The organism is Leisingera sp. M658 (assembly GCF_025144145.1).
In the GTDB taxonomy this organism is placed as follows: Bacteria; Pseudomonadota; Alphaproteobacteria; order Rhodobacterales; family Rhodobacteraceae; genus Leisingera.
Window position 1 is genome coordinate 684081 of the sequence record NZ_CP083546.1, and the last position, 55523, is coordinate 739603.

General features: G+C 61.3%; 57 protein-coding genes and 2 pseudogenes (2 of these 59 cut by a window edge). 30 read left to right on the forward strand and 29 right to left on the reverse strand.

The genetic code is table 11. The features are described 5' to 3' along the window. Positions 1–532, reverse strand: the 5' portion of a protein-coding gene (locus tag K3724_RS03540) for a transcriptional regulator GcvA (RefSeq protein WP_259990132.1). Its footprint begins 416 nt before the window's first position; 532 of the gene's 948 nt are visible here — the first part of the coding sequence; it begins with the start codon at positions 530–532; the stop codon falls past the left edge of the window. A 112-nt stretch (positions 533–644) separates the two neighbouring features. On the opposite strand from K3724_RS03540, the gene K3724_RS03545 reads away from it, so the two are divergent. Further along, positions 645–806, forward strand: coding sequence for a hypothetical protein (locus K3724_RS03545; RefSeq protein WP_259990134.1), 162 nt, complete (start codon positions 645–647; stop codon positions 804–806). Positions 807–897: 91 nt separating this feature from the next. Here K3724_RS03545 and phbB read toward each other — a convergent pair whose 3' ends face one another. From phbB to K3724_RS03570, 5 genes are all read right to left on the reverse strand, one after another. Continuing rightward, positions 898–1620, reverse strand: coding sequence for an acetoacetyl-CoA reductase (phbB, locus tag K3724_RS03550; protein ID WP_259990136.1), 723 nt, complete (start codon positions 1618–1620; stop codon positions 898–900). 188 nt (positions 1621–1808) lie between these two features. Beyond that, positions 1809–2984, reverse strand: coding sequence for an acetyl-CoA C-acetyltransferase (locus tag K3724_RS03555; RefSeq protein ID WP_129369853.1), 1176 nt, complete (start codon positions 2982–2984; stop codon positions 1809–1811). A gap of 514 nt (positions 2985–3498) precedes the next feature. After that, positions 3499–4338, reverse strand: coding sequence for an EAL domain-containing protein (locus K3724_RS03560; RefSeq protein WP_259990138.1), 840 nt, complete (start codon positions 4336–4338; stop codon positions 3499–3501). Positions 4339–4466: 128 nt separating this feature from the next. After that, entirely contained in the window at positions 4467–5399 is a 933-nt protein-coding gene (locus tag K3724_RS03565) for a sterol desaturase family protein (RefSeq protein WP_259990141.1), read from the reverse strand. Further along, entirely contained in the window at positions 5396–5794 is a 399-nt protein-coding gene (locus K3724_RS03570) for a hypothetical protein (protein ID WP_259990143.1), read from the reverse strand. Before K3724_RS03570 ends, K3724_RS03565 begins: the two co-directional genes overlap by 4 nt. 157 nt (positions 5795–5951) lie before the next feature. Between K3724_RS03570 and K3724_RS03575 the strand changes: the two are divergent. Further along, positions 5952–6927 (forward strand): annotated as a pseudogene (locus K3724_RS03575) (IS5 family transposase). A 91-nt stretch (positions 6928–7018) separates the two neighbouring features. Here K3724_RS03575 and K3724_RS03580 read toward each other — a convergent pair. From K3724_RS03580 to K3724_RS03590, 3 genes are all read right to left on the reverse strand, one after another. Then, complete coding sequence (locus K3724_RS03580) at positions 7019–7360, reverse strand: hypothetical protein (protein ID WP_259990145.1); 342 nt, start codon at positions 7358–7360, stop codon at positions 7019–7021. Positions 7361–7449: 89 nt separating this feature from the next. After that, positions 7450–8079, reverse strand: coding sequence for a DUF4189 domain-containing protein (locus K3724_RS03585; protein ID WP_259990147.1), 630 nt, complete (start codon positions 8077–8079; stop codon positions 7450–7452). A 58-nt stretch (positions 8080–8137) separates the two neighbouring features. After that, positions 8138–8701, reverse strand: coding sequence for a TlpA disulfide reductase family protein (locus K3724_RS03590; protein WP_259990149.1), 564 nt, complete (start codon positions 8699–8701; stop codon positions 8138–8140). 22 nt (positions 8702–8723) lie between these two features. Here K3724_RS03590 and argH point away from each other — a divergent pair, with 22 nt between their 5' ends. The 4 genes from argH (at position 8724) to K3724_RS03610 (ending at position 15066) form a co-directional block, all read left to right on the forward strand. Beyond that, positions 8724–10118, forward strand: a complete 1395-nt coding sequence (argH, locus tag K3724_RS03595) for an argininosuccinate lyase (RefSeq protein ID WP_259990150.1) — start codon at positions 8724–8726, stop codon at positions 10116–10118. 36 nt (positions 10119–10154) lie between these two features. After that, positions 10155–10331 carry a hypothetical protein gene (locus K3724_RS03600; protein ID WP_259990152.1) on the forward strand — a complete coding sequence of 59 codons (177 nt, stop codon included), beginning with the start codon at positions 10155–10157 and terminating at the stop codon, positions 10329–10331. Positions 10332–11144: 813 nt separating this feature from the next. Then, complete coding sequence (gene lysA, locus K3724_RS03605) at positions 11145–12410, forward strand: diaminopimelate decarboxylase (protein WP_259990154.1); 1266 nt, start codon at positions 11145–11147, stop codon at positions 12408–12410. A 37-nt stretch (positions 12411–12447) separates the two neighbouring features. Continuing rightward, complete coding sequence (locus tag K3724_RS03610; RefSeq protein WP_259990156.1) at positions 12448–15066, forward strand: TIGR02302 family protein; 2619 nt, start codon at positions 12448–12450, stop codon at positions 15064–15066. Between the two features lie 77 nt (positions 15067–15143). Here the strand turns inward: K3724_RS03610 and K3724_RS03615 are convergent, their stop codons facing one another. Beyond that, positions 15144–16175 (reverse strand): zinc-ribbon domain-containing protein, encoded by a 1032-nt coding sequence (locus K3724_RS03615; protein WP_311200199.1) that lies wholly within the window; start codon positions 16173–16175, stop codon positions 15144–15146. Between the two features lie 163 nt (positions 16176–16338). On the opposite strand from K3724_RS03615, the gene K3724_RS03620 reads away from it, so the two are divergent. Genes K3724_RS03620 through K3724_RS03630 form a run of 3 tightly spaced genes read left to right on the forward strand, consistent with a single transcriptional unit; the run spans position 16339 to position 18658 of the window. Further along, a complete protein-coding gene (locus tag K3724_RS03620) occupies positions 16339–17016 on the forward strand; it encodes a cell division ATP-binding protein FtsE (protein WP_259990158.1) in 678 nt (225 codons plus the stop codon). Continuing rightward, complete coding sequence (locus K3724_RS03625) at positions 17013–17912, forward strand: ABC transporter permease (protein WP_259990159.1); 900 nt, start codon at positions 17013–17015, stop codon at positions 17910–17912. The genes K3724_RS03620 and K3724_RS03625 overlap by 4 nt, the downstream gene beginning before the upstream one ends. After that, entirely contained in the window at positions 17909–18658 is a 750-nt protein-coding gene (locus K3724_RS03630) for a 1-acyl-sn-glycerol-3-phosphate acyltransferase (RefSeq protein ID WP_259990160.1), read from the forward strand. Before K3724_RS03625 ends, K3724_RS03630 begins: the two co-directional genes overlap by 4 nt. 100 nt (positions 18659–18758) lie before the next feature. Here the strand turns inward: K3724_RS03630 and K3724_RS03635 are convergent, their stop codons facing one another. From K3724_RS03635 to mdh, 12 genes are all read right to left on the reverse strand, one after another. Next, complete coding sequence (locus K3724_RS03635; RefSeq protein WP_259990163.1) at positions 18759–19067, reverse strand: EthD family reductase; 309 nt, start codon at positions 19065–19067, stop codon at positions 18759–18761. Positions 19068–19186: 119 nt separating this feature from the next. Beyond that, the gene (gene lpdA / locus K3724_RS03640; RefSeq protein WP_259990165.1) at positions 19187–20578 is read right to left on the reverse strand and encodes a dihydrolipoyl dehydrogenase; all 1392 of its coding nucleotides are present in this window, start codon (positions 20576–20578) and stop codon (positions 19187–19189) included. 70 nt (positions 20579–20648) lie between these two features. Next, positions 20649–20918: a hypothetical protein gene (locus K3724_RS03645; RefSeq protein ID WP_259990166.1), complete on the reverse strand. Its 270-nt coding sequence runs from the start codon at positions 20916–20918 to the stop codon at positions 20649–20651. A 166-nt stretch (positions 20919–21084) separates the two neighbouring features. Then, on the reverse strand, positions 21085–21477 hold the full coding sequence (locus K3724_RS03650; protein ID WP_259990168.1) for an MAPEG family protein: 393 nt from the start codon (positions 21475–21477) through the stop codon (positions 21085–21087). 378 nt (positions 21478–21855) lie between these two features. Further along, positions 21856–23379, reverse strand: a complete 1524-nt coding sequence (gene odhB / locus K3724_RS03655; protein WP_259990170.1) for a 2-oxoglutarate dehydrogenase complex dihydrolipoyllysine-residue succinyltransferase — start codon at positions 23377–23379, stop codon at positions 21856–21858. Between the two features lie 12 nt (positions 23380–23391). Further along, a complete protein-coding gene (locus K3724_RS03660) occupies positions 23392–26343 on the reverse strand; it encodes a 2-oxoglutarate dehydrogenase E1 component (RefSeq protein WP_259990172.1) in 2952 nt (983 codons plus the stop codon). After that, a complete protein-coding gene (locus tag K3724_RS03665; protein WP_259990174.1) occupies positions 26340–26801 on the reverse strand; it encodes a DUF805 domain-containing protein in 462 nt (153 codons plus the stop codon). Before K3724_RS03665 ends, K3724_RS03660 begins: the two co-directional genes overlap by 4 nt. Positions 26802–26910: 109 nt before the next feature. Further along, positions 26911–27795, reverse strand: a complete 885-nt coding sequence (gene sucD, locus K3724_RS03670; protein ID WP_259990176.1) for a succinate--CoA ligase subunit alpha — start codon at positions 27793–27795, stop codon at positions 26911–26913. A gap of 13 nt (positions 27796–27808) precedes the next feature. After that, entirely contained in the window at positions 27809–28636 is an 828-nt protein-coding gene (locus tag K3724_RS03675; RefSeq protein ID WP_259990178.1) for a glycosyltransferase family 25 protein, read from the reverse strand. A 38-nt stretch (positions 28637–28674) separates the two neighbouring features. After that, positions 28675–29061, reverse strand: a complete 387-nt coding sequence (locus K3724_RS03680; protein ID WP_259990180.1) for a hypothetical protein — start codon at positions 29059–29061, stop codon at positions 28675–28677. 368 nt (positions 29062–29429) lie between these two features. Further along, complete coding sequence (gene sucC / locus K3724_RS03685; protein ID WP_259990182.1) at positions 29430–30623, reverse strand: ADP-forming succinate--CoA ligase subunit beta; 1194 nt, start codon at positions 30621–30623, stop codon at positions 29430–29432. 302 nt (positions 30624–30925) lie between these two features. After that, positions 30926–31888 carry a malate dehydrogenase gene (mdh, locus tag K3724_RS03690; protein WP_129369877.1) on the reverse strand — a complete coding sequence of 321 codons (963 nt, stop codon included), beginning with the start codon at positions 31886–31888 and terminating at the stop codon, positions 30926–30928. 157 nt (positions 31889–32045) lie between these two features. On the opposite strand from mdh, the pseudogene K3724_RS23800 reads away from it, so the two are divergent. Together K3724_RS23800 and K3724_RS03700 are read left to right on the forward strand one after the other, a co-directional pair. Further along, a pseudogene (locus K3724_RS23800) lies at positions 32046–32327 on the forward strand (sulfite exporter TauE/SafE family protein); the annotation flags it as partial. A gap of 83 nt (positions 32328–32410) precedes the next feature. Then, positions 32411–32902 carry a GNAT family N-acetyltransferase gene (locus K3724_RS03700; protein WP_259990186.1) on the forward strand — a complete coding sequence of 164 codons (492 nt, stop codon included), beginning with the start codon at positions 32411–32413 and terminating at the stop codon, positions 32900–32902. A gap of 7 nt (positions 32903–32909) precedes the next feature. Here the strand turns inward: K3724_RS03700 and K3724_RS03705 are convergent, their stop codons facing one another. Further along, positions 32910–33224, reverse strand: coding sequence for a hypothetical protein (locus K3724_RS03705; RefSeq protein ID WP_259990188.1), 315 nt, complete (start codon positions 33222–33224; stop codon positions 32910–32912). 350 nt (positions 33225–33574) lie between these two features. On the opposite strand from K3724_RS03705, the gene K3724_RS03710 reads away from it, so the two are divergent. The 4 genes from K3724_RS03710 to K3724_RS03725 are packed head-to-tail and all read left to right on the forward strand — an operon-like array spanning position 33575 to position 36284. Next, positions 33575–34429, forward strand: coding sequence for a CoA ester lyase (locus tag K3724_RS03710; protein ID WP_259990190.1), 855 nt, complete (start codon positions 33575–33577; stop codon positions 34427–34429). A 34-nt stretch (positions 34430–34463) separates the two neighbouring features. Further along, the gene (locus K3724_RS03715; protein ID WP_259990192.1) at positions 34464–35012 is read left to right on the forward strand and encodes an NnrU family protein; all 549 of its coding nucleotides are present in this window, start codon (positions 34464–34466) and stop codon (positions 35010–35012) included. Between the two features lie 22 nt (positions 35013–35034). Next, positions 35035–35238, forward strand: a complete 204-nt coding sequence (locus tag K3724_RS03720) for a DUF1737 domain-containing protein (protein ID WP_129369882.1) — start codon at positions 35035–35037, stop codon at positions 35236–35238. Next, positions 35238–36284, forward strand: a complete 1047-nt coding sequence (locus K3724_RS03725; protein WP_259990195.1) for a MaoC family dehydratase — start codon at positions 35238–35240, stop codon at positions 36282–36284. Before K3724_RS03720 ends, K3724_RS03725 begins: the two co-directional genes overlap by 1 nt. Positions 36285–37044: 760 nt before the next feature. Here the strand turns inward: K3724_RS03725 and K3724_RS03730 are convergent. Genes K3724_RS03730 through K3724_RS03740 form a run of 3 tightly spaced genes read right to left on the reverse strand, consistent with a single transcriptional unit; the run spans position 37045 to position 40056 of the window. Beyond that, the gene (locus K3724_RS03730) at positions 37045–38052 is read right to left on the reverse strand and encodes an ABC transporter substrate-binding protein (protein ID WP_259990197.1); all 1008 of its coding nucleotides are present in this window, start codon (positions 38050–38052) and stop codon (positions 37045–37047) included. Continuing rightward, entirely contained in the window at positions 38031–39398 is a 1368-nt protein-coding gene (locus K3724_RS03735) for a sensor histidine kinase (protein ID WP_259990199.1), read from the reverse strand. The genes K3724_RS03730 and K3724_RS03735 overlap by 22 nt, the downstream gene beginning before the upstream one ends. Continuing rightward, the gene (locus K3724_RS03740; RefSeq protein ID WP_259990201.1) at positions 39391–40056 is read right to left on the reverse strand and encodes a response regulator transcription factor; all 666 of its coding nucleotides are present in this window, start codon (positions 40054–40056) and stop codon (positions 39391–39393) included. Before K3724_RS03740 ends, K3724_RS03735 begins: the two co-directional genes overlap by 8 nt. A gap of 106 nt (positions 40057–40162) precedes the next feature. Between K3724_RS03740 and K3724_RS03745 the strand changes: the two genes are divergently transcribed. From K3724_RS03745 to K3724_RS03815, 15 genes are all read left to right on the forward strand, one after another. Continuing rightward, positions 40163–41149 carry a tripartite tricarboxylate transporter substrate binding protein gene (locus tag K3724_RS03745; protein ID WP_259990203.1) on the forward strand — a complete coding sequence of 329 codons (987 nt, stop codon included), beginning with the start codon at positions 40163–40165 and terminating at the stop codon, positions 41147–41149. A 54-nt stretch (positions 41150–41203) separates the two neighbouring features. Beyond that, entirely contained in the window at positions 41204–41686 is a 483-nt protein-coding gene (locus K3724_RS03750; RefSeq protein WP_237455280.1) for a tripartite tricarboxylate transporter TctB family protein, read from the forward strand. 1 nt (position 41687) lies between these two features. Then, positions 41688–43202: a tripartite tricarboxylate transporter permease gene (locus K3724_RS03755; protein ID WP_259990206.1), complete on the forward strand. Its 1515-nt coding sequence runs from the start codon at positions 41688–41690 to the stop codon at positions 43200–43202. Between the two features lie 304 nt (positions 43203–43506). Continuing rightward, complete coding sequence (locus tag K3724_RS03760; RefSeq protein ID WP_259990208.1) at positions 43507–44208, forward strand: DUF1194 domain-containing protein; 702 nt, start codon at positions 43507–43509, stop codon at positions 44206–44208. A 194-nt stretch (positions 44209–44402) separates the two neighbouring features. Continuing rightward, positions 44403–44786 carry a succinate dehydrogenase, cytochrome b556 subunit gene (gene sdhC, locus K3724_RS03765; RefSeq protein WP_259990210.1) on the forward strand — a complete coding sequence of 128 codons (384 nt, stop codon included), beginning with the start codon at positions 44403–44405 and terminating at the stop codon, positions 44784–44786. Positions 44787–44803: 17 nt separating this feature from the next. Beyond that, on the forward strand, positions 44804–45175 hold the full coding sequence (gene sdhD / locus K3724_RS03770) for a succinate dehydrogenase, hydrophobic membrane anchor protein (protein ID WP_259990212.1): 372 nt from the start codon (positions 44804–44806) through the stop codon (positions 45173–45175). An 18-nt stretch (positions 45176–45193) separates the two neighbouring features. Further along, on the forward strand, positions 45194–46999 hold the full coding sequence (gene sdhA, locus K3724_RS03775; RefSeq protein WP_259990213.1) for a succinate dehydrogenase flavoprotein subunit: 1806 nt from the start codon (positions 45194–45196) through the stop codon (positions 46997–46999). Continuing rightward, positions 46999–47292 carry a hypothetical protein gene (locus K3724_RS03780; protein ID WP_259990215.1) on the forward strand — a complete coding sequence of 98 codons (294 nt, stop codon included), beginning with the start codon at positions 46999–47001 and terminating at the stop codon, positions 47290–47292. Before sdhA ends, K3724_RS03780 begins: the two co-directional genes overlap by 1 nt. Positions 47293–47319: 27 nt before the next feature. Continuing rightward, on the forward strand, positions 47320–48099 hold the full coding sequence (locus tag K3724_RS03785; RefSeq protein WP_129369894.1) for a succinate dehydrogenase iron-sulfur subunit: 780 nt from the start codon (positions 47320–47322) through the stop codon (positions 48097–48099). 149 nt (positions 48100–48248) lie between these two features. Further along, on the forward strand, positions 48249–48488 hold the full coding sequence (locus tag K3724_RS03790) for a hypothetical protein (RefSeq protein WP_259990218.1): 240 nt from the start codon (positions 48249–48251) through the stop codon (positions 48486–48488). 45 nt (positions 48489–48533) lie between these two features. Beyond that, complete coding sequence (locus K3724_RS03795; RefSeq protein WP_259990220.1) at positions 48534–49244, forward strand: ZIP family metal transporter; 711 nt, start codon at positions 48534–48536, stop codon at positions 49242–49244. Positions 49245–49349: 105 nt separating this feature from the next. Beyond that, positions 49350–49526, forward strand: coding sequence for a hypothetical protein (locus K3724_RS03800; protein ID WP_259990221.1), 177 nt, complete (start codon positions 49350–49352; stop codon positions 49524–49526). Positions 49527–49573: 47 nt separating this feature from the next. After that, a complete protein-coding gene (locus tag K3724_RS03805) occupies positions 49574–49771 on the forward strand; it encodes a hypothetical protein (protein ID WP_259990223.1) in 198 nt (65 codons plus the stop codon). A gap of 337 nt (positions 49772–50108) precedes the next feature. Beyond that, positions 50109–51278: a type III PLP-dependent enzyme gene (locus K3724_RS03810; protein ID WP_259990226.1), complete on the forward strand. Its 1170-nt coding sequence runs from the start codon at positions 50109–50111 to the stop codon at positions 51276–51278. A 99-nt stretch (positions 51279–51377) separates the two neighbouring features. Then, entirely contained in the window at positions 51378–52232 is an 855-nt protein-coding gene (locus K3724_RS03815; protein WP_259990228.1) for a DUF1989 domain-containing protein, read from the forward strand. Between the two features lie 243 nt (positions 52233–52475). Here K3724_RS03815 and deoD read toward each other — a convergent pair whose 3' ends face one another. From deoD to K3724_RS03830, 3 genes are all read right to left on the reverse strand, one after another. After that, positions 52476–53180, reverse strand: coding sequence for a purine-nucleoside phosphorylase (gene deoD / locus K3724_RS03820; protein WP_259990230.1), 705 nt, complete (start codon positions 53178–53180; stop codon positions 52476–52478). 21 nt (positions 53181–53201) lie between these two features. Then, positions 53202–53519 (reverse strand): H-NS histone family protein, encoded by a 318-nt coding sequence (locus tag K3724_RS03825; protein ID WP_259990232.1) that lies wholly within the window; start codon positions 53517–53519, stop codon positions 53202–53204. A 117-nt stretch (positions 53520–53636) separates the two neighbouring features. Then, a protein-coding gene (locus K3724_RS03830; protein WP_259990234.1) for a protein meaA crosses the window boundary here: on the reverse strand, positions 53637–55523 show its 3' portion. 81 nt of this gene lie beyond the right edge of the window; only the last 1887 of its 1968 coding nucleotides appear in the window; its start codon lies beyond the right edge, outside the window; the stop codon is at positions 53637–53639.

Here is a 55523-nt window from a genome sequence, read left to right on the forward strand (position 1 = left end):
TATAGCGCTCCGCCAGCTCCGGCGACATCACCGGCGTCACCCATTCCGGCGGCACCCGCAGTACGTAGTACCCCTCATCCGGGCCATAGCCGAACCGGATTGCCACATCGACGTCATCGCGGACAAAATCCAGCATCCGCAACGTGGCCGAAAACCGCAGGTCGATCTCGGGATGAGCACGGGCAAATTCATACAGCCGCGGTGCCAGCCATTTTGCCGTCAGTCCCGGCCCGGCGGTCACCGTCAGCGTGGTGTTGTCCTGCAGGCGGCGCACGGTGCGCCAGGCGGCGGTCAGTGCCTCGAACCCTTCCGCCGCTCCGGGGGCCAGTGTCTTTCCCGCCTCAGTCAGCTCTACCGCGCGGTTCAGGCGGCGGAACAGCGGCTGGCCCAGATGCTCTTCCAGTGATTTGATCTGAAACGACAGCGCCGCAGGGGTCACGTTCAGCTCCTCCGCCGCCTTGGCAAAGGACATGTGACGGGCCGCGGCATCAAAGGCGCGCAGGGCGGTGAGGGGGGGCAGGCGGTCAGACATTTCACACAAGTACAGCTTAACTGAACCTCTGCAAAGTCTCGTTTGTGTGTTTGACGGAACGTCTTCATATTGGGTGCAGGTAAAGGATACTGATCCGAAAAGGAGGCCGAAGATGCTGGAATACTCTGCTGATGCCGCCGTGAAGTCTGCCATGGCCCGTGCCCATACCGAGCGCGGTCAGGTGCTGAAAAATGGGCTGAAACTGGCCTGGACCCGGCTGTTTGGCGCACGGTCTGTACCAGCCCTCCGCCCCAAGATTTCCCGCTGGGCCTGAGCGCGCTCTGTTTCGAGATAAGGCACTTACGGGATAGGAAAAGGGCCGGTCCATCAGGACCGGCCCTTGCCGTTTCAACTGCCGGAACAGTTTAGACGAAGAACTGCGCGCCGTTGGCGGAGATAGTCGAGCCATTGATGAAGCCCGATTCGTCAGACGCCAGGAAGGCGACACAGCGGGCGATCTCTTCCGGCTCACCCAGACGGCCGGCCGGAATTTGGCCGATGATCGACTCGCGTACCTTTTCCGGGACCGCCATCACCATCTCAGTCGCGATATAGCCGGGGCAGATCGCATTGGCGGTGATGCCTGCGCGCGCGCCTTCCTGCGCCAGCGATTTCACGATGCCCAGATCGCCCGCTTTGGTCGCGGCATAGTTCACCTGGGCGAACTGGCCCTTCTGGCCGTTGATCGAGGAGATCACGACAACGCGGCCGAACTTGCGCTCGCGCATGCCGGGCCAGATCGGGTGAACGGTGTTGAACACGCCGGTCAGGTTGGTGTCGATCACTTCCTGCCATTGCTGCGGCGTCATCTTGTGGAACGGCGCGTCGCGGGTGATGCCGGCATTGGCGACCACGATGTCGATCGGACCCAAATCCGCTTCGACCTTGGCAATGCCGGCGGCGCTGTCTTCGTAGTTGCCAACATTCCACTTATAGGTCTTGATGCCGGTTTCGTCGGTGAATTTTGCCGCGGCTTCGTCATTGCCGGCATAAGTGGCGGCGACATTGCAGCCCTGCGCCTTCAGCGCTTGGGAAATTGCTGCGCCGATGCCGCGGGAGCCGCCGGTGACGAGTGCAGTACGTGCCATTCAAGAATCCTCCAGTATTAGTCTCTTGGTAATCTTGCTACAGTTTTCATTTTGCGGGCGCAACAATATTGCGTGATGATTTTTCTGCGGTGCCGCAAGAAAATTGTCGCACCCACAGTATATACTTGTTTTGTAAAAGAAAAAGGACGCCGCAGGGGCGTCCTTCACTTTTTGCGGTTTTGTGCCGGTTACGGGCGTTCAACGCACAAGGCAACGCCCATGCCGCCGCCGATGCACAGGGTGGCCAGGCCTTTTTTTGCGCCGCGGCGTTTCATTTCGAACAGCAGCGTGTTCAGCACCCGGCAGCCCGAGGCGCCGATCGGGTGGCCGATGGCAATGGCGCCGCCGTTCACGTTCACAATCGACGGATCCCAGCCCATGTCCTTGTTCACGGCACAGGCCTGCGCGGCAAAGGCTTCGTTGGCTTCGACCAGATCCAGGTCGCCGACCGACCAGCCGGCCTTTTCCAGCGCCTTGCGCGAAGCATAGATCGGGCCGACGCCCATGATCGACGGATCCAGGCCGGCCGTGGCATAAGACGCGATACGGGCCAGCGGTTCGATACCGCGCTTTTCGGCTTCATCGGCGCTCATCAGCAGGGTGGCGGCAGCACCGTCGTTCAGGCCCGAGGCATTGGCAGCGGTGACAGACCCGTCCTTGGCAAAGGCCGGACGCAGTTTCTGCATCGCTTCCATGGTGGCGCCGTGACGGATATATTCGTCCTGGTCCACCACAATGTCGCCCTTGCGGTGTTTGACGGTAAAGGCGGCGATCTCATCGGCGAATTTGCCGGCTTTCTGCGCCGCTTCCGCCTTGTTCTGCGAGGCTACGGCGAACTCATCCTGCATCTCGCGGGAGATCTGCCACTGCTCGGCCACGTTTTCGGCGGTCTGGCCCATGTGGTAGCCGTTGAAAGCGTCCCACAGACCATCGCGGATCATGGTGTCGATATATTTCATATCGCCCATCTTCTGGCCGGCCCGCAGATGTGCTGCATGGGGGCTGAGGGTCATGTTCTCCTGGCCGCCGGCGGCCACGATCGAGGCATCGCCCAGCATGATGTGCTGTGCGCCCAGTGCCACGGCGCGCAGGCCCGAGCCGCAAACCTGGTTAAGGCCCCAGGCGGCGCTTTCCTGCGGCAGACCGGCGTTGATGTGGGCTTGACGGGCCGGGTTCTGGCCCTGTGCGGCGGTCAGAACCTGGCCAAGGATGGTTTCCGAGACTTCGGATTTGTCCACGCCGGCCCGCTCCACCACGGCTTCCAGCACGGCTGCGCCCAGATCGTGGGCAGGGGTGTTGGCGAACGAGCCGCCAAAGGAGCCGACGGCGGTGCGCGCGGCGGATGCAATTACAACATTGGTCATTGATTTCTGGTCCTCTGCCATCAATTCAGGTCTTCCGGGGGATCTTTGCGCGCGGGATGTGAAATCGGGCGCGCAATAATCTTTCCCGTATCCTCCGGGTGCCGACATAATCTATTGCTGCATGTGCAGCAATTGACAGGGTGTCTCAGGGGGGGCAGCAGAGTCAACCGCCAGAAACGCCTCGCGGCACAGGATTCCCGTCAGCCGGAGGAGAACCTTCCGCAAAGCAGCGAAACAACACGCAAACTGCGTCAGCAGCCTGGTCTTTGAATGCGCTGGAATTGCTGGGCTGGCAGGACAGGGGCACTGATGTGAATAGGATAGAGGCAGCGCAAGGAAACCCTTGCCCTTCGCAGGGCGCTTTTGCGGCGCCGTGATCGGAGCAGGGCCGGGCCGGCAGGTGTCCTGTCCTCAACTGCGTCCTGAACGTCCTCACCCGTGAATGGGGGCCATGTGAACCTTCTGACCAGGGAGGTTTCCGAGACCGTCCGCGGTGTCAGCTCCCCTGGCGTGCTCAGCTTGCCTCCCGGCGCTGCTTCATGTCCTCAATCCAGGGCGGCGAGACGGAAGGCGCGCCAAACAGGTAGCCTTGCAGGCAATCAACGCCGTTTTCGACAAGGAATTCCGCATCCTCCTGGCTTTCCACCGATTCCGCGACGGTGAACATGTCAAATTGTTTGGCAATGCCGACCAGGGCACGGACAACGGACTGGTTGTCATGGCTGGTGTGGATGCCGCGAACGAATTGGCCGTCGATCTTGACCGCATCAAAGAAAAACTGGCGGAAATGGCCGATCGCGGTGGTGCTGGCGCCGAAATTGTCCAACGCAAAGGCGATCCCGTGCTGTTGCATCCGCCCCATGAAATCTGTCACCAGTTCCGGTGCCGCCATCGCCGAAGCCTCGGATATCTCCAGCACCAGCCGCTCACCCAGCGTTGCGTCGCGTTTCAGGAACCGGTCCAACACGTTTACCCAGCGCTGATAGCCGATGGAGCGGGCCGACATGTTCACAGACAGTCGGATCCGCGGGTATTTATCCAGCGCCCGCAATCCATGCTGCAGGGCCAGGCAGTCCATCTCGCGGCCGATTTCCTTGTCTTCGACCACATGCATGAATTCACGGGCGGGAATCACCCGGCCTGTCGGGTCCAGAACCCGGATGTAGCCCTCGTAAAACGCCACCCCATGCGGTGCCATCGCCTGCATGACTGGCTGATAGGCCAGCACGGTCTGATTGTGGCGCACCGCATCTGCAACCATGTCCAGGGTGGAGCGGTCGCGCCCGGTCACCGCTGCGTTCAGCGGATTTTCAGAGCCTTCGGGTAAATCTGCATTGGCGTTGAGTATGGTCATGTGCTGCTGGGGCCCTGTTCCGGCAAAGGTGTGGCACAGTATGGTGCTCCCGGCAGTTTCACGCAAAAGGGTTGAAGCGGAATTAAAGTTCGAATTTGAATGATCTGCCTGATGCCACCGCGGTAGGCTTAGCCGTCAAAGCCGGGAGTGCCTGCATCTTCAGGGTGGCGGGCGAGGTGGTCTGCTTTGATCCCGGCTGAGGTGCTGCGGCTGCCATCGTGGCTGTAACCCGGCGGCGCAAAAGCATAAAGAAACCGCTGTTTCCAGCTGAGGCCGGGTTGGGCCATGTCCTTGAAAATGCCCGCCCATTCATGAAAGGCGACGCGCAGCGGATTGAAAGTGGCGATGTTGTGGACCAGGCCGAAATCGGGGCGGTCGCGATCCTGCTCGGGCACAAAGGTGCCGAAAATCCTGTCCCAGATGATGAAAACGCCGGCATAGTTGCAATCCAGATACCGTGCATTGCGGCCGTGATGGGCGCGGTGGTGGCTGGGGGTGTTCATCACCGCCTCGAACCAGCGCGGCAGGCGGTTTATCGTCTCGGTATGAATCCAGAACTGGTAGATCAGGTTCAGCCCGCCGCAAAACAACACCAGCGCCGGATGGAACCCCAGCAGCACCATCGGCGCCTTTACCACCATCATGAATGTGAATGTCCCGGTCCAGGTCTGCCGCAGCGCGGTTGTCAGGTTGTAGTGCTGGCTGGAGTGATGATTCACGTGGGACGCCCAGACCCAGCGAACCCGGTGGCCGAAGCGATGCACCCAGTAATAGCGCAGATCGTCCAGCACAAAACACAGCAGCACCGCCCACAGGGACGTGCCCATGTCCAGCGGTGTGATCTGCCACAGCAGCATCAGCAACCCCCAGGCGGCAAAGCCCAGCAGCAGCCCTTCGGCGACGCTGCCCGCGCCCATGATCAGCGAGGTGACGGCATCGCGAGTCTCATACCGCCCACCGCGTTTCTTCAGCGCGATCCACAGCAGTTCTGCGAGGATGGCAGCGATGAAGAACGGCACTGCCAGCTGAGTCACATCGGGGTAATGGATGGGGGTGGTCATGCGGTCTCCGCTGCGGTTGCGACCTGCGCCAGCCATTCCCGGCGCTCGTACTCTGACAGGGAAAGGGAAACGCCGGGAGCCGCGACGTCGTTGAAATCAAAGCGCAGCCCGGTCCCGGTCTCGCGGACTTGAGTTATGGTCAGGTGACGGCCAACCGTGTCAGCACCGAAGGCCCAAAGGAGCCCGGGGCCAGCCTTGGTTATCACCAGCGCGGCTTGCCCGCTGGAGGCAGGCGTCACCTGTGTGATGGAATCGGCAGGAAACTGGCGGAGCCAGGCGGCGCGGCTGTTTTCGTGCGTCAACACGGCCTGCCGGGACCGTCCTGTCAGGTGCAGCAGCACCGCAATGGCAGATATCCCGCCCGCAACCAGGGCCAGCAGCAGTTCCAGCGGCATGACGTCCTCCCGCGGACAGATTGCCGGCCCGCCGGGAAGCTGTCAAAGGTGGCGTGGGGTCAAGCAAGTCCGCCCTACCGGCAGGGACGGGCATGGCTTTGTTGCACAAATCGTCTGAAGGGATTCACTGTATGAATCCAGCGTGATAGCTGAAGACATGAGCAGTTGGGGCCCTAAGAAGTACAAGACCAAGAATTGGTCGTCTTACAATGACAGCTTGAAGCAGCGCGGATCGTTGTCAATTTGGTTTGATCCGGAGATGGTTTGGACGCCGCCGCCAAACGGCAAGCGAGGTCGGCAACAACAATTCAGTGATGCCGCCATTCAGACGTGTCTGACGTTGAAGATCCTGCTTGGCATGCCGCTTCGGCAGACAACTGGGTTCGTCCAGAGCCTGTTGCGATTGGTCGGCCTGGACTGGACCGCGCCGGACTTCAGCACCTTATGCCGCCGCCAGAGAACACTGAATGTGGGCCTGTCATATCGAGGCTCCAAAGGTCCATTGCACCTCCTTATCGACAGCACAGGTATCAAGGCCGAAGGTGAAGGCGAGTGGAGTGCGGAGGATCAGAAAACAGTCCGGGGGACTGTTTTCCCGACAAACGCGCAAGCATGGCGGCCCCAAACGCCGCATCTGGCGAAAAATACATATTGGAATTGACGAAGAAACACTGGAGGTTCGGATGGTCGAGGTCACCAGCAGCAACGTCGGAGATGCTCCCATGCTGCCAGAACTTCTGAACCAAATCCCGCCCGACCAGGACATCGGCAGCGTCACAGCTGATGGGGCATATGACACGCGTAAATGCCACGAGGCGATTGCCGCCAGAGGTGCCAATGCCGTGATCCCTCCGCGCAAGAATGCCAAGCCCTGGAACCCGACGAACGCCGGAGCGATTGCCCGAAACGAAGCGGTCAGTGCGCAGCAACATCTGGGCCGCACCTTGTGGCGACGTTGGAGCGGATACCACTGCCAAAGCCGCGTCGAAACGAAGATGCATTGCATGAAACTACTTGGCCAATCGCTGGTGGCGAGGGACTTTGATCGGCAGGTTGCAGAAATCCACGTCCGCATCGCCATCCTCAACCGCTACACGGCTCTTGGCATACCCGTCACTGAGCCTGTAGGCTGAGTCCGTATGGGGTATAAGGGGAAGAGCGTCCTTCGCCTGATTTGTGCAACAAAGCCGATGGGCATGCAAACCGCGCGCCGGCGTTTCTGGCTTAAACCGTGGCAGCCGCGCGCTGCGGCTTTGCCAGAACCTGCATCTGCACCACTTGTTCAACAAAGGGCACCAGCCCTTCGGACCCTGAAGACCGGTCCTTCAGATGGATGCAGACGTCCGGGCGCAGCGCCGCAATGATGCCAATGAGATCGCCGCGGACCTGATCGTCCAGGCCCGCGCCCATGATCACGCATTCTATACGCGGCTCACTTTCCAGCTGGCGCACCACCTCGGGCTGGTCATGCGCGCCGAGCCAATGGATCGGCAGATGGTCCAGCTCCTCTGCGACATTGCCAATCACATGCGGCAGCTTGCCGATCAGTAACACAACAGGTTTCATTTCACTCTCCACCCTATCGACGGGCGCCGTTTCGGGACGCCCACTCAAGAGTGAAGTAGTGCGAAATCCTGGCAGGTCAGGCCGCGGCTTCAGGGCTGAGTAACATGAACAACCCGGCACTTGGATCGATTTGCTTCCAGGACGTTTTTGAGAACGTGCGCCGAAGCTTCGCTTTTGCTGGCTTGGACATCGTCTGCACAGTGTTTCAGCGCGGTTTCCTCGGCTTGGCTCTTGCTTGCGAAGTTCCAGCTAAAACCGCTGTCTCCGTTTTCGGCAACAGCAAAGGCGCCGTAGATGCCTGTTGTTTGTTGCTTCCTGTAGGCGGCAAAGGTGAGATTCCCGCTCTGACTGAGCGTTCTGCCCGGGCGTGACTGGTGTTTCTTTGGCAGAACTGTTGCGTAGGCCTGGCAGCTCGATGGCGTTCGGGACTTGGATTGACAAGACTTCAAGGCGTAGTGCTTAGCCAGCGGAAGGGAGCTTGTATTCCAAAACGCTCCAACCAGATCTTCTGGCGGATTCACAAACATTGCGCCGTAGAACTCCGCATTCTTTTTGAAGAAGGCAAAGCTTTTTTTCATGTCGCCCGTCAGGCGGATGTCCGAATTGATCGAAAGTTTGGATCTGGTTCCTTCAATCAGTATTTCTTCAGCCTGAGTAGCGCAGGTTATCGAGAAAAGAACGGCAGCAGCCGCTGCTAGACCTGAAAGAAAATGTCTCAAAAAAGTCTTCTGGGGTCACTATTTGCCCCAGGCTACTAACTTGAAACTCAAGCGCAAGCTACTTTGACGCGATCATCGCCTTCACGATCTCCTTGGCGCTGTCCGAGTTCCACTCGGCATCGCCCAAGAGCCGCGCCACTTCCTTGCCTTCGCGGTCCAGCAGCACCGTGATCGGCAATCCAATCACTGCCATCTCGCGCGCCAGCGCCTGTTTCGGATCCTGGTGGCGCGGCAGGTTGCTGATGCCGTTCTCGTCAAAGAACTTCTGGATGCCGGCGGGAGAGTTGCGCCCGGTGGCGATGGTCAGCACCTCGAAATCCGCTCCGCCCAGTTCCTCCTGCAGCTCAGCCAGCTGCGGCATTTCCTTGCGGCAGGGAGCGCACCAGGTGGCCCAGAAGTTCAGCAGAACCACCTTGCCCTGGTAGTCCTCCAGGCTGGCGGTACCGGCGCCGTCGGCCAGCTCAAACGCGGTGGCGGACACATCCCGCGGCTCGGAATGCACGACCAGGCGGCGGAGGCTGTCTTCACGCAAGCCCTCCAGCTGCGCCTGATCCGCCGCACCAGCGGCATTTGCACCCAAGGTCAGGGCCATATAAAGGGAAAGCTGACGAAACAGACGCATATTATCTCCGGGGTTCCACACCATGACAGATCAATCCTCGAACCAGATGTGGGGCGGCCGCTTTGCCGCAGGTCCCGACGCGATCATGGAGGCGATCAATGCCTCGATCGGGTTCGACAAGCGGATGGCAGCACAGGACATCGCAGGCTCTAGGGCCCATGCGGCAATGTTGGCCGCAGCAGGCGTTATTACGGATAATGATGCTAAGGCCATTCGGGAAGGGCTGCTCACCGTTTTGTCAGAGATCGAGGGCGGAACTTTTCAGTTTTCCACCGCCCTGGAAGACATCCACATGAATGTGGAGGCCCGGCTGAAAGACATCATTGGCGAGCCGGCAGGCCGCCTGCACACGGGCCGGTCACGCAATGACCAGGTGGCGACCGATTTCAAACTCTGGGTGCGGGACCAGCTGGACGCGGCGGAATCCGGCCTCTTGGCGCTGATCCGCGCGCTTCTGTCGCAGGCCGAGGCGGGCGCCGATTGGGTGATGCCGGGCTTTACCCACCTGCAGACCGCGCAGCCGGTGACCTGGGGCCACCATATGATGGCTTATGTGGAAATGTTCGGCCGCGATCTGTCCCGCGTGCGCGACGCGCGCGTGCGGATGAACGAATCGCCTCTGGGCGCGGCGGCGCTGGCAGGCACCTCCTTCCCCATAGACCGGGAGATGACGGCAAGTGCGCTGGGCTTTGACCGCCCGGCAGCCAACTCGCTGGATGCGGTCAGCGACCGTGACTTTGCGCTGGAGTTCCTGTCTGTGGCCTCGATCAGCGCCGTGCATCTGTCGCGTTTCGCCGAAGAGCTGGTGATCTGGTCCTCGGCCCAGTTCCGGTTTGTAACGCTGAGCGACCGGTTCTCCACCGGCTCGTCGATCATGCCGCAGAAAAAGAACCCGGACGCCGCCGAGCTGATCCGCGCCAAGGTGGGCCGCATTTTCGGTGCCAATACCGCACTGATGATGGTGATGAAGGGGCTGCCCTTGGCCTATTCCAAGGACATGCAGGAAGACAAGGAACAGGTCTTTGATGCCGCCGACAACTGGATGCTGGCGCTGGCGGCGATGGAAGGCATGGTCAAGGACATGACCGGCAACCGCGTTGAGCTGGCGGCGGCGGCCGGGTCCGGATTTTCCACCGCCACCGATCTGGCCGACTGGATGGTCAGGGTGCTGAAGGTGCCGTTCCGCGACGCCCACCATGTTACCGGCACCCTGGTGGCGATGGCCGAAAGCCGCGGCTGCGACCTGCCGGATCTGTCACTGGCAGACATGCAGAGTGTCCATGCAGAGATCACCAAAGATATCTTCACTGTGCTTGGCGTTGAGAATTCGGTAAACTCGCGTATGTCTTATGGCGGCACTGCGCCGGCGCAAGTGCGCGCGCAGATCGCCCGCTGGACAGAGATTCTGGCAAGCTGAGGCTGAGAGTCGCGGCCCGCGGCAAGGAGGCAGAAAATGCGCAACATGATCTTTGCATTGCTTGGTCTGGCGGTTCTGGCCGCCTGCGGCGTCGATGGCGAACCGGTGCAGCCGACACTGAACGCCGGTGTCGGCGTCGGGGACAGCGGTGTCCACGTGGGCGGCGCGGTCGGGCTGCACAAGGGGCCAGTCAGTGTTTTCCTGGGGTTCTAGCGGCCCGCGCACTTGACGCGGTGCCGTTGACACACCACCTCTGAACCGTCCCTGCCGACCGCTGGGACGGTTTTCATTTGGGGATTTTGTGATGAAAGCTGCAGTTGTATTTCTGTGCCTGATTGGGCTCGCAGCCTGCGATACCGGATCGCAGGCATCCAAACCACCGCAAAAGCAAGAACCCGCAGCAACCGGGGTGTCGGTTTCCGGATATGGCCGGGTCGGGGTTTCTCATACGTTTTAAGCGCAAGCTTTTTTGCCTTTCGGTCCGCCCGGTTGCTGTCTTCTGCTGTCCGTTCTGCAAAAAGGTGCTGAGCTTCAGCAGTAAGGAATGGCGGCGCCGCCTTGGAGGCGGAGGCGGGAGGTTTCTCCCGCACGCTGAACGTTGTCTCTGCGTGCCCTTTCCAAAGGGCCCTGTTCCAATGTGCCGGGGATGTCAGGCCCAGCGGTGACCGCGATCAAAGCGAGAATGGCCTATTGGGTTTAAGATGCAGTGACAGGCGCGCGCGCCGGGAACGCAACGCTCGGATGACGCGTCCAGGTGCGGCCGTTGTGCAGTGAGTATTTCTGAAAAGATGAAGCACCAGCCCGTGCCTCTTCACCTTTTTCCAAATACTCAAAATTCAAAGACGGTCAAATGCGAGGCGCTTTCCGCAATACTCCCGCCCTTTGCAAAGGGTATTCAAAGTTTGCACGTCACGGCGGGCGCATGTTCGATACATCTGCGGGGGGCGGGAGAGTGCCTTGTCTCCTGCAGAGGGCAGAGGCGGAATCATTTGATCCATCTGCCCCTTTTGCCCTAAACGCGGGGCCATGGATCATTTTCTCTACCGCGACGGCGCGCTTTTCGCCGAAGACGTTCCCATCTCCGAGATCGCCGCGGCGGTGGGCACTCCGTTCTACGTCTATTCCACCGCAACTCTGCTGCGCCACTTCCGCCTGTTTGACGAGGCGCTGGAGGGCACTGAGCACCTGGTCTGCTATGCGATGAAGGCCGCCAGCAATCAGGCGATCCTAAAAACTCTGGCCGAGGCCGGGGCGGGCATGGATGTGGTCAGCCAGGGCGAGTACCTGCGGGCCAAGGCCGCGGGGGTTCCGGGGGACAGGATTGTTTTTTCCGGCGTCGGCAAGACGGCAGAGGAAATCCGGGTGGCCCTGACCGGCGGCATCCGCCAGTTCAACGTCGAATCCGAGCCGGAAATGGAAGTGATCAGCGCCGTGGCGCTGGAGCTGGGCGCTGTGGCCCCCATCACTATCCGGGTCAATCCGGATGTGGACGCCAAGACCCATGCCAAGATTGCCACCGGTAAATCCGAGAATAAATTCGGCATTCCGATTGCCCGCGCGCGGGACGTCTATGCCCGCGCCGCCGCCCTGCCGGGGTTGGACGTGGTCGGGATTGACGTTCACATCGGCTCGCAGCTGACCGATTTGGAACCGTTCCGGCTTGCCTATCAAAAGGTGGCGGAGCTGACGGAAACCCTGCGCGCCGACGGCCACGATATCCGCCGCCTTGATCTGGGCGGCGGTCTGGGCATTCCTTACGAGCGTTCCAACACCGCGCCGCCCCTGCCGGTGGAATACGGCAGGATGGTCAAGGAGACGCTGGGCCATCTGGGCTGCGAGATCGAGATTGAGCCGGGGCGGCTGATTGCCGGCAACGCGGGCCAGCTGGTGTCCAAGGTGATCTATGTGAAATCGGGCGAGGGCCGTGATTTCCTGATCCTGGATGCGGCGATGAACGACCTGATCCGCCCGGCGATGTATGAGGCGCATCACGATATCGTGCCGGTGCAGGAGCCTGCGCCAGGTGCCGAGAGCCAGCCTTATGACATTGTCGGCCCAGTCTGCGAAACCGGCGATACCTTTGCCAAACAGCGCGATCTGCCGCCCTTGGCAGCGGGCGATCTGGTATCTTTCCGCAGTGCCGGTGCTTACGGCGCGGTGATGGCAAGCGAGTATAATTCGCGGCCTTTGATCCCCGAAGTGCTTGTGCATGGGGATCAATTTGCGGTTATTCGCCGGCGGCCGGACTATGAAGAGATGATAAACCGCGATACCATCCCGGAGTGGCTCTGACGCGATCCGGCGCGGGCCATCAGAACGTGAGGCCCGTATGTCCTTGTTCCGCCGAGATGACCGGCAGGCCGATCCGGTCCTGAAACGCCTGCGCTGGCCTGTGCTGCTGACGCAGGCCGGACTTGTGGCCGAACGGGCGATGCGGGGCTTCTGGCCGCTGGCCTCGGTGCTGATGACGGCGCTGGCGGCGCTGATGCTGGGCCTGCATCTGCTGCTGCCGGAAACAGCGGTTTGGGCCGCTTCAATCGTTATTGTTGTGAGTGCCGCAGCTGCCGCGGGATGGGGTGCCTGGAGGTTCCGCTGGCCTGCCCGGGGCGAGGCTTTGGAGCGTCTGGACGAAACCCTGCCGGGGCGGCCGGTTGCAGCGATGCTGGACACCCAGGCTATCGGGGCAGAGGACGCCGCCTCGATCGCTTTGTGGAACGCGCATCAGCGCCGGATGGCTGAGGCCGCGGCACAGGCGCGGGCGCCTGCACCGGATCTGAACGTTGCCGCAGCGGACCCTTATGCGTTGCGATACGTTGCGGGGCTGTTTCTGGCGGTGGCGCTGCTGTTCGGGTCGATCTGGCAAGCAGTGTCGATCAAGGAACTGGGAGCGGAGGGCACAGCCGTCCTCAGCGGACCGGCCTGGGAAGGCTGGGCAGAGCCGCCCGCCTATACCCGCTTGCCGGTTCTGTATTTGAACGACCAAGCCGGGGGTAACTTAAAGCTGCCGGAAGGCAGCCGCGTCACCCTGCGGTTCTATGGCGAGGCGGGGGCGCTCAACCTGTCGCAGAGCGTCACAGGCCAAAGCGCAGAACAGCCGCCGGACTTGGACGGTGCGATCGAATTCGACGTCAACCGCAGCGGCTCAGTTTCAATCGATGGCTCCGGCGGGCGCAGCTGGCAGGTGGAGGTGATCCCGGATCATCCGCCCAAAGTCGCGGTTGCGGGCCAGCCGGAGCTGGAGAACGACGGCTACACAACACTGGCCTTTGCGGCCCGCGATGACTATGGCGTCGCTGCGGGTCAGGTCCGGATAGCATTGGATCTGGCTGCGGTGGAGCGGCGCCACGGGCTGGCGGCAGACCCCGACCCGCGCGAGGCGCTTGTGCTGGATCTGCCGCTGCCGCTGTCAGGCTCGCGCAAGGAATTTACCGAAAAGCTGATCGAAGATTTCGCCCGGCACCCTTGGGCCAACCTGCCGGTGGTGTTCACGTTCTCGGCAGTGGACGAGGCCGGGCAGTCCGCGGCGGCTGCTGGCTTTGGCACCGAGCTTGTCACCCGCCGTTTCTTTGACCCGCTGGCGGCTGCGGTGGTCGAGCAGCGCCGGGATCTGCTGTGGTCGCGCGCAAATGCGCCGCGGGTGGCGCAGATCCTGCGCACCCTGTCGCACCGCCCCGAAGGCCTGTTCCGCGACTATGGCGGTTACCTGCGGCTGCGCACCATCCTGCGGCGGCTGGAAAGCTATACTGTGCAGGGCAGCCTCGCGGAGCCGCAGCAGGCGGAAATCACCGCTGCGCTGTGGGATCTTGCGATCCAGCTGGAAGAGGGCGACGTGGGCGACGCGCTGGAACGGATGCAGCGGGCGCAGGAACGGCTGAGCCAGGCCATGCGCGATGGCGCCAGCGATCAGGAGATCGCCCAATTGATGCAGGAGCTGCGCGAGGCGACCCAGGACTATATGCGCCAGCTGAGCCGGCAGGCAGAGGCGAACGGCGAGGTATTGGAGCCGGGCGAGATGCCCGAGGACATGATGACCCTCAGCCAGGATGACCTGCAAGCGATGATGGACCGCATCCAGGAGCTGATGGAGCAGGGCCGTATGGCCGAAGCCGAGCAGGCGCTGCGCGAGTTTCAGGAAATGATGGAAAACATGCGGATGACCCGCGCGCAGCAGGGGCAGGGCCAGGGCGACGAGGGCCGCCAGGCGATGGAGGGGTTGGGTGAAACCCTGCGGGAGCAGCAGGGGCTTTCCGATCAGGCCTTCCGCGACCTGCAGGAGCAGTTCAACCCCGGTGCCCGCAGCGGCGAGAGCCAGGGTAACGAAGGCCGTGACGGCGGTCTGGGCCGCGGCCAGAGCCATCAGGGCGGGCAGGGCGGTGACAGCGGCCAGGACGGACAAGGCAGTGATGGTGCGGACAGCCGCAATCCCGAAGGCTCCGGCCCTGATGGCCGCGAGCAGCCGGGCGCGGGCGGCTCGCTTGCAGACCGCCAGCAGGCCCTGCGCCGGCAATTGCAGCGCCAGCAGGAGGGATTGCCATATTTGGACGGTGAGGCCGGTGATGCCGCCCGCGAAGCCCTGGACCGGGCGGGCCGTGCGATGGAGGGCGCAGAAGATGCACTGCGCGGCGGTGATATAGCCGAGGCGATTGACCAGCAGTCCGAGGCGATGGAAGCGTTGCGCGAAGGCATGCGCAACCTGGGCGAAGCGCTGGCGCAGCGCGAAGACGGCCAGCGCAATGGCCAGGGGCAACCTTCGGCCACGGCTGAGGGCGAGCGGCTGGACCCGCTGGGCCGCGGCAACGGATCGGTGGATGATGGCGGCAAGGTGGGAGAGGGCAATGCCTACCGCCGCGCCTGGAATTTGCTGGAGGACATCCGCCGCCGGGCAGGAGAGCGTGAGCGCAGCGAGCGGGAGCGCAATTACCTGCAACGGCTGCTGGACAGGTTCTGAAATCCGGCCGCCAGCGGCAACCGGTGTCTTAAACGCCAGGAAAAGGACGCTGACCGAACGGTGTTACGGGGGTGGCGTTACTGGGTGCTGGTCAGGGATCTGACCTGGCCATCCAGCCACAGCCGCATCTGATCCACCCAGCCGACATAACTGCTGAGCGCCGGATCCGCTTGCGGCAGTTTTTCCGAGATCAGCGGCGCGTTGTCATAGACCATGACCAGCATCAATGCGGCAATCACCGACAGTGAAAACCCGCGGGCAAAGCCGCTTTTGCGCCGCACCGGCAATTCTTCCGAGGCGGCCTGCGGTGCAGGGGCCGCACTGCCTGCAGAGCGCAAAGTTGAATTGATTTCTTCTATATCCGGCAGCAATTCCTTGCGCGAGCCGGTTTCAGCTGCGGCCAGCTGGCGCGGGTCTTCACCGCGGATGCGGGCCATCCGGTCGCGGGCCTGGCGGCTGCGGCGGGCGGCCTCGTCTTCCGGCGTTGCGGCTTCCTCGAGACCCAGATCAGGTTGCGTTTCCAGGCCGTGGCCCTCAGCCGCCCGCAGCGAGACTTCGCGCTCGGCCTCCTCGCGCAGGATATCGGACAAGGCAGGATCCAGAGCGCGGGTCCGCTGCGGCGCTGGCGGCGCCGGGGGTTCCTCGTCTGCGGCTTCCGTTTCATCCGCGCCCGGCTGACCGTCCGGATCATCCTCTACGCGGGTCTCCGGTGCGCCGGCTGCGGGCTCCGCCGGAACCTGCGGCTCCGGAACAGGTGCAGGGGGGGCGTCCGGGATTTCGCCTGTGGTTTGGTCCGGGGTTTCCTCTGGAGTTTCCTCTGGGACATCCCCGGGCATGTCCGGCTCAGGGTGTTCTTCTGCTGCTGGCGAAAGTGCTTCGCCGTTTGCTCCCGTGTCCGGCGCGTCTTCCCCAGCGGTGCGTGCTGCAACAGCCCCCGCTGCCGCCTGAAACCAGGTCTGGCCGCAATTCGAACACTGCACATCCCGGCCTTCGTCGGGGATCACGTCCTCGGGAACTTCGTACTGGGCTGCACAATTCGGGCAGGTCAGGCGCATCATGCTCTCCTCGGCACCATCCTGCCGGCCAGCAGGCGGCAGGTTGTTTTTCAAGGGATTATATGCAGGCCGGCGGCCCGGTGAAAGGGTCAATTGCCGTTGCCGCCCCAGCCTGGCGGCGGCGGGGGTTTCCTGGCAACAGAGCCCCATTGAAACTGCTGATCCCTTGGGGCAAAACACCGGAGCGCCATTTTTGCGGCGCAATCGGGGGGCAGCAGTGATCGAGCTGGAGAACGTGGGCTATAATTACGGCGGCGGCGAGCTGCTGGACGGGGTGTCAGTGCAGCTGGCGCCAGGCTCTTTTCATTTCCTGACCGGCCCGTCCGGCGCGGGCAAGACGACGCTCTTGAAGCTGTGTTATGGCGCGCTGATGCCGACCTCGGGCCGGGTGCGGGCCTTTAACATGGATGTAAAGGGGCTGGACCGCGATCAGATGGCCCATCTGCGCCGCCGCGTCGGGGTTGTGCACCAGGATTGCCGGTTCCTGGACCATTTGCCGGTGATCGAGAATATCGCCCTGCCGCTGCTGGTTTCCGGGCGGGAGCTGACGCATGAGGAACCCAACCTGCGCGAGCTGCTGAATTGGGTCGGCCTGTCTGAACGTGCCCATGCGCTGCCGCCGGAATTGTCGGGCGGCGAACGGCAGCGGGCGGCGCTGGCCCGGTCAGTCATCCTGTCGCCGGATGTGATTATCGCGGATGAACCGACGGGTAACGTGGACTGGGAAATGTCGCAGCGGCTGCTGCAGCTGCTGGTCGAGCTGAACCGGATGGGCAAGACCATTCTGGTGGCGACCCATGATCTGTCGCTGATCCGGGCGGCCAAGAACCAGGTGCAGGCCCGGGTGCTGCGGATCTCCAACCGTCAATTGCAGCTGGCGGGGGCGGACTTATGACCGAGGGCAAACTGCGCAGGCTGGTCCTGGGTGATACCCAGGCCAACCGGGTGGTGCCGCCAAGCGGCTTTACCGCCCATTTGACATTGTTTGTTTCCGGCGCGATGGCCTTTCTTGCTGTCTTTGCGCTGGCGTTGTCGATGGCCTCCGGGCGGCTGGCAGACCAATGGGCCTCAGAGCTGGCGCGGGCTGCAACCCTGCGCATCAACGCGCCGGCAGAGCAACGCGCAGCACAGACCGAGGCGGCACTGGAGATTCTGCGCCAGACACCGGGTGTGGCCACCGCACGCGCGCTGTCGGGAGAGGAACAGGCGGCGCTGCTGGCGCCCTGGTTCGGCTCCAGCCTGCCGGTTGGCAGCCTGCCGCTGCCGCAGCTGATCGAAGTCACCGGCGAGGACCCCGGATATGACGCTGCCGGGCTGCGCCTGCGGCTGCAGGCCGAAGTGCCGGGCGCGGTTCTGGATGACCATACCCGCTGGCGTGCCCCGCTGGTCGATGCCGCCCGGTCGCTGCGCAGGCTGGCCTGGGTGTCGATCCTGCTGATCGGCAGCGCAACGGCGGCAATGATCACCCTGGCCGCCAATGCGGCCCTTGCCGCCAATGCGCAGGTGATTGAGGTTCTGCGGCTGGTCGGGGCGCTGGACAGCTATATCGCCCAGGCTTTTATACGCCGCTTTACTCTGCGCGCCTTAAGCGGCGCTGCAGCGGGGGTGGCCCTTGGCATGATTGGCGTCTGGCTGATGCCGGAAGCCTCGGATGAAGGCGGCTTCCTGACCGGTCTCGGCTTTCAGGGCTGGGGCTGGCTGGTACCGCTGGTGATCCCGGTACTGGGCGCGCTGGTGGCCTTTGCCGCCACCACCCGAGCCGCCACCAAACGTTTGGGAGCACTGTCGTGAAAAACCCGGTTCAATGGCTGCGTTCAGCTGTCTTTCTGCTGCAGATGTATCTGGCAATGCTGGTGCTGGGGCTATTGTTTGCTCCCTGGGCCGCGGTATCCCCCAAGGGTGCGCGCACGGCCTGTAAGTCTTATGCGCGCTGGGTCCTGTGGACCGCGCGCTGGATGGTTGGCATTCAGACCGAAGTCCGTGGCCAGGTGCCCTCTGATGAAGTGATTGTCGCCGCCAAGCATCAAAGTTTCCTGGATATCCTGATCATCTTCAACGCTGTACCCTCGGCCCGCTTCATCATGAAGCGCGAATTGATGTGGACCCCGGTGATTGGTGTTTATGCCAAGCGTCTGGGCTGCGTGCCTGTCAACCGCGGCCGGCGCGGGTCGGCCATTGCCAAGATGGTCAAGGATGTCGCCGCGCAAAGCCGCGAGCCGGGCCAGCTGATCATCTATTCCCAAGGCACCCGCGTGGCCCCGGGCGACCGCAAGCCCTATAAGATAGGTACTGCAGTGCTGTATGAGGGGCTGAACCAGCCCTGCGTTCCGGCCGCCACCAATGTCGGCGTGTTCTGGCCGCGCAGCGGTATTTACCGCAAGCCGGGCCTTGCAGTGGTGGAGTTCCTGGAACCGATGCAACCGGGGAGCAGCCGGGACGAATTTATGGCGCAGCTGGAGATGCGGGTAGAAAGCCGGTCGGATGAACTGATGCGGGAAGCCGGGTTTGACCCGGGCGCGACTGAGCAACGGGCCTGACCCGCCGGAGCGGGACGCTCGCCGGGGCCAAGAAAATTCGAATTTTCTTGGCAAAATTCTTTGAAGAATTTTTTACCCGGCGGGTGCCGGGCGGGCTGTATCAGCGGAGGACTTCGCCTATCAGAACCTGCGGCTGGACGTCCGTAAAGTTTGGAATGTCGTCCAGAGCCGGCCCTGCTGCCTGCATCGCGGTGTCCATGGCCGCCTGATCGGCAAAGGTCATCGTGGCGATGGCAAAAAACGGCGCCGGGACATCCGGCCCGCCCGCCAGCCCCTTGGTCACCACAATTGACTGCAGATGCGGCCCGATGTGCTGGTCGACAACCTTCATGTGGGTGTCCGCGTAATAGGCATAGTCGAATTTTCTTCCGTCACTGACGGGGTAGATGACTTGTAAAGAAACGGCCATTGCGGTGCCTCCTGCGGGGTGAAATCGAGGCTCAGTAAAGAGCGGATCGCCAGCCGTGCCAATCAAAAAAGGGCAGCTGCGGCGAGCTGCCCTTTGATATGTTCGGTGACTTGCCAGGTTCAGCTGTGAATCGGCCCGTCGCCGCAGGCCAGGGCGGCCTCGCGCACCGCCTCGGAATAAGTCGGATGCGCGTGGCAGGTCAGCGCCACATCCTCGGCGGAGGCGCCGAATTCCATCGCCACGCACAGCTCGTGGATCATGTCGCCCGCGGCCGGACCGATGATCGCCGCGCCCAGGATGCGATCGGTTTCCTTGTCGGCGATGATCTTGACAAAGCCGCCCTCGGCCTGGCCGACGGCCTTGGCCCGCGCATTGCCCATGAACATGAATTTGCCGGTCTTGATCTTGTGCCCTGCGGCCTTCAGCGCGTCCTCGGTGGCGCCCACGGTGGCCACTTCCGGCGTGGTGTAGACGACGCCCGGAATGACGCCGTAATTCACATGGCCATGCTTGCCCGCAATCACACTGGCAACTGCCATGCCCTCGTCCTCGGCCTTATGCGCCAGCATCGGGCCTTCGATCACGTCGCCGATGGCATAGACGCCGGGCACACTGGTGCGCCAGTGATCGTCCGTGGCGATCTGGCCGCGTTCAGTCAGTTTGACACCCAGCGCGTCCAGCCCCAAGCCTTCGCTGTAGGGCTTGCGCCCGGTGGCAACCAGCACCACATCGGCGTCCAGTGTCACCTCATCGCCGCCTTTCTTGGGCTGGTATTTGACCTTGGCCTTGGTTTTGGTGGTCTCCACCCCCTGCACCGCAGCGCCCAGGATGATGTTCAGCCCCTGCTTTTCCAGGATCCGCTTGAAGCTGCGCTGCACGTCCTTGTCCATCCCCGGACAGACCGCATCCATGTACTCCACCACGGTCACTTCCGAACCCAGACGGGCATAGACCGAGCCCAGCTCCAGCCCGATCACACCTGCGCCGATGACGGCCAGTTTCTTGGGGATCTTCGGCAGCTCCAGCGCGCCGGTGGAGGAGACCACGATCTTCTCGTCGATTTCGACGCCCGGAATGGAGGATGGCACCGAGCCGGAGGCGATCACGATGTTCTTGGCCTCATGCACCTCGTCGCCGACCTGCACCTTGCCCGCCGCGGGGACCGAGGCCCAGCCCTTGATCCAGTCGATCTTGTTCTTCTTGAACAGGAATTCGATGCCGCCGGTATTCTGGGTGATGACCTCATCCTTGTAGGTCTTCATCTGGTCCCAATCGACCGACGGCGATTTGCCCTTGAGGCCCATATGGGCAAAGTTGTGCTCTGCCTCATGCAGCAGATGGGTCGAATGCAGCAATGCCTTGGACGGAATGCAACCCACATTGAGACAGGTGCCGCCAAGGGTTTCGCGGCCCTCGACCACAGCTGTCTTCAGTCCCAGCTGGGCGCAGCGGATGGCGCAGACATAGCCGCCGGGGCCGGCGCCGATTACGATGACGTCATATTGGGACATGGGTTGGTTTTCCTCTGTTCTCCCCGGTTCCGTTTGGCGGAACACGCATGAGGGGATAGTGGTCTTAGGATCAGACGGGGGTCAACATCTTGATCGAGATATTGGTGACCCCGTCGCGTTCAAGGTGCATAGCGAGCTCTTCCGAGCCGAAGAAAGCGCGCGCCTTCTCCAGATCAGTGATCGCGAACAGCGCCACGGCGTGGTTGTTGCGGTCCGGATCGCTCCAGACGTTCATGTCGGTGATGCCTGCGGCCTGGCGGTTGGCCTTGTCTTGCCGGAAAACGGTCAGCCAAGCGGTGAAATCGGCCACATCGGCCTGCCAGAGAACATGGGTTGCCATTGGAGTTACTCCTTTGTGTTTTCTGCAGGCAGAGTGCACTGCATTGGCAAGGGAGCGCTTTGATTCCACTCAATTAAGGCATGTTCTGTGGTCAGGTGTGCAGAAAGGGGGCGCTGCCCCCGGCCCTGACGGGCCTCCCCCGGAGTATTTCGGCAAAGGTGAATAATCATGCTGTAAGCACTCCCGCAAGCATCGCGGCAAGGCCGCTGGTGGCGATGAGCCAGATGGCGGTGCGCAGGTAAGGCATGCCGATGAGGTAGGCAGGCAGGTAGAGGACGCGGCCGCTGAGGTAGGTATAAATCCCGCCGGTAATCAGAGCGTTTTTGAGGCCACCCAGTTCCGCGACCAGCGCGAGGCTGATGAAGACAGGGGCGGTTTCCAGGAAGTTGGTGAAGGCCCGCCGTGCCCGGCCTGCGAGTGCGCTGCGGCTGACGGAGCTGTCGCGCGGGCCTGCGGTCCAGGCGTTGCCCACCGAGAGCTTCAGCAGGAAGCTGTCGCAGCTCACGTGGATCAGGGCGAGGATCGAGAGGCAGACAAGGCCCCAGAGCGGGAGGGTCATTAGAGTTCTGTCCGATGCGGGCTTGCAAGGCAACTAACAGTCGAGAATAGAAATACCGGGCAATCTGACTTTATGGGAACTGCAAGGTTTGTCTTAGCGCATAGTATAAGTGCCAAGCGTCATGCGTACGTGTTTTCGTCAAAAAAAGACACGCGTTATGCTCTTGGACGCTTTCCTGGTCCAAGTTGGGACACAATCCCTGAGCTAGAGCATATCTTTGATTTTCAGTGCGAATTATTGTCGCTCCGAACAGAAGTAAAAACACAGCGAAAATGAAGATCAGTGTATTCTTCATGTGCGCCTCAAAGACTATGAGCAGTGCATAACTGAAGCGTATCCCGAAGTTTCCACTTTGGGATACGCGCGATTTTTTAGGCCTTACAGATCCATCAGCAAACGCCGCGGATCCTCCAGCGCTTCCTTGACTCGGACCAGGAAGGTCACAGCGCCTTTGCCGTCGACAATCCGGTGGTCATAGCTCAGCGCCAGATACATCATCGGGCGGATTTCCACCTTGCCGCCCACGGCCATCGGGCGGTCCTGGATCTTGTGCATGCCCAGGATGCCGGACTGCGGCGGGTTCAGGATCGGCGAGGACATCAGCGAGCCGTAGACGCCGCCGTTGGAGATGGTGAAGGTGCCGCCCTGCATTTCCGCCATCGACAGCTTGCCGTCGCGGGCGCGGGCGCCTTTTTCGGCAATTGCTTTCTCGATTGCAGCAAAGGACATAGCATCGGCATCGCGGATCACCGGCACAACCAGGCCCGTCGGGGTGCCTGCGGCGACGCCCATATGCACGAAGTTCTTATAGACGATGTCGGTGCCGTCGATCTCGGCGTTGACTTCCGGAACCTCTTTCAGCGCATGGCAGCAGGCCTTGGTGAAGAAGGACATGAAGCCCAGTTTCACGCCGTGCTTCTTGAGGAACAGGTCCTTGTACTCGTTGCGCAGGGCCATCACCTCGGTCATGTCGACCTCGTTGTAGGTGGTAAGCATGGCGGCGGTGTTCTGGCTGTCCTTCAGGCGCTTGGCGATAGTCTGGCGCAGGCGGGTCATCTTTACCCGTTCCTCGCGCGCCGCATCATCTGCAGTGACCGGGCCGCGCACCTGGGCCGGTGCCGGCGCTGCCGGAGCGGCGGGCGGTGCAGCTTTGGCGGCCGCCACCGCAGCAGCAACGTCTTCCTTCATGATGCGCCCGTCACGGCCGCTGCCGCTGACTTGCGCCGCATTGAGGCCTGCCTCGGCCATCGCCTTTTCCGCTGAAGGGGCGTTGGCAATATCCTTGGGCGCCGACGCGGTGGCGGCAGCCGGGTTCTGGGCGGCGGCAGGTGCGGAAGGGGCCGCGGAAGACCCGGCTGCGCCGCCAGCGATCACGCCCAGCTGCGCGGCAGCCTGGACGGTGGCACCCTCTGCGGCGATGATCTCGGTCAGCACGCCGGCAGCCGGGGCGGGCACCTCTACCGACACTTTGTCGGTTTCCAGTTCGCACAGCATTTCGTCCTGCGCGACGCTGTCGCCCACTTTTTTGAACCACGAAGAAACGGTGGCCTCGGAAACTGACTCGCCAAGCGCGGGAACCATGACCGGCACCGGTGCGCTATCGCCGCCGGAGGGCGCAGCAGCAGGAGCCGGTGCTGCGGCGGCAGGGGCAGCGGCAGCACCATTGGCCTCGGACAGGGTGGCCAGCAGCGCGTCGACGCCGACAGTCTGGCCTTCACCGGCGACGATCTCGCCCAGGGTGCCTGCGGCAGGCGAGGGCACTTCGACCGTCACCTTGTCAGTCTCCAGCTCGCAGAGCATTTCATCGGCATTGACGGAGTCGCCGGGTTTCTTGAACCAGGTGGCCACGGTGGCCTCGGTCACGGATTCGCCCAGGGTGGGTACGCGGACTTCGGTTGTCATGTCTCTTTATCCTCAGATGCTCAGCGCTTCGTTCACGAGGGCTGCTTGTTGGGCTTTGTGCTGGCTGGCCAGACCGGTTGCGGGCGAGGCCGAGGTGGCGCGGCCTGTATAGACGGGCCGGGTGTGCTTGGCCTTGATGCGGGTCAGCACCCATTCGATGTTGGGTTCAATGAAGCTCCAGGCGCCCTGGTTCTTGGGCTCTTCCTGGCACCAGACCATTTCCGCCTGTTTGAAGCGTTCCAGCTCCTTGACCATGGAAATGGCCGGGAACGGATAGAACTGCTCCACCCGCATCAGATAAACATCGTCGATGCCGCGGGCATCGCGTTCTTCCAAGAGATCGTAATAGACCTTGCCCGAGCACATGACGACACGCTTGATCTTGTCATCCGCCACCAGTTGGGTGTCGGAGTTTCCGTGCTGGGCATCATCCCATAGCACCCGGTGGAAGCTGGAGCCGGTGGTGAACTCTTCCGCCTTGCTGACCGCCAGCTTGTGGCGCAGCAGCGACTTTGGAGTCATCATGATCAGCGGCTTGCGGAAGGTGCGGTGCAGCTGGCGGCGCAGGATATGGAAGTAGTTCGCCGGCGTGGTGCAGTTGGCCACAATCCAGTTGTCCTGGCCGCACATCTGCAGGAAGCGTTCCAGCCGGGCTGAGGAGTGCTCAGGACCCTGGCCCTCGAACCCGTGCGGCAGCAGGCAGACGAGGCCGGACATCCGCAGCCATTTGCTCTCGCCCGAGGAAATGAACTGGTCGAACATGATCTGGGCGCCGTTGGCAAAATCGCCGAACTGGGCTTCCCACAGGGTCAGCGCGTTGGGTTCCGCCAGCGAGTAGCCGTATTCAAAGCCCAGCACCGCATATTCCGACAGGGCGGAGTCGATCACGTCATATTGCGACTGGCCCGCGCGGATGTTGTTGAGCGGGTAGTAGCGCTCCTCGGTCTCCTGGTTGACGATGCCGGAATGGCGCTGCGAGAAGGTGCCGCGGGTGGCGTCCTGGCCGGCAAGGCGCACCGGGTAGCCTTCCAGCAGCAGCGAGCCAAAGGCCAGCGCCTCGCCCGTCGCCCAGTCAAAGCCCTGGCCGGTTTCAAACATCTTGCCGCGGGCATCCAGGAAACGGCCCACGGTGCGGTGCATCGGGAAACCATCGGGTACCCGGCTGAGCGAAGCGCCGATTTCTGACAGGGTTTCCGGCGCGATCGCGGTGCGGCCGCGCTGGTAATCGGCGTCTTTCTTGTCCAGATGCGACCAGCGTCCGTCCAGCCAGTCGGCCTTGTTGGGCTTGTAATTCTTGCCGGTCTCAAACTCTTCGTTCAGATGCGCCTGGAAGGCGGCCTTCATGTCCTCGATCTCGCCCTCGGGGATCAGACCATCCTTGACCAGCCGGTCAGTGTAGAGCGTCAGCGTGGTTTTGTGGCCCTTGATCTTTTTGTACATCAAGGGGTTCGTGAACATCGGCTCGTCGCCTTCGTTGTGACCGAACCGGCGATAGCAGAAGATGTCGAGCACCACATCCTTGTGGAACTTCTGGCGGAACTCGGTGGCGACGCGGGCGGCATGCACAACCGCCTCCGGGTCGTCGCCGTTGACGTGGAAAATCGGCGCCTCAACCACCAGCGCATTGTCGGTGGGGTAGGGGGAGGAACGTGAAAAATGCGGCGCGGTGGTGAAACCGATCTGATTGTTCACCACAATATGCATGGTGCCGCCCGCCTTGTGGCCCTTGAGGCCCGACAGCGCAAAGCACTCCGCCACCACGCCCTGACCGGCAAAAGCCGCGTCGCCATGCAGCAGGATCGGCAGCACCTTGCTGCGGTCGGTGTCGCCAAGCTGGTCCTGCTTGGCACGGACCTTGCCGATCACCACCGGGTTCACCGCCTCAAGATGCGAGGGGTTGGCCGTCAGGCTGAGATGCACATTGTTGCCATCGAACGCGCGGTCGGACGACGCGCCAAGGTGGTATTTCACATCGCCGGAGCCATCCACGTCTTCGGGCTTAAAGCTGCCGCCCTGGAATTCGTTGAAGATGGCGCGGTAAGGTTTCTGCATCACATTGGCCAGAACCGACAGACGGCCGCGGTGCGGCATGCCGATCACGATGTCGCACACCCCCAGCGCACCGCCGCGTTTGATGATCTGTTCCATCGCCGGAATGAGGCTCTCGCCGCCGTCCAAGCCGAACCGCTTGGTGCCGGTGTATTTGACGTGCAGGAATTTCTCGAATCCTTCGGCCTCGACCATCTTGTTGAGGATCGCCTTGCGGCCTTCGCGGGTAAAGGTGATTTCCTTGTTGTAACCCTCGATCCGCTCTTTCAGCCAGGCGGATTGCTCGGGGTCGGAGATGTGCATGTACTGTAGTGCAAAGGTGCCGCAGTAGGTGCGCTTCACAATATCGACAATTTGCCGCATGGTGGCAACCTGCAGCCCCAGTACATTGTCGATGAAGATCGGCCGGTCCATGTCGCCGTCGGTAAAGCCGTAGGTCTTGGGGTCCAGCTCCGGATGCGCCGCGGCGGCGCGCATGCCCAGCGGGTCAAGGTCGGCGGCCAGATGGCCCCGGATCCGGTAGGCACGGATCAGCATCAGGGCGCGGATCGAGTCAAGAACGGCGCGCTGCACCTGATCGTCGGTGACCTCAACGCCCTTGGCGGAAGCCTTGTCCCTAATCTTCTTGCCTGCACCCTTGGTCTCGGCCGGGGCCGGCCATTCACCGGTCAGCGCGCCGGTGAGATCATCATCCAGCGCCGGCGGCCAGTCGTTGCGCGCCCAGGACGGGCCCTTGGCCTCTGCCTTCACGTCCAGTTCTGCGTCGCCCATCTGGCGGAAGAACTCGGCCCAGGCGGCATCCACCGCGCCCGGGTCATTGGCGTAACGGGCATAAAGCTGCTCCAGATACTCCGCATTGTGCCCCTGCATGAAGGAGGAGGCGCGGAAGAGGTCGTTGGGGCTTTGTTCGGTCATAGTGGTGCCTCTTGCGGGTTGGGACCGTATTTGTTCTCACCTGGCTGGGATTTCTTTGAGGTAAAGAAAAGGAACAAAACGAGCGGGATCATTGCTGCTGCGAAACCTACTCCACTTTGGAGCTGCTGCAGATTGGGTAGAGCTTTCAGTGCGAACATCAGGATTGCGAAGAGTGCAAATGGCACAACAAATATTGTACTGGCTGCTATGCCTACATCGTGCAGACGCCGCGAAAGTGCAGCGAAAAACGGTATGGCGAACAATCCAGTATAAAGATTAAAGAACCAGGGGTATTGAGGCCCGAGATGGAAATAGACGCCAAAGTGAATTTTGAAGCCGCCTTCGGGCTGTTCCGCAGTCAGGTTTAATCCAACGAACTGGACAAGTGCCAAAAACAAAACAAAAAACCAGAACTCGCTTCGGGCTGCGCGCCCGCCGAATTGTGCATAATTGCCCATGCAAGTTTTGATTGAGGCCCAAAAGCCCATTGCTGCACCATACTTTATCTTGTGGGTTTTCCGCGCTCGCTCAAAACAAAGCTAGCGCGGAAAACCGTGTTTCTTTGGCTTATTTGCCGATCGCTTTCAGCACTGCTTCACCCAGGCCGGCCGGGCTTTCGGCGACCACGATGCCTGCGGCTTTCATCGCTTCGATCTTGTCCTCGGCGCCGCCTTTGCCGCCGGCGACAATCGCGCCTGCATGGCCCATGCGGCGGCCCGGAGGGGCGGTGCGGCCGGCGATGAAGCCCGCAACCGGCTTGGAACGGCCCTTCTTGGCTTCATCCGCCAGGAACTGCGCGGCCTCTTCCTCGGCGGAGCCGCCGATTTCGCCGATCATGATGATGCTTTCGGTCTCGTCATCCGCCAGGAACCATTCCAGCACGTCGATATGCTCGGTGCCTTTGATCGGGTCGCCGCCGATGCCCACGCAGGTCGACTGGCCCAGGCCCACGTCGGTGGTCTGCTTCACCGCCTCATAGGTCAGGGTGCCGGAGCGCGAGACAACGCCAACCGAGCCGCGGCGGTGGATGTGGCCGGGCATGATGCCGATCTTGCAGGCGTCCGGGGTGATCACGCCGGGGCAGTTGGGGCCGATCAGGCGCGATTTGGAGGTTTCCAGCGCCCGCTTCACCCGCATCATGTCCAGCACCGGAATGCCTTCGGTGATGCAGACGATGACTTCCATTTCGGCGTCGATCGCCTCGAGGATGGAATCGGCGGCAAACGGCGGCGGCACGTAGATCACCGAGGCATTGGCTTCGGTCACATGCTTGGCTTCATGCACGGAATTGAAGACCGGCAGGTTCAGATGCGTCTGGCCGCCTTTGCCGGGGGTGACGCCGCCGACCATTTTGGTGCCATAGGCGATGGCCTGTTCAGAGTGGAAAGTACCCTGCGAGCCGGTGAAGCCCTGACAGATAACTTTGGTGTTTTCGTCGATGAGGACTGCCATGATGTCGGTTCCTTCAAGCGGTATGTGTCTGTTGGTTCTGCGGGGTGGCCAGGGAGCGGCCGTCGAAGCGGATTTTTTCGAGGGTGGCCCGCCTCAGGACCACACTGGGAAATACTCTGAAGCCGCCGCGGAATTCATAGATCCCGCGCCGGAGTTTCTGGCGGAGCAGCGGCCAGCCCTTGGGGCGGTGGCGCGCCGGGCCGATGGCATGTTCGCCGGGGGCCTCGTTGCCCTGTTCGGCCAATGCGGGCTGGACCTGATAGACCTTGATGCTGCGCGCAGGCTTTGAGGCGTCAAAGTTAAACAGAAGATTGTCGAGCGTGATTTCAAACGGACGGCTGTCCAAGAGATGCTGCGCCGCCCGGCGGGAGACCGCATAGGCTGCACCGCCCGCGTGGCGCGACAGCATCTGGCGCACCTCGCGGCCCATGTAGGTAAAGCCATCCTTGCCAAGCGCCACCTGCAGCTTTTTGGCCCGCCAGCGTTCGAATTTGACGATACCGGCATCCTGCGGCCACCAGGACAGGTCGTTCAGCCAGGCGCCGGTGTCGGGCGACAGGAAGACGTCATCCTCCAGGACCAGCGCCACATCGGCGTCTGATGCCAAAAACGCCTCCCAGGCCTTAGCATGGCTGAGGGTGCAGGCCATGTCCTTGGTCTGGAAATAGCCCCAGTTACCTTCTGGTGCGCATTGCTTGAGCATCTCCTCTCGGCTGACCTGGGTACTGTCCACCGCATCGATGCGCACAGCAGACAGCCCGGCCTGATCCAGCTCCCGCTGCATCAGCTCGGCCCGGCCTGTGGCCTGCTGCAAGCCTATGAGGTAGACGGCGGCTTTCATCGATTACATTCCTTAGCCTTCAACTTTCATTTCCGAGCCTAATTGTATCGCTGGAAGTACAAGAAAGTTGAGTAGGTGCTGTGGCTGCTTTTTGTTCTGCCGCCGATTTGCAGGGTGACATCACCTTTCATGTAGCCAGCACCGTGCTGTCCTTTCCGGCCTGCTATCGCAGCTGGCTGGTACCCGTTTGCTACGGCGGCGCGCTTGGCTGTGTCGAAAAGCATGAAGCCGTCATTGCGTCCAATAATACCGAATTGTGCGCTGCAAGAGGGGCCGGAACGTGTGTTCCGGGCCTCGACGGAGATGTACGGCTTGGTAGCGCCGATAATCGAACGGCTGTAGGATTTCTTGTAGTTGCTGCCTCGTGCCGTAAATCCTGCGCCTAATAACGATGGGGTCTCCCGGCCTGTCTCAATGTAGCTCATGCAGAAACCAGAGATGTTCTGCATGTCAGCCTGAATGCCTGACCCGGAACTTGAGACTAGAAGGGGAGGCGCCCCTGCAGGCGCCGACGGCGAGGCATTGGCTCCTGTTGGCAGCCTGCTGTGTGTTGCCAAAGCAGTCGCAGCCGCCACGGCTTGCGTGGTAGTGGCAGGGACGAATGTATCTGTCGCCGGATCGTATTTCCCACCCGTAGCTTGAACGGCGGCTGTATTAGAGGCCGGCTGTTCATTACTTAAGCTGCCCGCCGGTGACGCGGTGTACTGATTGGTTCCAGCGGAGTAACCGCTGGAACAGGCCGCGCCCATTAACGTAAGGCAAGCTGCTGGAAGGACGCTGAAACGCATGGTGATCAGCCCTTCACGGCCTTTACGATTTTCTCGGCGCCGTCTTTCAGGTTGTCGGCGGCGATCACGTCGAGGCCGGAGGTGTTGATGATCTCCTTGCCTTTTTCGACGTTGGTGCCTTCCAGGCGGACCACCAGCGGCACCTTCAGGCCGACTTCCTTGACTGCGGCAACCACGCCCTCGGCGATGACGTCGCAGCGCATGATGCCGCCGAAGATGTTGACCAGGATGCCTTTGACCTGCGGGTCCGAGGTGATGATCTTGAACGCCTCGGTCACTTTCTCCTTGGTTGCGCCGCCGCCCACGTCGAGGAAGTTGGCAGGCTCGGCACCATAGAGCTTGATGATGTCCATGGTGGCCATCGCCAGGCCGGCGCCGTTCACCATGCAGCCGATCTCGCCATCCAGCGCGATATAGTTCAGGTCGTACTTCGAGGCTTCCAGCTCTTTCGGGTCTTCTTCGGTGGTGTCGCGCAGCTCGGCCACGTCGGCGTGGCGGTAGACCGCGTTGCCGTCAAAGCCGACCTTGGCGTCCAGCACCTTGAGGCTGCCGTCGTCCGCCACGATCAGCGGGTTGATCTCCAGCATCTCCATGTCTTTATCGACGAAAGCTTTGTAGAGCTGGCCCATCAGTTTGACGCATTGCTTGACCTGCGCGCCTTCCAGGCCGAGCGAGAAGGCGATGCGGCGGCCGTGGTAGGCCTGGTAGCCGGTGGCCGGGTCAACGGAGAAGGACAGGATCTTTTCCGGGGTGGCGGCGGCCACTTCCTCGATGTCCATGCCGCCCTCGGTGGAGCAGACAAAGGAGATGCGCGAAGTCTGGCGGTCAACCAGCAGCGCCAGGTACAGCTCGGTCTGGATGCCGGAGCCGGCCTCGATATAGATACGGTTCACCTGCTTGCCGGCGGGGCCGGTCTGATGGGTCACCAGGGTGCGGCCCAGCATCTTCTTGGCTTCCTCGGCGGCTTCCTCAACCGATTTGGTCAGGCGCACGCCGCCCTTTTCACCGGCGTCGGCCTCCTTGAAGGAGCCCTTGCCGCGGCCGCCTGCGTGGATCTGCGCCTTCACCACCCAGAGCGGGCCGTCAAGTTCACCTGCGGCGGTTTTGGCGTCTTCGGCTTTCAGCACCACTTTGCCGTCTGACACCGGAGCACCGTAGCTGCGAAGGAGGGCTTTGGCCTGATATTCGTGGATGTTCATCTGAAACTGTCCCGTCTGGCTGCAATTGTCTGGCTTCAATAGGCCGTCTTAAAGCCAAGTGTTAAAGGCTTTTTTGACAGGGTGCGGGGAAATGATGAAGATTTTCGAGTTTTGTGATCACGGTTTTTGGGGGTGTGATCACAAATTATCGGAAGCTTAACGGCGGTGATTCGAACCTGGCTGTTATGGACCGCTACCGCCGCATCGTAGGCCAAAAGCGTCAGTCGCCGGTCCGGTTGTGCCGAAGCAAAAGAAAAGGGCCCGCCAAAGCGGACCCTCTGATCTGTGTAAGGCTAAAAGGCTCAGGCCAGCGAACCGTCGATGCCCTTGCAAGCCTCTACCAGGCCTTTGACGGCATTGACCGAGTTGTCGAACATAACTTGCTCTTCTTCGTTCAGCTGGATGTTCACGACCTTTTCGATGCCGCCGGCGCCGATCACTGTGGGCACACCCACATACATGCCTTTTACGCCCAGCTCGCCGTCGCAATAGGCCGCGCAGGGCAGCACGCGTTTCTGGTCTTTCAGGAAAGCTTCGGCCATTTCGATGGCGCTGGTGGCCGGCGCATAGAAAGCAGAGCCGGTTTTCAAGAGGCCCACGATTTCTGCGCCGCCGTCACGGGTGCGCTGCAGGATCGCGTCCAGGCGCTCCTGGGTTGTCCAGCCCATCTTGACCAGATCGGGCAGCGGAATGCCGGCCACGGTGGAATAGCGCACCGACGGCACCATGGTGTCGCCATGGCCGCCCAGCACAAATGCAGTGACGTCTTTCATGGAGACGTTGAATTCTTCCGCCAGGAAGTGGCGGAAGCGGGCGGAGTCCAGAACGCCGGCCATGCCGCAGACCTTGTTCGCGGGCAGGCCCGAGAATTGCTGCAGCGCCCAGACCATCGCGTCCAGCGGGTTGGTGATGCAGATCACAAATGCGTCCGGCGCGTGGTCGCGGATGCCTTCGCCAACGGATTTCATCACCTTCAGGTTGATGCCCAGCAGGTCGTCGCGGCTCATGCCCGGCTTGCGCGGCACACCTGCGGTGACGATGCAGACGTCGGCACCTGCGATATCCTCGTAAGACTGGGTGCCTTTGAGGCTGGCGTCGAAACCTTCGGAAGGACCGGATTGTGCGATGTCCAGCGCCTTGCCTTCGGGGGTGCCTTCGGCGATGTCAAAGAGCACGACGTCGCCGAGTTCCTTGAGGGCTGCGAGATGTGCAAGGGTGCCGCCGATCTGACCTGCGCCGATGAGGGCGATTTTGGGTCGTGCCATTGGGAATGTCTCCGGTCCGGTTGAAATTTCCTGATGCCTACGGCGTAACGGCCCGCCGTGCAAGGGTTCCACGCTGCGGCAAAGGGTTCGGTATACTTATGTATGCTGCGCTGATATCGCTAAAGGGCGTGTAATTCAGGGCTTTCGGAGGCCGGTAATGGCGGCATTTGACGCTATGTTTTTCGTTTTTGCCATTCCCGCGGTCGTTTTTGCGGGCGTGTCCAAGGGCGGTTTCGGTTCCGGCGCGGCCTTTGCATCCGCGGCGATTCTGGCGCTGGTGATTGAGCCGGGCGCTGCATTGGCGCTGATGCTGCCGTTGTTGATGCTGATCGATCTGGCAGCGTTGAAGCCCTATTAGGGGCGTTGGAACCTGCGCGCCTCGCTGCTGCTGATTGCCGGGGGGTTGCCCGGAGTGGCGCTGGGGGTGAAGCTGCACCATTCGATCCCGGAGCGCTGGTTCTTTGCGCTCACCTATGTTCTGCTGACGGTGACAGGCACCAAGCTGATTTGGGACGGGGTGACATGAGTGGCGAAACAGGGTGCCAGCTGCGCGTGGCAAATGAGCAGGACTACGGTGATCTTCTTTGCTTGTACCGGGAACTGATGGGGGACTTGCCGGTCTTGTCCGGCTCAGAAGGCGCAGCGGTGCTGAGCAGGATTCTGGCTTTGCCGGGTACCTGCATTTCCGTGGCTGAGGCTGAAGGCCAGGTTGTGGCAGCTGCGACTTTGCATGTATTGCCAAATCTTACGCATGGCGGGCGGCCGTATGCGCTGATCGAAAATGTTGTGACGCTGCAAGCGTTCCAGTGCCGCGGGTTTGGCCGGGCTGTCATGACCTTTGCGCAGGATCAAGCCTGGGCAATGGACGCTTACAAGATCATGCTGTTGACCGGCAAGGCGGCTGGGGTGCGGGGCTTTTATGAACGGCTGGGCTATTCAGGCGATGACAAGCACGCCATGACCCTTCGCCGCAGCCCAGCACGCCAGCCGCAGCCTGGAAACCTGCCTCAATAACTTCTGCTCAGGCGTCGCTGTCGGTGTCCGGCAGTGCTTCTGCGAGCACTTCGTAAGACTGGCCTGATGCCACCAGGCAGGTCATGCCGTTGGGGGTCGTGACTGTGATGGTCCAGCTGCCGGTCTTGCCGGAGGCAAAGGTTTCCATCACCATGCCCTTCTGGCCCACGCCGATGCTTTGACGGCTTTCGCCGTATTTTTCGGCCAGCCGTTTAATCACCGTATCGCGCGGGGCGCAGTTGCGGCTTTGCGCGGTGGCAGGTACCGCTGCCAGGGTCAGTGCGGCAAAGACTGCCGGCAGTGCGAAGATTGATATTTTCATCTCGTTTTACCCTTTCCGGAACGGCCGGACAGAGCCGGGTGCCTGACGGCAGCCCCCGGTATCCCTGTGCGGGCCGGTGTGTAACGCAATTCGAAATGCAGGCCCCATGCCTGCGGGCATCAGGTGCGGCCTGGGGCGGCGGCAGGGGTCCTGTGCCTTGGTATCTATCAGTTTGGCAATCAGGTGCTGATAAGTGGTTAACCCTGCGGGCGCTTGAAAATCACTAAATGTATCAGCATCTTGCTGCATGCGCGGAGAAGGTTACGCTGCGCTGCGGCGGAATTGTACTTGAAAGTATACAATCGAATCTGTACCGCTTTACGCAACAAAATAACTTTTGGAGAGCCTTGATGGACCCGCGCACGCGCCCGTACCGTTCGGTTTTGTACATTCCCGGCTCCAAGCCGCGTGCACTGGAGAAGGCCAGAACCCTGCCGGTGGACGCGGTGATCTTTGATCTGGAAGACGCGGTGTCGGTGGATGAAAAACCCAATGCCCGCGCGACCTTGACCCAGGCGCTGGAGACGGGCGGCTTTGGCGCCCGGATGAAGATCGTGCGGATCAACGGGCTGGATACGCCGTGGGGGCGTGAGGATGCGAAAGCGGCGGCACAGATGGATTGCGACGCGATTCTGCTGCCCAAGGTAAATGCGCCTGCGGATCTGGATGCGCTGGCGGAGATCACCGGGGATATTCCGCTGTGGGCGATGATGGAAACCCCGCGCGGCATGCTGAATGCCGCTGCCATCGCGGCGCACCCCAAGCTGCAGGGCATGGTGATGGGCACCAATGATCTGGCCAAGGAATTGCAGACCCGTTTCCGCCCCGACCGGCTGCCGATGATGGCGGGGCTGGGCCTGTGCCTGCTGGCCGCCAAGGCCGAGGGGCTGGTGATCGTCGACGGGGTCTATAACGCTTTTAAGGATGTTGAGGGGCTGTCGGCGGAATGTGCGCAGGGCCGCGACATGGGATTTGACGGCAAGACCCTGATCCATCCGGCGCAGGTGGAGGTTGCCAATGCTGCCTTTGCCCCGACCGAGCGCGAGGCCGAGACCGCCCGCCGCCAGATCGCCGCATTTGATGAGGCGCAAGCCGCAGGCCAGGGTGTTGCCGTGGTCGATGGCAGGATAGTCGAGAACCTGCATGTGGTTACGGCGCGTGAAATCCTGGCAAAAGCGGATGCAATCGCCGCGCTTTCGGCCTAGCTGTTGTCCCGGCTGACAGCATTTGGAGACTGATATGGCGTTACTGATCCTTGGCATCCTGTTGTGGTGGGGCGGCCACCTGTTCAAACGGCTGGCACCGGAGGCGCGCGCGTCCATGGGCAACGGCGGCCGCGGTGTGGTTGCGCTGGTGCTGGTTGCCGGCGTGGTGCTGATGGTGCTGGGCTACCGCAGCATGGAGTTCATCCCCGTCTGGGCGCCGCCGTCCTTCATGGTGCATATCAACAACCTGCTGGTCTTGATCGCCATCTGGATGATGAGTCCGGCGCCAAAGAAAGGCGCGCTGCTGAACGGCATGCGCCACCCGATGCTGGCGGGCTTCAAGCTTTGGGCTGCAGCGCATCTGCTGGTCAATGGCGACCTGGCGTCGATCATCCTGTTCGGCGGTCTGCTGGCCTGGGCAGTGGCTGAGGTGATCGTGATCAACCGTTCCGAACCGGACTGGCAGCCGGGCCCCAAGGGCTCCATCGCCAAGGACGGGATGTTCTTTGCCGCTTCGATTGTTCTGATGGGGGTGATCGGCTACGTCCACGCAATGGTCGGGCCTTCGCCCTTTCCGGGATAGGGGCTTTGCTGGGTAGGATGCTATGAAACTTTACCGTTTTTTGTCCGAGGACGACACTTCTGCCTTTTGCCACAAGGTCACGCAAGCGCTGAACAAGGGCTGGGAGCTGCACGGCAGCCCGACCCAGGCTTTTGATCCCGTGAAGGGGATCATGCGCTGCGGCCAGGCGGTGGTGAAAGAGGCGGACGGGACCTACACCCCTGAGACCAAACTGGGAGAACACTGATGGCCAAGACCAGTCCGGCCAAAACCAATCCGGGACGCTTTTTCGAAGACTATACCGTTGGCGAGGTGATCCGCCATGCGGTGCCGCGCACGGTGTCGGGCGGCGAGCGGGCGCTGTATCACGCGCTTTATCCGGCGCGCCATGCGCTGTATTCTTCGGATGAATTTGCCCGGGCCTCTGGTCTGCCGTCGGCGCCGCTGGATGATCTGGCGGCCTTCCATGTGGTGTTCGGCAAGACGGTGCCGGACATTTCACTGAATGCGCTGGCGAATCTTGGCTATGCCGAGGGACGCTGGCTGCTGCCGGTCTATCCTGGCGACACCTTGCGCTCGGAATCCGAAGTGATCGGCCTCAAGCAGAACTCCAATGGCAAATCCGGTGTGGTCTATGTGCGCACCCGCGGGTTGAACCAGCGCGATGACTGCGTGATGGAGTATGTGCGGTGGGTAATGGTTCGCAAGGGCGATCCGGATGCCCCGGCGCCGGAGACGGTGATCCCGGAATTGAACAAGGTGATCCCGGCGGACCAGCTGGTGATCCCGGCCGGGCTGGACTTCAGCAACTACGATTTCACCCTGGCGGGCGAGCCGCACCGCTGGGGCGACTATGCGGTGGGCGAGACCATTGACCATGTGGATGGCGTCACCATCGAGGAAGCCGAACATATGATGGCGACCCGCCTGTGGCAGAACACCGCCAAGGTGCATTTTGACAATACTGCCCGTCCCGATGGCACCCGGCTGATCTATGGCGGTCATGTGATTTCAATGGCGCGCGCGCTGTCGTTCAACGGGCTTGCCAATGCGCAGATGATTGCGGGTCTGAACGGCGGCGCGCATGCCAATCCGTGCCTGTCGGGTCTGACCGTGCGGGCTTGGTCCGAGGTGCTGGACAAGGCGGACACAAGCGCGCCTGGCGTTGGTGCAATCCGGTTGCGGCTGGTGGCGACCAAGGGCGGCGCGCCGTTTGAGCTGAAGGGCGAGGATGGCAAATACCTGCCGGACGTGCTGCTGGATCTCGATTACTGGGCCTTGATGCCGAAGTGACGCAAGGGGGCTTTGCCCCCGCGCGCCTTGGGCGCTCATCCTCAGGATTAAGTGTTTGTCATTGCCGCTGATGCGGCCTGTGCCAGATTAAGGGCGGCCGGTTTTTCGGGGGCCATCCGGGAGACTGGCGGAGGGCGGACAACCCCTGGAAAAACCTGAATCTGGTGGCATTGCGGTCGTAAAATATCCCGCCAGCCGCCGCCCCACGTGGGCGGCGGTCCCCTTCCAACTTGCTGACCAGGACATGTGCCAAAATGCTAGGACCGGGACGCCGCGTCCGATGGGGCGTGACGGCAGCGCGGATTGAACGATCCGGTCGCAATCGGCGCAGGCCATGTGTTACCCGGCAGGCGATTTGCATGGCAAATCTGCCGAGAGGGCGCGGGCGGACAATGCGGTTCACCAGTGAGCCTTGTGGAGAGACCCAAGACGAACGCGACCGTCCAGCAGGCTTTCTGCTGCGTTGCAGCCCACGTCACCGAAACCGCCATTGAACCCCGTAATGAGATGCCGAAGCCATACCGTCCTTTTGCTGCGCGGTGTTTGAACTCGAATGGTGCGGGACAGAGCCACCCTTCGCTGCGGACGGGCCAATGGCAGCTATCTGAGCGAAGCGCCATGGGGAGCCAGCGCTATGACATTGATCTATCGCACTACCAATATGGTTCCGCCCAATACTGCCCAAATAGCCGAATGAGTTAGGGAGATGCGCGCAGGCGGCACCAACGCGTCCAAGTCGCCGGCAAAACTACTGGCAGGACTACTGGAAAACGGCGCTTTCCCACTCTTCGAGAAATGTCCGCCGCTTCAGTTTGTCCAAATAGGTAAGCAGCGCGGGTTCCAGAGCAATGGTCGACTGGCGAACACTGTCTTGCGCTGAAACAAGAGGCGGCAGCTTGATGTGTTTTTCACCAGCCTTGCTGGATTGCAGAAAGATCAGATGGCGGATGAACGCGGCTGCAATTTGGGGGTTTGGTGCGTCTTTTGAAACGAAGACGGTCCGCATTATTGTTGTCGGAAAATCGGACGGCAGGATGATCTGCAGACCATCATCCGGATTGGGGCGCGCCGCGGCATAGCTGCCAAGCACATTATAGGCAACTGCGATGGTACCGTTGGCGAGGTCATCAATCATCTCGCCCGAACAGCAATAGAGACGCACGCCCAGGCTTCCCATCACCTCCGTCAACCTCCAGTAGGTCTCGGAGGCGCGAGCATCCTGGGTGGCAAACAGATATCCGACGCCGGACTTACGAACATCATAGGTGCCGATCCGGTTGCGGAAGAAATCCGGCCGATCGCGCATGGCCTGGATCAATGCCTGCCTGGTTTTTGGAATTTCATGTCCGGAAAAAGCCGCGCGGTTAATCACAATGGCAGCAGGTTCGGTGGTGAAGGCAAAAAGACTGTGCCGCCATTGTGCCCAATCAGGGACTTCCAGCGCCGGAACGGCACGGGCGTAGCCATCATTAGCAAGTTTGAGCTGAAGATCCATCGCGCTGGAGATCGCCAGATCGAACGCCTGCGGCGCCTGACGGATCAACCTGTCTACTTCAATGGTTCCGGTGACCAGATATTCCACCGAGACATTCGGGTTCACCGTTAGAAAACTGGTAATGATCGGGGCGATGAACGAGGTGTCGGTGCTTGAGAGCACCCGCAGGGTCCGGGTCGCGGATTGCCCTTCAAAGACTTGCCGGTCTTCCCAGTCTTGCGCGGCCGCCAGCAACGGCCAAAGACAGATGATCACAGCGAAAAGATAACGCATGCGCCGCCTTCCGGTTTATTTGAAAGATCCAATGTCCCGCCATGCGCAACTGCAACATCCCGTGCGATCGTCAAGCCAAGCCCGGAACCGATGATGTTTTTGGCGTTTGCACCCCGGGTAAAACGTGACGCCAGGGTGCCGATCTCGTCCGCAGGGAAACCTTGCCCCTGGTCGCGGACTTCAACCTGCGCCCGGGGCTTCGACCTGATGCGGATATGGATGGCAGTTTCGCTTGGCGCATATTTGAGCGCATTGTCGATGATGTTGCGGAGGGCGTTCTGAAGCAGGATCGGGTCGCCTGAAATCGGCACCGTAGCTTCGGTATCCAACCGCAGCTCTACATCTTTCATCTCAGCCACCGGTGACAGGCGCTGCACAAGTTCCTTTGTCAGATCAACCAGGTCAAGGTTCTGGCGTTCCAGATGATCGGCGCGAAAAGTGATCATCGCATGATCCAGAAGCTGCCCGGCAGCGCGCGAACTTTCGTCGATAGCGCGCACCATGGCCCTTAATGCCTGGCGGTTTTCCTCCTTGCTGACGCGCTGCAAAGTTGCCTCGGCATGGGACCGGACCGTGGCCAGTGGCGTGCGCACCCGATGGGCGGCTTCGGCGATGAAATCTTCGGATTGCTGCAGGGAGTAGTCGAGGCGTGTCATAAACCTGTTCAGAGATGAGACCAGCGGGGCCATTTCCGACGGCACCGGCTGCGAGACCGGCCGCAGGTCCTGCGGCCCGCGGCGGGTCACTGACAGGGCAAGCCGCCTGAGCTGTCCAATGGTTGTGGAGGTTGCCCAGAACGACAGCAGTGTGGCCAGCAGAAAGAACCCCAAGCCAAAAATGGCGACGTTGCGGGAAATCAGGTTCAGCGTTCCGGCCAGAGCATCCTGGGTCTGCGCAATTGAGACCGTAATCCGGGTTTTGGCATCTGCCCCGATCAAGACACGCGATGCCGTAGCCAGGCGCATTTCGGCCCCGCGGAAAGCAACTGTCTGAAAGCCGGCCTTCTTTCCGGGCGGCATTTGCAAGCGCGGCAGGTCTTCATATCCCGACAACACGGTGTCATCCTGATAGATCGCATAAAATATCCGGTCATCGGATGCCGTCGCCAGCATGGCGAAAGACGCATAGGGAAAGTCGATTTCAACGGCACCATCACGCAGGATGGCCGCGTCCAGTATCGATGTCACCGAGGCGTTTATGATGTTGTCCTGGCCTCGCTGTGCAATTTGCGCCGCATAGCTCCGCGCCACAAAATATAAGAGAATGGCAAGCAGAGCTGCGCCGCCGATCAGGGTGATCGCCAGGCGGTTCCGCAACGATCCTGAAACACGAAACGCATCACTCATGGTCCAACCGGTATCCAAGACCGCGATGGGTGGTGATCTTGAGGCTGGAGTTCTCAAGGTGCTTGCGAAGCCTGCCTATATACACTTCAATCGCGTTTTCCGACACATCCTCATCGTAGGAAAAGAGGCTGTCGGCCAGCTTCTGTTTCGGGAAAATCCGGCCAGGAGCATTGATCAGAAGCTCAAGCAGCCGCAGTTCACGATTTCGCAGGTTGACGGTCTCGCCGCCAACCGCGAGGCGGCCTGCCACCGGATCAAAGGTCACGCCGCCGATGCGCAATACGGTTTGCGCAGTACCGGTCTTGCGGCGCAGCACGGCGCGGCAACGCGCCTGAAGCTCGGCGTGATCAAACGGTTTGGTGAGATAATCATCCGCTCCGAGATCCAGCAGGCTGATTCTGTCGGAAACCTGGGAACGCGCGGTCAGAACGATGACAGGTGTGTCCTTCTCCCGGGCCCGGTGCTGCTTGAGAAACGTCCGGCCATCCCCATCCGGCAGCATAATATCCAGCAGAATCAGATCATAATCGCCAACTTCGGAATAAGTGATGGCATCCCGGATTTTACACGCATGATCAACCACATGACCGTCAAATTTCAACCGTGAACAAATCGCATTTGCCAGGTCGGCATTATCTTCGATCAAGAGAAACTTCATCAGGATTTACCCCGCTTTTTGCGGCGTGACAGGTCTGTGTCAGGTTGGCGTGTTTGAATGTCTCAACTGAGCCGTCTTGCGGACAGTTGTCAAATGGGAGGAAAAAATGACGACATTCAAAATCGGCCGTCGCGTCCTTATGGCGGCCGCTGTTGCGGCGCTTGGTCTTGGAGCGCCCGCATCTGCCGCCGAAGAACCAGTCCTCGACAGTATTCACTTTCTGATTCCAGGCGGTGCCGGCGGCGGATGGGACGGCACAGCCCGTGGCACTGGCGAGGCCCTGACCAAGGCTGGGCTTGTCGGCAACGCATCCTACGAAAACATGTCCGGGGGCGGCGGTGGCAAGGCCATCGGCTATCTCATCGAAAACTCTGAAAGCAACCACGGCACCTTAATGGTCAACTCGACACCCATCGTGATCCGGTCACTGACAGGTGTGTTTCCGCATAACTTCCGCGATCTGACCTTGGTTGCCGGTACAATCGGTGATTATGCCGCGCTGGTTGTTGGCAAGGACAGCCCTATCGACTCTATGGAAGACCTTTTGGCCGCCTTCGACGCCGATCCGCGCGCAACTGCGATTGGCGGTGGTTCGGTTCCCGGCGGCATGGACCATCTGGTCGCCGCGATGGTGATGGAAGCAGCGGGCAAGGATCCGCTGGACGTCAAATACATTCCGTACGATGCGGGCGGCAAAGCCATGGCCGCGCTTTTGTCGGGTGAAATTGCAGCCCTGTCGACCGGTTTTTCGGAAGCAGTGGACCTGGCGGCTGCGGGCGAGATCAAAATCATCGGGGTGACATCCGAGGAGCGCGTTGCGGCAGCACCGGATGCGATGACGATGAAAGAACAGGGCATCGGTACGACATTTGTGAATTGGCGCGGTTTCTTCGGCGCGCCGGGGCTGCCGGCGGACAAGGTCGCCATGTACCAGGCGGCACTTTCAAAGATGTATGACACGCCGGAGTGGGAGGATGTCCGAGGCCGCAACGGCTGGGTCAATATCCACAACTCGGGCGATGCGTTCAAAACCTTCCTGGAAGAGCAGGAACAAGTCATCGGCGATTTGATGAAAAAGCTGGGCTTCCTGTGAAGCCCGGACTGGCAGAGCGGGTGATCGCTCTGCTCGTTGCAACGGGAGGGAAAAATGGCACTTGATCGTTGGATTGCACTGATATTGCTAGGTATTTGCCTGACTTATGGCTTTACCGCCTGGTTCACGATGGATACGGGGCTTGCACCGTTCATGCAGCGCAACCCGATCTGGCCAAGCACCTTTCCCAAAGTGCTTTCAATCCTGGGCGTGCTCGCCTCGCTGGTTGTTCTTCTGGGGCTCGAAAAGGGCGACGTGACGATTGGTGAAATCGATTACCGGCGGCTGGGCGAATACAAGCTAGGGCAGGCCATCCTGCTGCTGGCGCTGATGGTTGCCTATGCGCTGTGCCTGCGCCCGCTGGGCTTCATCGTTTCAACCGCTGCCTTTCTGATCCTCGGCTCGTTTGTTCTGGGAGAGCGCAAGTGGCATATCATGATCATCGTTGCGCTGATCGCCACATTGGTTGTCTGGTACCTGGTGCAACAGGTCCTTGGCATTTACATGCGCCCGCTGCCGGGCTTTTTCGGAGGCTGATATGCTTGAAGGACTTCTCATCGGTCTGCAAACGGCGTTCTCAATCCAAAATCTTTTGATGGTGATCGGCGGTTGCCTGATCGGTACTTTTATCGGCATGCTTCCCGGTCTTGGGCCAATGTCGATCATCGCCATCATGATTCCGGTGGCGATTTCAATGGGCGATCCATCGGCGGCACTGATTTTGCTGGCCGGTGTCTACTACGGGGCCATTTTTGGCGGCTCAACCTCGTCGATCCTGCTGAACGCTCCAGGCGTCGCAGGAACGGTAGCTTCGAGTTTTGACGGATATCCGATGGCCAAGCAGGGCAAGGCCGGCAAGGCCCTGACTATTGCCGCCATTGCCAGCTTTTGCGGCGGCACCGTGGGGGCGCTGCTGTTGATGGTTTTTGCCCCCGCCCTGTCCTCGGTCGCGCTTCTCTTTCACTCGGCTGAGTATTTTGCACTGATGGTCGTCGGCCTGTCGGCGATTGCGGCCTTTGCTGGCACCGGGCAGGTTGCCAAGGCTCTGTTGATGACTGTGCTTGGCCTGATCATGGCGACAGTTGGGGAGGGCGCATTGTTCAACCTGCCGCGCTTCACGATGGGGATCATGGATCTGCAATCCGGCTTCGGTTTCATCACTCTTGCCATGGCGATGTTCGCCCTGCCCGAAGCGCTCTTTTTGGTGTTGAAGCCAAAGGAGACACATGACGGCAGCGGTGACGAGATCAAGGATTTGCGGATCAACCGTGCCGAGGCCAAGGCCATCGCACCAGTGATTGGCAGGCAGTCGCTACAAGGTTTCTTCATCGGAGTTCTGCCAGGCGCAGGCGCAACGATCGCCAGCTTTCTGGGATATGCGGTCGAACGTAACATCGCAACCAAGGACGAGCAGGCTGAATTTGGCAAAGGCTCGATCAAGGGTCTTGCCGCCCCGGAAACAGCCAATAATGCCGCCTGCACCGGTTCATTTGTGCCCTTGCTGACCCTGGGCATTCCCGGTTCGGGCACGACCGCGATTCTGCTCGGCGCGCTCATCGCACTGAACGTAACACCCGGCCCGCGTTTGATGATTGACGAACCGCAGGTGTTCTGGGCAGTCATTATGTCGATGTTTATTGGCAATCTGGTGTTGCTCGTACTGAACCTGCCGTTGATCCCCTACATCGCCAAGGTGCTTTTGGTTCCGCGCAACTACCTGATCCCCTTCATTCTCTTTTTCACGCTGATGGGGGCGTATATTGGTCAAAACAACGCGACCGAATTGCTGATCCTGGTGGGGTTCGGCATCTGCGCCACGGCACTGAGGTTTGCCGACTATCCACTTGCCCCCCTGCTTATCGGGTTCATTCTTGGCGGCATGCTCGAAGATAATTTCGCCCGTTCGATGCAGCTCTACGATGGTGTTTCGTTCATTTGGGAACGCCCGATTACAGTCGGCCTTCTCGTGGTCGCGGGCCTGCTTGTCGTTCTTCCCGGTTATCGGGCAAGGCGGGCCGCACTGCGTGCCTCAGGCACAGCTGATGGTGATTAGGCGGCGAAATTTGGAACCTGGTCTACGCCCGCCGTTCAGCGCCTTGTACCAGTTCGAGTGTGCCGCAGAAAACGTAGCTTGAGCTCTTGCCGGTTTTCTCTGCGCAGAAGACGAGCGGCTGCTCTGCTGAAATCGCATGGGCAAAGAGCGTTCCGGTATTTGGCGTCAACACGCTCTTTGCCCATGCTTACAGCGCGAACAGGTGTAGATCAAAGCAACACGGCAGATGTTTTCAGCCGGATGAACAGGGGAGGCTGGCAGAAATGTGATGACCCTTGGCGCGATTGCCGCTTAAGCTGGCTGCATGCGGGTTTTGCAGCTTCTGGTTATCTCGACGCTCTCCCTCTGGCCGTTGCGGGCAGCGGCCTGCGATCTGGCATTGGTGCTGGCAGTGGATGTCTCGGGGTCGGTGGATGCCGAGGAGTACCGCATTCAGATGGACGGGCTGGCGGCGGGGCTGCGCGACGGGGTGGTGTCAGAGGCGCTGGTCAAGGCGCGTGCGCAGGTGCTGTTGGTGCAATGGTCCGGCGAGTCACGGCAGGAGGTGACGTTGCCTTGGGCTCCGGTGCGCAGTTTTGCCGATGTCGAGGCATTGGCCCGGCAGATCGAACAGGCGCCGCGGCCCTGGCGCAATTACTCCACTGCAGTGGGGGAGGCGCTGTTTCTGGCGCTGGATCAGTTTTCCGCAGTGCCGGATTGCAGGCGCAGGGTGATCGACATTTCCGGCGACGGATTTTCCAATGAAGGTGTTGAGCCGCGCGAAGCGCATGGGGCGCTGTCTGCCCTTGGGGTGACAGTGAACGCCATCGCCATCGAGCAGAGCGAACCGGATCTGACAGCCTATTTTTTTGAAAATGTGATCCGCGGCGACGGGGCTTTTGTGGTCACCGCCTCCAGCTTTGACGACTACCCTGCGCGGATCCGCAAGAAGCTGGTGCGGGAGGTTGCAAAGCAGACAGCTGCGCTGCCGCCCGAGGCAGACAGGAGGGCGCTGGCTTTGCAGTGATTTGCAGATTGTCTTGTGATTCTGCAAAAATTTTCCAATTTGTAAATTTGTGATCACTAATTATTTGCTGTGATCACAAGTCGTGGCCTTTTAGCGCCAACAGAGCAATTTCCCGTGTTTTTTAACACTTCCTTCGGGTGACACGCCGTAAAAATCGGCTAAAACGTCGTCAGCCAACCTGAAAAGGAGCCAACATGGCCGATGTCAATCGGGGCAACCGCCCGCTTTCGCCGCATTTGCAGGTCTACCGGCCGCAGCTGACCTCCCTGACGTCGATCCTGACCCGGATCACCGGCAATGCGCTGATCGTCTCGGCGCTGCTGATTGCCTGGTGGTTCCTGGCCGCCGCAACCTCGCCTGAATACTTCACCATTGCCAATGGCGTGCTGACCAGCTGGTTCGGCGATCTGGTGATGACCTTGTCGGCGCTGGGCCTTTGGTATCACACACTGGCGGGTATCCGGCACCTGATCTGGGACAACGGCTATATGCTGGACCTGGACCAGGCCGAGAAGCTGGGCTGGTTTGTGATCACAGGATCAGTGATCCTGACCGTTCTGACCATTATTATCGTCTAAGCTGAAGGACACACGCGATGCGATTTCTGACTGACCGCAAGCGCGCCGTTGGCATGGGCGCTGCAAAATCCGGAACCAGCCATCATTGGGCGATGCAGGTGAGCTCGGTTGCTCTCTTGATCCTGGTGCCGCTGTTTGTCTTCACCTTCGGCTCCGCGCTGGGCGGATCTTACGAGGAGATCACCGCCTATTATTCGCGCCCGTTCCCGGCGCTTGTGGCGGCGCTGACCATCTGGGTCGGCATGATGCACTTCAAGTCCGGCGCCCAGATCATGATCGAGGACTATGTTCACGGCGTCAAAGGCCGTCTGACGATCATTCTGGTCAACTGCCTGTCTTATGTTGTCGCCGCGACCAGCGCCTATGCGTTGATCCGCCTGGCCCTGTAATCTCCGAGGTTTCCATCAATGGCTGCTTACGAATACGAAACACATGAATATGACGTGGTCGTGGTTGGCGCCGGCGGGGCTGGCCTCCGCGCGACGCTGGGCATGGCGGAACAGGGGCTGCGCACTGCATGCGTGACCAAGGTGTTCCCGACCCGCTCCCACACCGTGGCGGCGCAGGGCGGTATTGCCGCCAGCCTGGGCAACATGGGCCCCGACAGCTGGCAGTGGCATATGTATGACACCGTCAAGGGCTCCGACTGGCTGGGCGATACCGACGCGATGGAATACCTGGCGCGCGAAGCCCCCAAGGCTGTTTACGAGCTGGAACATTATGGCGTGCCGTTCTCGCGTACTGAGGAAGGCAAGATCTACCAGCGCCCGTTCGGCGGCCACACCACTGAATTCGGCGAAGGCCCCGCCGTGCAGCGCACCTGTGCCGCGGCTGACCGGACCGGCCACGCGATCCTGCACACGCTGTATGGCCAGTCGCTCAAGAACAACGCGGAATTCTATATCGAGTATTTCGCCATCGACCTGATCATGTCCGACGACGGGCAGTGCCAGGGCGTGGTGTGCTGGAAGCTCGATGATGGCACCATGCATATCTTCAACGCCAAGATGGTGGTGCTGGCGACCGGCGGTTATGGCCGCGCCTATTTCTCCGCCACTTCGGCGCATACCTGTACCGGCGACGGCGGCGGCATGGTGGCGCGCGCCGGTCTGGCGCTGCAGGACATGGAGTTCGTGCAATTCCACCCGACCGGCATCTACGGCTCCGGCTGCCTGATCACCGAGGGCGCGCGCGGCGAGGGCGGCTATCTGACTAACTCCGAAGGTGAGCGGTTCATGGAGCGCTATGCGCCCCAGTACAAGGATCTGGCGCCGCGCGACTATGTCAGCCGCTCGATGACCATGGAAATCCGAGAAGGCCGCGGTGTGGGCGCCGAGGGCGACCATATCCACCTGAACCTTTCACACCTGCCGGCCGAAGCGCTGGCGGAGCGGCTGCCGGGCATTTCCGAAAGCGCTAAAATCTTTGCTGGTGTGGACGTCACCAAGGAGCCGATCCCGGTTCTGCCCACCGTGCATTACAACATGGGCGGCATCCCGACCAACTATTGGGGTGAGGTGCTGAACCCGACGGCTGACGACCCGACCGGTGTGGTGCCGGGCCTGATGGCCGTGGGCGAGGCTGGCTGCGCCTCGGTGCATGGTGCCAACCGGCTTGGCTCCAACTCGCTGATTGATCTGGTGGTCTTTGGCCGCGCCTCCGCCATCCGTGCGGGCAAGGTTGTGGACCCTGAGGCAGCAAATCCGGTGCTGAACACGGCTTCCGTTGATAAGGCATTCGACCGTTTCGATGCCTTGCGCAATGCCAAGGGCGGCATCCCGACCGCGGATCTGCGGCTGGAGATGCAGAAATGCATGCAGGCCGACGCTGCCGTGTTCCGCACTGCGGAAACCATGGCCGAAGGCGTAGAAAAGATGACCGCGATCGCCGCCAAGCTGGACGACCTGCAGGTGACCGACCGGTCGCTGGTCTGGAACTCCGACCTGATGGAAACGCTGGAGCTGACAAACCTGATGCCCAGTGCATTGGCCACCATCGTCGGCGCCGAAGCCCGCAAGGAAAGCCGCGGCGCGCATGCGCATGAGGATTTCTCGACCCGCGACGATGAAAACTGGCGTGTCCACACCGTCTCCCGCGTGGCGGGCAACAAGGTAGAACTCAGCTACCGTCCGGTGATCACCGACCCGTTGTCGACCGAAGCCGAAGGCGGTATCAGCCTCAAGAAAATCGCGCCGAAGGCGAGGACGTTCTGATGAAAAAGCTTACACTTTCTGTTGGCCTGGCAATGGCCTGCTTTACCATGCCGGCCTCGGCTAACCCGATCCTCTATGCGATGAACGAACAGCCTTATTGTTTGGAAGAGGTCGCTAATTCGGAGGTCCTTCATGTCAAAGGCCTTAAGCGTGTTGGCAACAGCGGTGTCCGCATGACGATCAAGCAGAGCAAGAGGGTCGAGGCCAAGGCCAAAGACTTCCGAACCGCAAGATCGGCCTTCACGGCCTGTATGGCGCGCAGACTCGAAGCCCATTCTGTAACGGTCGAGTAATCGCCAGGGACCCGAAGGAGACAGACCATGGTTCAATTCAGCCTTCCCAAGAACTCCAAGATCACCACCGGCAAGACCTGGCCCAAGCCGGACGGCGCCAGCAATGTGCGCAAGTTCAAGATCTACCGCTGGAACCCGGATGACGGCCAGAACCCGCGTGTCGATACCTATTTCCTGGACATGGACAGCTGCGGCCCGATGGTGCTGGACGCGCTGATCAAGATCAAGAACGAGATCGACCCGACGCTGACTTTCCGCCGCTCCTGCCGCGAGGGGATCTGCGGGTCGTGTGCGATGAACATCGACGGCATCAACACGCTGGCCTGCATTTATGGCATGGATGAGATCAAGGGCGATGTGGCGATCTATCCGCTGCCGCATATGCCGGTGGTCAAGGACCTGATCCCGGACCTGACACACTTCTATGCCCAGCATGCTTCAATCATGCCTTGGCTGGAAACCAAGACCAACCGCCCCGCCAAAGAGTGGAAGCAGTCGATTGAGGACCGCAAGAAGCTGGATGGGCTTTATGAATGCGTGATGTGCGCCAGCTGCTCAACGTCCTGCCCAAGCTACTGGTGGAACGGCGACCGTTACCTTGGACCCGCAGCCCTCCTGCACGCCTACCGCTGGATCATCGACAGCCGGGATGAGGCGACGCCGGAACGTCTGGATCAGCTGGAAGACCCGTTCAAGCTCTACCGCTGCCATACCATCATGAACTGTGCCAAGACCTGCCCCAAGGGTCTGAACCCGGCCAAGGCGATTTCACATATCAAGCAAATGATGGTCGAGCGCAGCGTTTGATATGCAACAAGACTGATCCGCAAGGATCCGCTGCCCAGCAGCGATGAAAATTGCACCGCCCCCGGTTTCCTGCGAAACCGGGGGTATTGTTTTTCCCCAGGCAGACGGCAGGCACAGAAATGAAATCCATCTTTCCGGCCATTGCGGCCTTGAGCATTCTTTCAGGCTGCTTGTCGGCGGCAGACAATGACCGCTTGGGCGCGCAGCTTGCTGCCACCGACGCCCGCATCCCCGGTTGTATCGACGCGGCAGGCATCACCGGCCAGTACCGGGTGCGGACCGAGTTCCTGGGCCATGGGGCCGGGGCGATTGTCTTGCGGACCGTGCAGCCTGGGCAAAATGTGACGGACAGGCAGGCGGCGCAGGCAACCTCCTGCATTAACGCCTGACGCATGCGGGTTGAGCTTCGGTTGAGCCGCCCCTAGGCTGCAGGCATGCAACCACATGTTTTTGCCATTCTTTTAGCCGGGCTTGCCGGTCTCGCCATGCCGTTAGGCGGCTTCCTTGCCTGGTGCGAGCATATCCGCAACCCGATGCTCCGGGACGAGGTGCTGCACACCATCGGGGCCATTGGCGGCGGGGCGCTGGCCTCGGCGGTGGCGCTGGTGCTGGTGCCGGAAGCGGCCGAGGTGCTGCCGCCCGCTTGGGCGGTTGGCCTGTTTGCCGCTGGCGGAGCGGTGTTTTATGCGGTCGATGCGCTGTTGCAGCGCCGTGGCGGCAGCGGCGCCTTGCTGATGGCGATGCTGCTGGACTACCTGCCGGAAGCGATGGCGCTGGGGGCTATGCTGGTGGCGGATGCGGCCACCGCCAAGCTGCTGGCGCTGATGATCTTCCTGCAGAACCTGCCCGAAGGCTTTGCCGCCTTCCGCGAAGTCTGGAGTGGCAGCAGCCCGGCCTGGCATGTGTTGCTGGCCTTTCTTGGGCTGGCCGCGCTCGGGCCTGCCTGTGCGCTGGTTGGGCTTTTTTGGCTGGCGGACGCCCGTGCTGCGCTGGGGGCGATCATGATCTTTGCGGCTGGCGGCATTCTCTATCTGCTGTTCCAGGATATTGCGCCCAAGGCCCATTCCAGCCGCAGCAGCGTGCCGGCACTGGGTGCGGTTGCCGGTTTTGCGCTGGGGCTGGCCGGGGAGCTTCTGACCGGCTGAGACTTGCCTGCGGGGTTTGCAATGCGGTGCTTGCATGACGCCTTTGCACAATCATCTGCTGCAGCGGGTTTGGCCTGCGCCTATCCTCCTGCGCAAGGGAGGACCGTGCCAGACTATGGAGGCAACCCGATGGACACCGTGAAACCGCAAAAGAAGCAGGCTGCACAAGACGCGCTGGACGCGCTGGAGCAAGCCTTCGCCTATTACACCCCGGAACCGCTGCCGGCGGTTGAGCAGGCTGACCCCGGCGAATGGGTGATCGAATACTATCAGGCGGCCTGAGTGCCATAGTGGTTGAGCTTGCTGCTGCCGCCGCATAGGTAAGGGCCATGCCCCTATTGCTGCTGCTTCTCCTCGCCGGTGTGTTCGGCTATTTCCTGTGGCGCCGCAGCGCTTCCGGCCTGACCCGCGATTGCCGCTGGCGCCAGCAGCGTGCCAAAAGTCAATGGCGCTGCAGCTATTGCGGTGCGGTTGCGCCAGGCGGGGAAGCCCCGCGGATCTGCGGCAATCCGCAGCGCAAGCCCTAAGGGAAGCTCTCCCGCGCCCGCAGGCGCACCGGCTGCGCCGGAGCGCCTTCCGTGCGGCCTTGGGCCCGGCACCGCGCCAAGGCGCGGTGCCGGGCCCAACTGCGGCGGGGCTTGGCAAAGCCCCTGAAGCAGGCGGGAGCGCACCGGTCTGCCGGTCTGCTGCAGGGATGGCAAAGAAAACACTTGAACGACTCAGGCACATGCCCGATATGGACGCCCAAGACGCCAACGCACGCGCCTCTGGCGAAAGGGGTTACGCCCCTACGGTTACGTAGCGACGGTAACGTCTCTGACAGAACTGAGCGGTCATATATGGCCGGGTCTTTTGGAGATGACCATGAACGCAAACGTAGCCGGGCTGTCTGCCCGTAATTGCGAAACTGTATCCCGCACTCTGAGCTTCATCGCCGCAAACCGGTTTGAGCGGCCGACATTGGTGGTGGACGCCGAAGCGGTTGCCGCCAAATACCAGGCGCTGGCTCGCGGGCTGGGCCGGGCCCGCATTCACTATGCGGTCAAGGCCAACCCGGCAGCGGGCATTCTTGAGCGGCTGGTGCAGGAGGGATCCAATTTCGACGCGGCCAGCCGGGCGGAGATCGAAATGTGCCTGGCGGCAGGCGCTGCGGCCAGCCGGATCACCTTTGGCAATACCATTAAACGCCCTGCCGACATTGCCTTTGCCCACAGCATCGGCATCACCCATTTCGCCGCCGATGCGCGTGAGGAGCTGGACAAGCTGGCCGCGCATGCGCCGGGCGCCAGGATTTGCCTGCGGCTGATCGTTGAGGCCAGCGAGGCCGATTGGCCGCTCAGCCGCAAATTCGGCTGCACGCCGGACAAGGCGCTGAAGCTGATGGATTATGCTGCCGCCCGCGGCTTGCAGGTCGATGGCTTGTCGTTCCACGTCGGTTCGCAAACCCGCGAGCCGCAGATGTGGCAGGGCACGCTGGAGCAGGTGGCGCGGGTCTGGCGCCAGGCGCATGAGGCAGGCCATGAACTGAACCTGCTGAACATCGGCGGCGGTTTTCCGGCCTCTTATGGCTCGGACATGATGCCGGCCGAAGATTACGCCCGCGCGGTGATGGAACTGGTCGGCGCGCATTTCGGCGATGTGCCGGAGATCATGGCTGAACCGGGCCGCGGACTGGTGGCCGAGGCAGGCGCCATTGCCGCCGAGGTGCTGCTGGTCTCGCGTAAGCATGACGATGATCTGCACCGCTGGGCCTACCTCGATATCGGCATGTTCTCGGGCCTTGCCGAAACCATGGGCGAGGCAATCCGCTACCGGATCACCACGGACCGCGACCATGAGACCACCGGCCCCTGCATTCTGGCCGGACCTTCCTGCGACAGCGCGGATGTGCTGTACGAGCGCAAGCCCTACCAACTGCCGCTGGGGCTGAGGGGCGGCGACCGCGTGGTGATCCATTCTTGCGGGGCTTATACCTCGACCTATGCGTCGGTCGGCTTCAACGGCTTCCCGCCGTTGGACGTGGTAGTGATCTGATCGTTGTGATCCGATGGTGCAGCCCAGCCGCGGCTGCGGGGCTTGCAAACCTGCGGCGATGCGGTCTTGATGGGGCAAACAGACAGGAAAGTTTGCCCCATGACCGACATTCCCGCAGCCCCGGCCGATGCGGAGGCCCGCCGCGCTGTCCAGCCAGTGGTCTGCTATCCTAACGAAACCCTGCCGGCGCCCGATCTGGCGCTGTATCACCAGGCCCGGCTGGGCGCAGTGAAGACCGGCGAGGTGCTGGCGCAGCCCCGCGAAGCCGCCTGTTTTGAGGTGCCGGCCGGGCATTTCTTCCGGATCGGCTCAGTGCAGGGGCCGCAGGTCGGCGACCTCAACCTGTGGAGCAGGAACGACCTGAGCGAGCGGTTTTACTCCGGCAAGACCCGCGCCTTGCATGGCACCCATATCACCACCGGCGAACGGATGTGGACCAGTTTCCCGCATCTGCGCCCCATGGCCACGATTACCGCAGATACCTTGGGCTGGTACGGGATCGACGATTTCGGCGGTTCGGTGCATGATGTGATCGGCACCCGCTGCGATCCTTACACCGGCAACCTTTTGGCCGGCAGCCAGTACCACCACTGCTGCCATTCCAATCTGACACGCGCATTGGCGGAACACCTCGGCCTTTCCCTGGCGGAGGCGGAACCGCATGTGCATGACGTGCTTAACGTTTTCATGTGCACCGGCTTTACCCGGGATACCGGCCAGTATTTCATGAAGGCCAGCCCGGTGCGGCCCGGTGACTATCTGGAATTCTTTGCCGAAATTGATCTTCTCGGCGCCCTCAGCGCCTGTCCCGGCGGCGATTGCTCGGCTGAGCATTCCAGCGATACCGCCGCCTGCCATCCGCTGCTGATCGAGATCTTTGAGCCCGCAGCAGGCGCGCTGAAGGGCTGGCAAAGCCCGCCCCGCAATGGTTATGACCGCAGCCATGGCCGATAGCGGTCAGAATAGGAAAGCTGCAGTTTCACCGGAAGCGCCAATATTGGCGTGAATTCTGGAGGGATAGAGATTTTCTGGAATGCAGCGGCGTCACACGCGTTCAGCCTTAAGGGCACCATGAGGCAATGCAGGCAGAGAATGCATTCAAGGTGCCTCTTGGCCGCATTGGTTAAACGTTCAGGCTGGCAATAAAAAGGGCAGTGGAAAACCGCTGCCCTTACTTTTTAATGAATTAACGCGATATCAGGAAAATGCGGCTTCCAACGCAATTTCCACCATGTCGCCAAAGCTGCGTTCCCGCTGATCGGACGGCAAGGCTTCGCCAGTGCCCAGATGGTCAGACACCGTCAGCACTGCCAGAGCCCGGCAGCCATGCCGGGCCGCAAGCGTGTAAAGCTCTGCGGCTTCCATCTCCACGCCGAGAATGCCGTGGCGCACCATCTGCTCATTCAGGTCGGGGCGTTCGTCATAAAACACATCTGACGAGTAGATGCCGCCGATATGTGTTGCGGCATCACGTTTCGCCGCAGCTTGCGCCGCCGCCTGCAGCAGGCCCCAATCAGCGCATGGGGCAAAGTTCAGCTCCCGGAAGATACCGCTGGAGGGGCTGTTCAGAGTGCTGGCAGTCATCGCCAGAATCACGTCGCGGACCTTGACCCTGTCCTGCATCCCGCCGCAGGAGCCGATGCGGATCAGCGTCTTGGCACCGAAATCGCGGATCAGCTCATTGGCATAGATCGACAGCGAGGGCATCCCCATGCCGCTGCCTTGAATGGTCACCGGATGCCCGTTCCAGCTGCCGGTGAATCCCAGCATCCCGCGCACCTCGTTGACCAGCTTGGCGTCTTTCAAAAATGTCTCTGCAGCCCATTTCGCCCGGTAGGGGTCGCCGGGCATCAAAACAGTTTCCGCAATATCGTCTTTTGCGGCACCAATATGAATGGTCATGGTTTTGCTCCGCCGTCAGGTTCAGATTTCCAGGTCGGAAATATCCATGCCTGCGGTCAGCGCAGCATGCACCCAATGCGGTTTGCGGCCGCGGCCGGTCCAGGTTTCGTCATGGTTGCTGGGGTTGCGGTATTTTGGGGCCGCTTTGTTTTTCTTTACGCCTTGACGCGAGGCGCCGGCGATTTCTTCCAAGGAGAAGCCGTATTTCGCAGCCGCTTCTTCAGCCGCTTTCAAAGCTTCCTGGCGTTCGCGCAGTTCTGCTGTACGCAGCGCTTCTTCCACATCGCTTTGCAGCTGAAGAAGTTCTTTTCTGGTCATTGCCGAAAGATCGAGGGTCATTCTGCACTCCACATTAAATGACATACCGGAAGCCCCGGTATGTCACTCTTTATGGCGCAAATGCCAGACGCGTTTCAGCATCTTTTTGGAAATTCGCGGAAAATTGCCCAAGAACGGTCAATTCACTGCAATTTCCGGTGGCTTTGCCAAGTTCACAATGTCGCTCATAATTGAATTGAGCTCAAAATCTTTGGGAGTGTAAACGCGCGCCACGCCCATGGATTTCAGCCGTTCCGCATCGTCATCGGGGATAATCCCGCCGACAATCACCGGGATATGGCCAAGGCCGGCCTCCTGCATCCGGCTCATCATTTCCTCGACCAGCGGCAGGTGGCTGCCCGACAGGATCGACAGGCCAACCACATGGGCGTCGTCTTTTTGCGCGGCTTCGACCAGCTCTGCCGGGGTCATGCGGATGCCGTCATAGGTGATGTCCATGCCGCAATCGCGGGCGCGGAAGGCGATTTGCTCGGCGCCGTTGGAATGGCCGTCCAGCCCCGGCTTGCCGACCACGAATTTGATGCGGCGGCCCAGCACGTCGCTGACTGCATTCACCGCATCGCGCAGGTCATCCAGTCCTTCGGTCTTGTTGGAAACGGACGCCGACACGCCGGTCGGGCCGCGGTAAGTACCGTGGACCTTGCGCATTTCCTCGGCCCATTCGCCGGTGGTGACGCCAGCCTTGGCGGCGGCGATGGACGGCTCCATAATATTGGCGCCGCTTTGCGCCGCAGCCCGCAGGGCGGCGAGTGCAGCTTCGACCGCCGCAGTGTCTCGTTCAGCGCGCCAGGCGTTCAGGCGGTTGATCTGCTCCTGCTCCACCGCCGGGTCCACAACCATGATGCCGCCGTCCTCGGTCTGCAGCGGCGAGGGTTCGCCCTCGGTCCATTTGTTGACGCCGACCACAACGGTCTCGTTCTTCTCAATCCGGTTCAGACGCTCGGCGTTGGAGTCGACCAGGCGGCCCTTCATATACTCGATGGAGGCCACGGCGCCGCCCATCGATTCCAGGTTGGCCAGCTCGGCCCGGGCGCCGTCCTTCAGCTCTTCGACCTTGGCATCCACCGCCGGGTTGCCATCGAACAGGTCGCCGTATTCCAGCAGGTCGGTCTCATAGGCCAGAATCTGCTGCATCCGCATCGACCACTGCTGGTCCCAGGGGCGGGGCAGGCCAAGCGCCTCGTTCCAGGCGGGCAGCTGCACCGCGCGGGCGCGGGCCTTTTTCGACAGGGTCACCGCCAGCATCTCGATCAGGATACGGTAGACGTTGTTTTCCGGCTGCTGTTCGGTCAGACCCAGCGAATTCACCTGCACGCCGTAACGGAAGCGGCGGAATTTCGGATCGCCCACGCCGTAGCGGTCGCGGCAAATCTCATCCCACAGATCGACAAAGGCACGCATCTTGCACATCTCGGTGACAAAGCGGATGCCCGCATTCACAAAGAAGGAAATCCGCCCGACCATCGCCGGGAAGTCCTCCGGCGCGATGCGCGGTTTCAGTTCGTCCAGCACCGCCTGGGCGGTCGCCAGCGCAAAGGCCAGCTCCTGCTCCGGTGTCGCACCGGCCTCTTGCAGGTGGTAGGAACACACGTTCATCGGGTTCCACTTGGGCACGTTGGTATAGCAATACTCGGCCACATCCGCGATCATTTTCAGGCTGGGCTTGGGCGGGCAGACATAGGTGCCGCGGCTCAGGTATTCCTTGATCAGATCGTTCTGCACCGTGCCCTGCAGTTTGGCGACATCCGCGCCCTGTTCCTCGGCCACCGCGATGTAAAGCGACAGCAGCCAGGGCGCCGTCGCATTGATGGTCATCGAGGTATTCATCTGCTCCAGCGGGATCTGATCGAACAGCGCCCGCATGTCGCCCAGATGACCGACCGGCACCCCGACCTTGCCCACTTCGCCGCGCGCCAGCACGTGGTCGCTGTCATACCCGGTCTGTGTCGGCAGGTCGAAGGCCACCGACAGGCCGGTCTGTCCCTTGGCCAGGTTGGCGCGGTA

Coding starts and splice junctions, on each gene's coding strand:
- K3724_RS03645 (WP_259990166.1), bottom strand. CDS start 20,918: ATGGCAACCCATGTTCTCTGGCAGGCCGATGTGGCCGATTTCACCGCT.
- K3724_RS03705 (WP_259990188.1), bottom strand. CDS start 33,224: ATGAAAATATCAATCTTCGCACTGCCGGCAGTCTTTGCCGCACTGACC.
- lpdA (WP_259990165.1), bottom strand. CDS start 20,578: ATGTCCCAATATGACGTCATCGTAATCGGCGCCGGCCCCGGCGGCTAT.
- K3724_RS03580 (WP_259990145.1), bottom strand. CDS start 7,360: ATGAAACCTGTTGTGTTACTGATCGGCAAGCTGCCGCATGTGATTGGC.
- K3724_RS03785 (WP_129369894.1), top strand. CDS start 47,320: ATGGTTCAATTCAGCCTTCCCAAGAACTCCAAGATCACCACCGGCAAG.
- mdh (WP_129369877.1), bottom strand. CDS start 31,888: ATGGCACGACCCAAAATCGCCCTCATCGGCGCAGGTCAGATCGGCGGC.
- phbB (WP_259990136.1), bottom strand. CDS start 1,620: ATGGCACGTACTGCACTCGTCACCGGCGGCTCCCGCGGCATCGGCGCA.
- K3724_RS03600 (WP_259990152.1), top strand. CDS start 10,155: ATGCGCAACATGATCTTTGCATTGCTTGGTCTGGCGGTTCTGGCCGCC.
- K3724_RS03725 (WP_259990195.1), top strand. CDS start 35,238: ATGGCCAAGACCAGTCCGGCCAAAACCAATCCGGGACGCTTTTTCGAA.
- K3724_RS03730 (WP_259990197.1), bottom strand. CDS start 38,052: ATGCGTTATCTTTTCGCTGTGATCATCTGTCTTTGGCCGTTGCTGGCG.
- K3724_RS03805 (WP_259990223.1), top strand. CDS start 49,574: ATGCCCCTATTGCTGCTGCTTCTCCTCGCCGGTGTGTTCGGCTATTTC.
- K3724_RS03650 (WP_259990168.1), bottom strand. CDS start 21,477: ATGACCCTCCCGCTCTGGGGCCTTGTCTGCCTCTCGATCCTCGCCCTG.
- K3724_RS03740 (WP_259990201.1), bottom strand. CDS start 40,056: ATGAAGTTTCTCTTGATCGAAGATAATGCCGACCTGGCAAATGCGATT.
- argH (WP_259990150.1), top strand. CDS start 8,724: ATGACAGATCAATCCTCGAACCAGATGTGGGGCGGCCGCTTTGCCGCA.
- K3724_RS03710 (WP_259990190.1), top strand. CDS start 33,575: ATGGACCCGCGCACGCGCCCGTACCGTTCGGTTTTGTACATTCCCGGC.
- K3724_RS03545 (WP_259990134.1), top strand. CDS start 645: ATGCTGGAATACTCTGCTGATGCCGCCGTGAAGTCTGCCATGGCCCGT.
- K3724_RS03815 (WP_259990228.1), top strand. CDS start 51,378: ATGACCGACATTCCCGCAGCCCCGGCCGATGCGGAGGCCCGCCGCGCT.
- K3724_RS03560 (WP_259990138.1), bottom strand. CDS start 4,338: ATGACCATACTCAACGCCAATGCAGATTTACCCGAAGGCTCTGAAAAT.
- K3724_RS03825 (WP_259990232.1), bottom strand. CDS start 53,519: ATGACCCTCGATCTTTCGGCAATGACCAGAAAAGAACTTCTTCAGCTG.
- K3724_RS03680 (WP_259990180.1), bottom strand. CDS start 29,061: ATGAGCTACATTGAGACAGGCCGGGAGACCCCATCGTTATTAGGCGCA.
- K3724_RS03590 (WP_259990149.1), bottom strand. CDS start 8,701: ATGCGTCTGTTTCGTCAGCTTTCCCTTTATATGGCCCTGACCTTGGGT.
- K3724_RS03675 (WP_259990178.1), bottom strand. CDS start 28,636: ATGAAAGCCGCCGTCTACCTCATAGGCTTGCAGCAGGCCACAGGCCGG.
- sucC (WP_259990182.1), bottom strand. CDS start 30,623: ATGAACATCCACGAATATCAGGCCAAAGCCCTCCTTCGCAGCTACGGT.
- lysA (WP_259990154.1), top strand. CDS start 11,145: ATGGATCATTTTCTCTACCGCGACGGCGCGCTTTTCGCCGAAGACGTT.
- K3724_RS03635 (WP_259990163.1), bottom strand. CDS start 19,067: ATGGCCGTTTCTTTACAAGTCATCTACCCCGTCAGTGACGGAAGAAAA.
- K3724_RS03625 (WP_259990159.1), top strand. CDS start 17,013: ATGACCGAGGGCAAACTGCGCAGGCTGGTCCTGGGTGATACCCAGGCC.
- sdhA (WP_259990213.1), top strand. CDS start 45,194: ATGGCTGCTTACGAATACGAAACACATGAATATGACGTGGTCGTGGTT.
- K3724_RS03555 (WP_129369853.1), bottom strand. CDS start 2,984: ATGACCAATGTTGTAATTGCATCCGCCGCGCGCACCGCCGTCGGCTCC.
- K3724_RS03665 (WP_259990174.1), bottom strand. CDS start 26,801: ATGGGCAATTATGCACAATTCGGCGGGCGCGCAGCCCGAAGCGAGTTC.
- K3724_RS03760 (WP_259990208.1), top strand. CDS start 43,507: ATGCGGGTTTTGCAGCTTCTGGTTATCTCGACGCTCTCCCTCTGGCCG.
- sdhC (WP_259990210.1), top strand. CDS start 44,403: ATGGCCGATGTCAATCGGGGCAACCGCCCGCTTTCGCCGCATTTGCAG.
- K3724_RS03780 (WP_259990215.1), top strand. CDS start 46,999: ATGAAAAAGCTTACACTTTCTGTTGGCCTGGCAATGGCCTGCTTTACC.
- K3724_RS03660 (WP_259990172.1), bottom strand. CDS start 26,343: ATGACCGAACAAAGCCCCAACGACCTCTTCCGCGCCTCCTCCTTCATG.
- sdhD (WP_259990212.1), top strand. CDS start 44,804: ATGCGATTTCTGACTGACCGCAAGCGCGCCGTTGGCATGGGCGCTGCA.
- K3724_RS03610 (WP_259990156.1), top strand. CDS start 12,448: ATGTCCTTGTTCCGCCGAGATGACCGGCAGGCCGATCCGGTCCTGAAA.
- odhB (WP_259990170.1), bottom strand. CDS start 23,379: ATGACAACCGAAGTCCGCGTACCCACCCTGGGCGAATCCGTGACCGAG.
- K3724_RS03810 (WP_259990226.1), top strand. CDS start 50,109: ATGAACGCAAACGTAGCCGGGCTGTCTGCCCGTAATTGCGAAACTGTA.
- K3724_RS03700 (WP_259990186.1), top strand. CDS start 32,411: ATGAGTGGCGAAACAGGGTGCCAGCTGCGCGTGGCAAATGAGCAGGAC.
- K3724_RS03755 (WP_259990206.1), top strand. CDS start 41,688: ATGCTTGAAGGACTTCTCATCGGTCTGCAAACGGCGTTCTCAATCCAA.
- K3724_RS03735 (WP_259990199.1), bottom strand. CDS start 39,398: ATGAGTGATGCGTTTCGTGTTTCAGGATCGTTGCGGAACCGCCTGGCG.
- K3724_RS03745 (WP_259990203.1), top strand. CDS start 40,163: ATGACGACATTCAAAATCGGCCGTCGCGTCCTTATGGCGGCCGCTGTT.
- K3724_RS03720 (WP_129369882.1), top strand. CDS start 35,035: ATGAAACTTTACCGTTTTTTGTCCGAGGACGACACTTCTGCCTTTTGC.
- K3724_RS03795 (WP_259990220.1), top strand. CDS start 48,534: ATGCAACCACATGTTTTTGCCATTCTTTTAGCCGGGCTTGCCGGTCTC.
- K3724_RS03565 (WP_259990141.1), bottom strand. CDS start 5,399: ATGACCACCCCCATCCATTACCCCGATGTGACTCAGCTGGCAGTGCCG.
- sucD (WP_259990176.1), bottom strand. CDS start 27,795: ATGGCAGTCCTCATCGACGAAAACACCAAAGTTATCTGTCAGGGCTTC.
- K3724_RS03750 (WP_237455280.1), top strand. CDS start 41,204: ATGGCACTTGATCGTTGGATTGCACTGATATTGCTAGGTATTTGCCTG.
- deoD (WP_259990230.1), bottom strand. CDS start 53,180: ATGACCATTCATATTGGTGCCGCAAAAGACGATATTGCGGAAACTGTT.
- K3724_RS03570 (WP_259990143.1), bottom strand. CDS start 5,794: ATGCCGCTGGAACTGCTGCTGGCCCTGGTTGCGGGCGGGATATCTGCC.
- K3724_RS03715 (WP_259990192.1), top strand. CDS start 34,464: ATGGCGTTACTGATCCTTGGCATCCTGTTGTGGTGGGGCGGCCACCTG.